Source organism: Acinetobacter sp. T_3_1, assembly GCF_025377055.1.
Taxonomy (GTDB): domain Bacteria; phylum Pseudomonadota; class Gammaproteobacteria; order Pseudomonadales; family Moraxellaceae; genus Acinetobacter; species Acinetobacter kookii.
The window spans coordinates 173,015-230,465 of sequence record NZ_JACHVD010000003.1 but is presented as its reverse complement, the minus strand read 5'-3'; the positions used below and the strand labels follow the sequence as shown (position 1 = coordinate 230,465).

Here is a 57,451-nt window from a genome sequence, read left to right as displayed (position 1 = left end):
TTGCATATTTGCACGGTGCGGGTAACATCATCCCTGGTTTAGAAAACGCTTTAGAAGGCAAAACTGTTGGTGAAAAATTCACTGTAAACGTTCCTGCTGCTGAAGGTTATGGTGAATACAACCCTGATCTCGTACAAGAAGTTCCAGCTCAAATGTTCCAAGGTGTGGACAACATCCAACCTGGCATGCAATTCCAGGCTCAAACTGATGACGGCGTTCAAATCGTGACTGTTAAAGCGGTTGAAGGCGACAACGTTGTTGTAGATGCCAACTTCCCGCTTGCTGGCCAAGATTTAACTTTCGAAGTTGAAATTGTTGAAATTCGTGCAGCTTCTGCTGAAGAATTAGAACACGGTCACGTACACGGTGCAGGTGGTCATCACCACTAAGATCGTTCATGATCATAAAAGGCAAAGTTTTGACTTTGCCTTTTTTATTGCCTTAAATTTTGAAATCTTATTCAGTCATCCGGGAAAATTTCAGTGTGATGAGCAATTTTTCAATCCTATATCCAGAAATACCCCACTAGAAATGACTGATCTGTTTTAAGCGCTGCAGATCAAGAATACGGATTTGACTATAATTCCACTCTACTATGCGCTCTTGGATAAAATATTGCAGTTGCTTGTTTAAGGTTTGCCGGGACACATGCAGTAATTCGGCAAATTCCTGCTGGCTCATTTTAAACTGCATGGTCGAATTGGCCTGACCTGCTGATCTTGCCTGTTGACCCAAGCTTATTAAATGTCGCGCAATTTTTTGCGTCATACTCGCGGTTTGCAGATAACGGTTTTTCTCCATCAAGCCATACATCCGTTCACTCAATAATTGAATGATCTGCCACATGGCTTGCGGCTGCTGCTGTAATTGTTCCAGAAAAACCTGACCTGAAATTACCGCCACCTCGACTTGCTCTACCGCATAAAAATCAAAATTCAGCGGTTTTTGCTGTAAAAATGGCACCAGATTAAACACCGAATACATTTTCACATAATCGCTGACCTTAAACTCGCCATCACTGAGTAGCCAGCCAATCTGCATCCGTCCAGACAACAGCACATAGATATCCTCCATTTTTTGCTGATAATGCAAGATTTGTTGCTGTGGTAAAAAACGCAGATATTTCACATGTTGCATTAAGGTTTGATGCGACTGTGCATTGAATGCAGAAAATACTGCATCGTGCCCGAAAATCTGCTGTAATTTTTCTGCGCGACTCAGCATACGAAAGTGATGATCTCATTAAAATAAAAAACCTAATATATAAATACTAGGTTTTTCGTATGCTTAGACCAACCAATTTTTAGCGCTATGTATATCTCGAATTCAGATCACTACGGGTCAACACAGCGCATATCAGTTCGTTGAATCATCAGGATGCTTTTTCCAGAATTTGACCATTTTCAAAAGTAAAATTAGAAATGTCCTGTTTGACCACTTTTTTCAGGCTCACACTTGGGCGGCCATCTACACCAAACGGAATATCCCCTGCAATGGTGACACGGCGCACGACACGCAGCTCATCCCCATAGTCATTAATAGCACGATGCTGGGTGGCACGGTTATCCCAGATGGCCACATCACCTACACTCCAGCGCCAGCGCACGATGTTTTCCAGATTCACGACATAATCCTGAAATAGATCAAACAAGCGGCGTGAATCCTGGCTGTTATAGCCCACAAAACGTTTAAAGAAGTGCCCCAATAACAAGGTCTTTTCACCGCTTTCTGGATGCACACGCACCAATGGATGCTCTGTTTCATATTCGGTTGAATTGAATAGCGCACGATATTTTTCTGCATCGATACGCGGGCTTGTGGTTACCTTAGAGGCATAGTCATAGTCATTGCTGTGTACTGCACGCAAACTGTCCGCCAAAACTTTCAGTTCTGCTGGCAGGTCGTTATAAGCCGTTGTGGTATTAGCCCAAACCGTATCTCCTCCCGCTGCCGGCGCAACTATACTGCGTAGAATAGAGGCTTTGGGATAATCTTCAATAAAACTGATATCGGTATGCCAGGTATCTGCCCGTCCACCACGTGAATCCAGTTCTAATACATGGGCTGTGCCACTTTTGACCGGAACCGTTGGGTGGTTTAAAGGCTTTCCTAATAAAGCTGCAAAGCCTTCCTGTTCGTCATCGGTCAGGTGCTACTGATTTTTAAAGAAGATGGCCTTGTATTTCACCAGTGCATGGTTAATTTCATGGACCGTAGCTTGATTTAGAGTTGCAGAGAGTTTTACGCCCTCAATTTCCGCACCGATACGACCGGTAATCGGTTTCACCTGAATATGTTGATACTGGTAATTTGGATCATATTGTGCTGTTTGGGTTTGGCTCATGGCGATTCCTTATCTTTCAATTTTTATTGCAACATTGTGTTGTTGAAATACAGTCTGCCCTGAATAGGCGATAAACTCTGTCAAAGCGTTGACAGTGATCAGCACAATACCTGCTGAAGTTTTGAATTTTCCTGATTTAGCCATTTTGATGACTCACACAGACTCATCGCCCAAAGAAGAAGTGAAATCTTCAGACCAATCCAAGCTATTAAAAAATATAAAAAATATCGAATTTTTAAAGTGATTTATTTATGATCACGTCAAAATATCAAGAAAATCATCTGGGGAATAACATGCACCTGACTTTTGTGGTTTCAGCATTTATGATGGGGTATCTCGATAAAATAAGTAAGCATTGATTATGTTTATCTGCCTATCAAAAAAGCCCCTAAATTAGGGGCTATTTATTTAAAAATTAGAGATAATTGCCTTCACGTTCTGGCTGATACAACACTTTTTCAATTTTCACTTTCATTAAATGACCATCTGGCTGTGGCCATTCAATTTCCTGACCTTCAGCCAATCCTAAAATTGCTGCACCGACGGGCGCGAGTACATTCACCTGCCCTTTCTCACCCAAAAATTCATGCGGGTAAACCAGGGTAATCGTGGTCGGTTCATTCGCAGGGGCAATAGTAATCGATACCCGTGCATTCATTGTCACCACGTTTGCCGGCATATCCTGCGGAGCTACCACTTGGGCACGTGCCAGCTCATCTTCAAGATGCTGCATGGTTGGCGTCAATTTAGATTGATGCCCAAGCATCGTTTCCAAACGATCAAGATCTTGTTGCGAAATCACAATGATAGGTCTTTGCATATTCAACATCCTCTTTTTTTAAACTTTTCTTTCATTCAGCAACAATAAGTCTAGTTACACAGTTGATTTAAAATTTATTTCAAGTATACATGTGTATATAAATAATTACTTTACAAGAATAATACGATGTCTCTTACTGAACTCCATTCAGCAGCTGAACTCGGCTCTCACAATTTTATGCAGCATATTCGCAGCCACTTTGAAATGCCGGAACATCAACATGAATTTTATATTGCTTCCGCACTTAAAACCGTTAATTTTGATGGCACATTTGCCAGTTTTGAACGACTGGATCAACTGTTTACCGCATTTAAAAAACAGATAGGTACACAAGCCACAGATTTTATTGAAGATCCCCTAAAATTAAATACCGTCTACCTGATTTCCAGTTATATCGGGCAATTTATCAGTCAAAAATTGGGTATCGATGAAAAATGGCAAAGCTTTGCAGAGCTGCAAGCCCATTTCATAAAATTCCGTGATCGTCCCAATAACTTTGTACATAGCTATGCGCTCAATTGCAATGATCAAATTATTCTGCCCCTGCATTATGTGGCAAAGCATTTCTGTGAAAATGATTTACCGCTGAACATCAGCCAGGAAATTGAAGCCATTATTCTGAATTATCAAATTACCTTTGCAGATAAATGCCATAAATTTACTGAACAAATGCACGATTTACAAAGCATGTATTTCAAGGGTTATCCGCTGTTTTGTGGTTCTGCTTTTCAGAATCTGGTGCAGATTTCCGATTTGGATCATAGCCTGTCCAGCCTGGATCGCCTAGATGATCTCATGCGTGAAATTCGCCAGAACTATATGGTTTCAATCGATAAATTTTTAGAAGATGACGCCCATTTTTTCTTTATTCTGTTTTTATCCTCTTATGTTGGGCAAGTCATTGCCGAGCAAGCTGGAACTTCGCTACGCTGGTTCGCGCCGGAACAAGTCAACCAGATGCTCGGGCAACACATCCCGAATGCGTTAACCACCTGCCGGATTGCGCAGATTAATGCTTCCATTTTTTTTGTGACCCAGCATATTTGCCAGTTTCTATTTGAACCTGTCATTCCCGAATCCAGCAAACAATACGTTTTGAATGCCTTGCAAAGCATTAAAGCCAGCAGCAATCCTATTTATTTGGCTGAAGATACGCAGAAGACCAATAGCAATTTACAGCAATCCCCATTTTATGAGGCTTTATATCATGCCGGTCAGCTGACCCAATTTTTATTGCTGCATATTCATGGGGTGATTCCACGCACTTCTTCCGAGCAGAGCCTGACACCCACCAGTTATCCACCGGGCAATACCTTTTTTAGCCATATGGATGGACCGGATGGCCCCTTAAGACAACTGGATATCAATGCTGAACAACACCCTTATAATGTGTTGGGTTATGAGATGTATGCCTGTCTCCCGCATGTACGAACCGATGCCATTTCCCTGCATGTCCGTAACTATGGCGAACAGCATATGAACATCCATTTGGTCATCCCTTTTTTCCAGGTGTTTGACTATCGCGGTTTTTGCATTTTGCAGCCCTATTTTCTCAGTAGCGATGCCATCACCAGTAAAAATTTACCCGAGATTTATCATGCCATGGGGGCATTTTTTAAAGGCATTCAAGACAGCGAACGAAACCGCCCGGCAGCGTCACAAACCTGGGCGCAATATTACAAGCCGAGCAAGCTCCCTTATCCAAAGGCCATGCAACAAAATATTCCCCAGCTGGTGTCATAAAAATATAAAAAAAGCCTCCATTCAGGAGGCTTTTTTTAAGTCAGAAACTTATTTTGCGTAAACAGGGAATTTCGCGCAAACAGCAGCAACTTTTTCTTTAACAGTAGCGATCACAGCTTCATCACCTTTGCTGTCCAGGATGTCAGCGATCCAGCCAGCAAGTTCACGTACTTCTGCTTCGCCGAAACCACGCGTTGTAACTGCTGGAGTACCAATACGGATACCAGAAGTCACGAATGGAGAACGCGGGTCGTTAGGTACAGAGTTTTTGTTCACAGTGATGTGAGCAGCACCTAACCAAGCGTCAGCATCTTTACCTGTAATGTCTTGTTTGATTAAAGACAACAAGAACAGGTGGTTTTTCGTACCGCCAGAAACTACGTCATAACCACGAGCGATTAATACTTCAGCCATGGCTTGAGCATTTTTAACTACTTGTTGTTGGTAAGTTTTGTATTCAGGTGCCATTGCTTCTTTAAAGCAGATTGCTTTAGCAGCTACAGCGTGAACCAATGGACCACCTTGGTTACCCGGGAATACAGCTGACTGTAATTTTTTCTCGATTTCTTCGTTTGCTTTTGCAAGGATTAAACCTGAACGCGGGCCACGAAGTGTTTTGTGAGTTGTCGTTGTTGTTACGTCAGCAATTTGAACTGGGCTTGGGTAAACGCCAGCAGCAACCAGACCTGCTACGTGAGCCATATCGACAAACAGATAAGCGCCAACTTTGTCCGCGATGTCACGGAAACGTTGCCAATCAACAACTTGGCTGTAAGCAGAGAAGCCAGCAACGATCATGCGTGGCTTGTGCTCGATTGCTAAACGCTCAACTTCTTCGTAGTCAATTTCGCCAGTTTCAGGGTTTAGACCGTATTGAACTGCGTTATAAGTCTTACCAGAGAAGCTTACTTTTGCACCGTGAGTCAAGTGACCACCGTGAGCCAGGCTCATACCCAAAACGGTGTCGCCCGGGTTAAGAAGCGCTAAGTAAACTGCAGAGTTTGCTTGAGAACCAGCATGCGGTTGAACGTTAGCGTAATCTGCACCAAAAAGTTCTTTAGCACGGTCAATTGCCAATTGTTCAATAACATCTACATATTCACAACCGCCATAATAGCGTTTGCCTGGGTAGCCTTCTGCATATTTGTTAGTGAGTTTTGATCCTTGCGCTTCCATCACTGCTGGTGAGCAATAGTTTTCAGAAGCAATCAACTCGATGTGCGCTTCTTGGCGAGCATCTTCGTTAGCGATTGCTTGAGCAATTTCCGGGTCAAATTCAGCAATAGAGATATTGGCAAACATTAGCGAGGTCCTATTAAATTAGGGCTTTTAAGCCGTGCTAAGATTGGCGCGTATTGTAGCATGAAGTTTATAAATGTTGAGAATGAACTTTACTCAGTTTGAAATAAAAATGCTCATGATTTAAAAAACATGAGCATAGATAATCAAAACAAGTTACTGAATTGGCATTAAAGATTTTACATCTGCAATAATATTAGGAATATTCGAAGTATAGGCAGTTGAATGATTCCAGGCTAAGTCATATTCCAGAACGATATTAGTCGTTCCAAGTTTCGTTGCATTGGTAATAAGGTCAGCTGTCGCATTTGCTGGAACAGTCGTATCCGATCCACCCTGATAGATTTTCACTGGTGTCGTAACTTTTACAGATAAGGGCTGAGAAGTGCTATTCAAAAAGGTTGAAATTGCAGGTACTTGCATAAAATTACTTTGGGTTAAATAACCAGACAATGAAGTATTGGCGGCAGTTGCCATTTTAGTATTAAAATCTATTCCTAAGGGTTCTGAACAGATTGTCTCAGCTTGAGCGGCTATTGTTGCTGCATTGGTTTCAAAGACTTGAGCATAGGTCGGTGATGCGGATTGACCCTGCATTCCCGCAGTAATCAGCGCGGCATAGGTATTTAAAGATGCCAGGGTAGGGACTTGATCTTTGAGGGGTAAATTCGCTACAAGCTGTTTTCCCGTATTAAAAATTGTTTGTAAATTAGATGCAGGTGCAACGGCAACAGCTCCTTTATAGTCAAGATTTGCACGCGAAGCATATTGAGCGGCGCCTAGTGCTGCATGTCCGCCTTGTGAGTGCCCTACTGCCATCCATTGATTCGATACTTTTACCCCCAAATAATGACGTGCAGCGACAACTGCATCAGTAATTGAATAAGCCTCGCTTTTTAAATTCAGGAAAGGATGAAACTCATTGCCACTTGGCTCGCCCAGGCCTTCATAATCGGGAGCCACCACCACATACCCTGCACTTAAAAGTTGAGTAATCATCCCTTCAATCTCTACCTTCAGTTTACTTCGACTCGGTGCACATTGATCTGCCACACCAGTCGTACCATGCGCCCAAACCACAATTGGCCAGCCTTCTACAGGTGCCGCTGTTTTCGGTGTAATGACCAGTGACGTCGCTTGAACTTCCTGACCATTAACCCCCAGCATTTTATAAGTCATCACCAGGCTTTCACCTGCTACGCTGGTCATATTTGTTTCGGTATAGGCTTCGGTTCTTACCACAGGATCAGCAATGTTATTCAGCGGAATAGAAGGTTCAGGCTGAACAATGACGCCGCCATTATCCTCACCCCCAGTTCCATTGCCCGCTCCATTGTCAACTCCAGTTCCATTACCAGAACCAGATGCGCTCTCATCTCCACTTCCCCCCCCACCGCAGGCGGTAAGCAAAAAGGCACTGCTGATTAACACCGTTAATAATGTTTTTTTCATTTTTGCATTTCCTTATATATTGTTATTTTGATGATTGAGGTAATCATGAATACAAACTATTACCTTTATTTAATATTTGAACAATGTGATTTAACATCAAATAAAAAATATAAAAAAAGACTGAATTGCTATTAATATAAATAAATGATTTTTATAAATTTTATTTTTATGGGTTTACAAATATCAAACACTATTAATTTAACAAAATATGTCTGCTGTTATTTGTCCAATTCCAGGCTTGCATGAGATCAGGCTGTAAATGTTTAAAAAGAAAAATAGTGAACAAAATGGTCCCTTCTTATGCAGCCTCGATGACCGATCAACAAAAAATGACCGCTCAGAAGTTGTTATCTCAGTTGCAGCGTTCAGATTATTGAAGTCATTAAAGATCACTCAAAGGCCATGTTGACCATTTCTGAAATCAACCCTGATCCAGAACAGGGATTACTCAGATATCCCTATAGCACTTACATTTCGCGTGATATTTTCAAAGCAGTGCATTTAACCAGCATTTCGCTACAGAAATCATCATGAATGGGCAAAAGACTGTATTTTCAGTTTGTACCGGTATCTTTGAAAATGCTAAATTTACCCAAACGATCGCAACGGTTATGGACCTGTCATGCAAGCAATTATTCTCGATACCGAAACCCATACTTTAAATGGACAGCCGATTGAGATTGCTTATGCGCCGATCCAAATCCATGACAGCAAACTTTCCTTAGATAAGAGCGAAATTTTCGACCAGCTTTATAGTGTCGATGAACCGATTTCTTATGCCGCCATGGCGGTGCACCATATTCTGGAATCCGAGCTGGTTGGTCAGCCTCACTACACGACTTTCAGCCTTCCACAGGAAACCACGTATATTATTGGCCACAATATTGATTATGATATTCGTGCCATTGAGAAATGCGGTGTAGATACCAGCAAGATCAAAGCCATTTGTACCCTTGCCCTTGCGCGTTTAGTCTGGCCAGATGCCGAAGCTCATAATATTTCTGCCCTTATTTATATGATCAGCAAAGGCAGTGAAAAAGCCCGTGAAATGATTAAAAAAGCGCATCGTGCCGATATGGATATTATTTTAACCGCCAATATTTTGATGCATGAAATCCATCATTTAAACATTCAAAACATTGAAGAGCTTTATCTGGCATCAGAAGACGCACGTATCCCTCGTACGATTAATTTCGGCAAACACAGGGGTACAGCGATAGCAGATTTACCGGCAGATTATATGCAGTGGCTGCTTCGTCAGGATGATCTGGACCCTTATTTGCGCAAGGCTCTCGAGAAAGCCAATATTTTAACGCTGTAATATTATGATTTGTAATATGATTTAAATAATACTGTCATTATTAATACTTACAATCGGCCTTAGTTTACCGTAGGGATAAATTAAGGCATGAATCAATATCATAAAACTGATTTAGGCATTGAAAGTTTAAAACAACGTTCTCTCAATCTGAATGCACGTCAACGCCGGTTGTTACTGCTGATCGGCACCGATGATTTTGACCTGCTTGCTGAACAATTCAAGCGTCGTATCGCGCCACCCGAATTACTTGAACAATTACTGGAAATGGGATTAATCGCCCAACAAGCGAGCCCATCCATTGAAACTCCACTTACATCAAGTACCCTGAATACCGAAATTGAAGCCAGCCTTGCGCTGCAAAACACTCAACTTAAGGATCACTCTGCCGAAGAGATCTTGGTTCCCGGCGTTTCCCCATCTTCAATCACGGATGAAAAAGCTGAGCCAGCCTCCTATGAAAATGAAATACAAACAACGCTAGAAGCCATGGACTTTGAACAAGTCAAACAATTTATGGCTCAACTGCTACAACGGCATTGCGGCTTAATGGCCAAACAGCTGATTAACCGTATTCTGTCTGCCGACGATTTACGCAGTTTAAAACTGTGTCAAATGCAATGGATTACCACCTTACAGGAAAGTCGCATGACACCTCAGGAATTAAATAAATACCTTAACCAGATCAATTTTTCGCTCCAGAAACATCTGAGCTGATCAGGCTTAAGAGCTTTTTTATGTTTCATTATTTATTTAAGGTCTTAACTATTGAAAGGATATTTTTTTTTATAGTTATAAAACAATAAGATTGGATTTATTCAACCACAGCCAGATTAAACTAGAACCCCTGGCCTGCCCCTAAATACGACCTAAGCTGAATGGCAAATATTTGCTAAAAGCCCAATATAGTCAATATTTCAGGGGAATTCATGATGACGTCCTTACATTATTTAGAATTTCATCCAGCAGACAATCCTATGCACTTAAAAAAAGTAGGTAACTGGGTACTGACATTTTTAAGTCCGAAAGAGAATCTGAATCATATTCAACTTGCCATTACCAGTGTATTGCCCCGTCAGGTCAGCGAAAACCTGCAACCCCTTCGGGTCATTATTGATCAAACAGACGTTGAAAATCGCTGGTCAATCCAGCAAATCATCTGTTACAACAGTACGCAAGGCAAGGATGAAATATTCAGTTGTGATGATGGCATTGGAATCAAAGTCATAGAAAACATCATACAAGAATTTAATAAATATGATGTCGAGCTCAGTTTAATTTAAGCCTTCATCTTTTATTCGATTCACTAATATTTTCCAATCGTATTGTTACTATTTTATAAAAACTCACCTTGAACAGTGAGTTTTTACCTTTTATCCATAATTTAGAATAAGTTTTTATCAGACGTCTTTTATAAATTCCCTTTATTTCTCTCTCTGGGAGAAAAATAAAAAGGGGGTGAACAATGATGAAAGAAGTTTATTATATATGCATTATTCAATTATACGATAAATGCTCGCGGAAATACGGCTTTCAAAAAGCAGTTCAATACTGGGGCGAATAATTTCACCATTTACAATAATATGTTCAATCTTTTGAAATAATGAGAGTTTATGCAATACTGAATTTTCCGGAATTGCCCGTAATAATGCCTGTACTGCATGAATATTGCTAAATTGGTCTTTAACCTTCACCTCTATTAATTGGCTCATATTATTCTCTGCTCTCTTTATTTAACTAAACTTTTTATAACATATATTTGATTTATCCATAATTTAGAGATGTTAGATTTTTTGGCAATGTAATTTTTTATAACTCAATAAATGATATCTACTTTAAATATTCCAGTTAAGCTTTCTAAACTTCAATAATAAACTCTGTAGACCACCTTCAGTAATCTAAAATAAGTTCTGCAATTGGGGCCATCCGCAAAACATTTTTTTAACATAAAAAATAAGAAAGCCCGCATTGCTGCGGGCTTTTATGTTGGAAGGCTAGTGCTGATTTTTTGCTTCAACCCGAAGGTTGCAAGCTCAACAAGCTGTCATTGATCCGTCCAACCACTTTGTAGCGTCTCTCGACCTACTGTATTTTTAATATAAAACTCGAAAATGAAATAGGCAACCCTGACCAACATTTATACACAACAATCTAAAGAAACTATTATTGTATATTTTATAAATACTTGAATAATGGATGTCGTCTCAATATCAGCGCTTAAATTTCCATAAAACCTTAAAATAAGGCTCATATTTAATAGTTTGTCTCTGCTATTTTTAACCCACCGACAGTAAATATTTTTTATAATTAAAATCAATAATATAAAATTATTTTTACTTCTTTTTAATCCTACTTTCAACATTTTGCTGTTCGGTTGAGAGAGCTTTTATTGCAGATCACATATGGGGCTTTTATCCATTTTAGTTTCTTATTTTAAAGAACAGGACAATAAACTATTTCCGATTCTCATCAACTTTTTAATTAAAAATACGGATCAATTGATCCGTATTTGTTTCATGACTCAAGCTTAAATGCCCATACACATATATTTAATGTCCAGATAGTCTTCAATACCGTATTTGGAACCTTCGCGTCCTGTACCCGATTCTTTAACGCCACCAAAAGGCGCAACTTCTGTAGAAATCAAGCCTTCGTTAATGCCCACCATCCCATATTCTAGCGCTTCGCTGATTTTCCAGGCACGGCTTAAACTTTCGGTATAAATATAGGATGCCAAACCAAACTCAGTGTCGTTGGCCATCTGGATGGCTTCTTCATCTGTACTGAATTGAAAAACCGGTGCAAGCGGTGCGAAAGTTTCATTCCTGGCTACAAGCATGTCTGGTGTGACATGTGACAATACAGTCGGTTCAAAGAAGGTTTGACCTAATTCATGACGTTTACCGCCCACCAGGACTTTCGCCCCTTTCCCGACAGCATCGGCAATGTGCTCTTCGATTTTCTCCACGGCTTTTTCATTAATCAACGGACCCTGTTCTGCGCCTTCTTCAAAGGCAGGTGCAACTTTTAATTCTCGTACGGCAGCCGTTAATTTTTCAAGGAACTGATCATAAATATTGGCGTGTACCAAAATACGGTTGCTACATACGCAAGTCTGACCGCTGTTACGGAATTTCGATGCCATGGCCCCTTTCACCGCCCTGTCTAAATCGGCATCTTCAAACACGATAAAGGGTGCATTCCCCCCTAGTTCCATACTGATTTTTTTCATGGTAGACGAACACTGTTTCATCAACAGCTTGCCCACTTGAGTGGAACCGGTGAAGGATACTTTTTTCACGACTGGGTGCGTAGTAAGAACCTCACCAATTTCACGCGAACTGCCTGTCACCACATTCAGCACACCTTTAGGAATACCCGCCTGTTCGGCAAGTACCATCAAGGCAAGCGCAGATAAAGGCGTTTCTGAAGCTGGCTTGATCACCACCGTACAGCCCGCTGCGAGTGCTGGTCCCACTTTACGGGCAATCATGGCATTCGGGAAGTTCCATGGCGTAATTGCGGCAACAACACCCACCGGCTGTTTGATTACTACTAAACGGCGACCCTGTTTATCATGTGGAATGACATCACCATAAGTACGTTTTGCTTCTTCGGCAAACCATTCGATAAAACTAGCACCATACAGGATTTCGCCACGACTTTCTGTTAAGGGTTTCCCCTGTTCAGTACTTAAAATGACTGCGAGATCTTCCTGATTGGCCACCATCAGATCAAACCATTTACGCAATAATACTGAACGCTCTTTGGCGGTCATATTTTTCCAGGTATTCAGTGCAACCTCGGCAGCCTGTACAGCTTGCTCCACTTGTGCAGTGGGAACACTTGGCACCTGTGCAATGGTTTCGCCTGTTGCCGGATTGGTTACAGCAAAGCTTTTGCCATCTGCTGCATCCATCCAAAGCCCATCAATAAAAACTTGTTGTTTCAGCAAATCAGGATTTTTAAGTTGCATCTATATTCTCCTTCATAGACGCCTGGCACGGTACGTTGAGCAGGTGCTACGCCATCTTTAATTTAGCCAGCAATATGTCATCGATTTCATCAGCCGAGGGGATCTACCCTCCCGGAAACGAATTCTATGCCCAAAGCTCAATATTGCCTGGCAAGCTTTTCCAGCTGTTGAAAGAATGCTTGCTGTTTAATCTGCAATATGAATTTTTTAGGATAGCGATGACGTCTTGTCCTTCAGGATATCCCGAATGACCCGGATGTCCAAGCGCGACAGTAAAGTCTGTAGAATCAAACAATATAAAACCCATAATCTGCAACTTTTAAAATTTCGTCTAAATTTCTCCCATCTTTTTTTAGATTTGATTGGTCTGATGGCACAGATTTGCTTATCAGATTCATATAAAAATGGACTAAATTATTCTGCAATAAGGTACATACCAATACAGTCTGCTATTTTGTGAAATTATTTTTTGTTTACAGCCAGGTCTTTCTTAATTCAGCCCACAGAAGTTTCAGCATAGGTACCAATTAAGCCGCTATTCCATTGTTATTTATATGATGTACACAATCACAGCACCCAAAGGTGGATTTCTATCGATGCAAAAAATCTTCCTTGCTATCAGCTAATTGAATAAATAGTTTAATTTTTGATTTTTCTTGTTTATCAATATTAGGTTTGCTCTGCTGATCCCTTGGATTTATTACAGATTTTGACATTTTTACAGTAACGTAGGATTCGTTAGTTGAATTTGATGGTGATTTTACCGTAAGCAAGTATTGGAATAATGAGAAACCGGCAGACAGAATATAGCCGTATAAAACTATTTCTTTATTATCAATATGTTTAGAGCAAATAAAAAGGCTTGAAGAAAGGAAAATGGTGCGCTCAGCGGGACTCGAACCCACGCCACAGGCTTCGGAGACCTGTACTCTATCCAGTTGAGCTATGAGCGCGCGATGCACATCATAACAAAAAAAACCGTAAGGTAAAGCAACTATCTATAAGTCATCAATTTTTGTGCTTATAGTTTAAGCAATGTTCCAAAATTGCAACAGACAATTCCTGCTTATTTACTTGGTTTATTTAGCAAGATCACTCACAATACTCCTACTATTGACCAGGTGAGAATTTCATGACTGATGCATTGACCTTGAGGGACGTATCCAAAACCTATCGTAACGGTTTTCAAGCACTAAAAGGGATCAACCTAACGGTACCTGAAGGTGAGTTTTATGCCCTCCTTGGTCCAAATGGTGCAGGCAAGTCAACCACCATCAGCATCATTAGCTCACTGACAAAAAAAACCTCCGGTACGGTGGAGATTTTTGGCCATAACCTCGATACCCATCCTTCGGCAGCCAAACAATGCCTGGGGGTCGTGCCACAAGAATTTAACTTTGGTCAGTTTGAAAAAACCTTTGATATTTTGGTGACTCAAGCCGGATATTACGGTATTTCTAAAAAAATTGCAGAAAGCCGGGCTGAAGAATATCTAGAAAAATTAGGCTTATGGGAAAAGCGTGGCATACAGGCACGCATGCTTTCTGGCGGGATGAAACGCCGTTTGATGATTGCCCGTGCCATGATGCATCAACCCCGGCTGCTCATTTTAGATGAACCGACTGCCGGTGTGGATATTGAATTACGTCGTTCCATGTGGGACTTCCTCACTGAAATGAATGAAAAAGGCACATCTATCATTTTAACTACGCATTATTTGGAAGAAGCTGAAATGCTGTGTCGTCGTATCGCCATTATTGACCGCGGTGTGATTAAGGAAGACACCTCCATGAAATCTTTCTTAAACCAGCTGAGTGAAGAATCGTTTATCTTCGATTTGGTCGAACCGATTCAACCCATCCATCTGGATATTATTGGCGTGCGTTTTAATTTAATCGACCCCGTGACCTTAGAAGTCACCATGGACAAGGCACATACCTTAAATGAACTGTTCCAGCTTCTGGAAGCGCAAGGCATTCAGGTGCGTAGCATGCGTAACAAGTCGAACCGCCTGGAAGAAATCTTTGTGAAAATGGTGGAAAAAAACCTTGAAGGAGCTGCGCAATGAACTTTAATCAACTCAGTGTTGCGCTCTACACTCTGGTACATAAAGAAGTGCGTCGCTTCATGCGCATCTGGCCACAAACCTTATTACCACCAGCCATTACCATGAGTCTGTATTTCGTGATTTTTGGGAATCTGGTCGGTTCGCGGATTGGCACAATGGGCGGCTTTAGCTACATGCAGTTTATTGTGCCCGGCCTGATTATGATGGCAGTCATCACCAACAGTTATGCCAACGTCTCGTCCAGTTTCTTTAGTGCCAAATTTCAAAAAAGCATTGAAGAACTGATTATGAGTCCCGTTCCTTTACACATGATTCTTTGGGGCTATGTAATTGGTGGGGTCTGTCGCGGCGCCCTGGTCGGCATTATTGTCACAGCCATGAGCCTGTTCTTTACCGACTTATATATCACCAACTGGTTCGTGACTATATATACCGTACTGATTACTTCATTTTTATTTTCACTCGGCGGTTTTATCAATGCCGTGTATGCCAAATCATTTGACGATATTTCAATTATCCCGACTTTTGTACTGACTCCACTGACCTATTTAGGTGGTGTATTCTATGCCATTAGTGCTTTAAGTCCGTTTTGGCAAAATCTCTCTTTAATTAACCCGATCGTATATATGGTCAATGCCTTCCGTTTCGGCATTTTAGGTCATAGCGACGTCAATGTGTCCATTTCATTGACTGTTATTACCTTATGTTGTGCCGTACTGTACGGTATAGCGTACTATTTACTTTCTCGTGGTTCAGGAATGCGTGAATAATGAGTGTAGAACATTCTCTATTAGGTAAAGACACCAATTATCCAACAGAATATCAACCTGATATTCTGTTTCCCATTTCACGTGCCACTGCACGCGAAAAATACGCCCATGTTGAAGGTATTCAGCAAGGCAAAGACTGGTGGCATATTTTTGAAATTTCCTGGCTCAATGTCGCCGGTATTCCTCAAGTTGCGATTGGCCGTATGACTTTGCCGGCATCTTCACCCAACCTGATCGAATCAAAGTCGCTCAAGCTCTACTTTAATAGTATGAACTTTACCCAGTTCGATTCAAAAGAAGCGTTTATTGCAACCGTTGAAAAAGACTTGTCTGCTGCGGCAGGTGCACCGGTCACGCTGACTTTATTCCAGGCAGATGATCTGGACATTTCCCAGCCTGAAGGCATCTGTATTGATGATTTAAGCCCTGAACGCTTAGAGAACCATCCAGATGCAAGTTTATTAAAATTAGATGCAGAAAATAGTGAAGCCGTTGAAGTACAACTTTATTCACATTTATTACGCAGTAACTGTCCAGTCACCGGCCAACCGGACTGGGGCACAGTTTTTATCCGTTATCAGGGTAAAAAGCCTTGTTATCGCAGCATTTTAGCTTATATTATTTCTTACCGTCAGCATAATGGTTTCCACGAACAATGCGTGGAACAGATGTTTGCCGACATCTGGCAAAATCTTGAGCCTGAAAAACTGATGGTATATGCAACGTATACCCGTCGTGGTGGATTAGACATCAACCCTTGCCGTGTATCCGATGCGACATGGATGCCTCGCCCCATTCGTTTGGCGCGACAATAAAATGAAGAATATTGAGGTTTTTTGACATGCCATTTTTTGGTTTTATTCCTTCTGCAGAACTATTAACAAGTATTCAAACCGCTCAGGAAAAGAAAAATTCCAGCGAACCGCTTTACCCCTTACGCGACAAGACCGCATTGCTGATTAATGAAGAAATCATTGATGCCATTTTGACCGAGCTTGTGCGTCGTTTCCCAGCCAGCGATAAACGTGATACGGCTGAAAAACTGGCCGGCTATGTCAAATCAACCGTTGCTGTTCTATTGAAACAGTTACTGGGCAAATCCTCCAATGATGTAGTGAAACAGTCAATTGAGTTTTCACAAAAGAGCCTGTTTAAAGATGCAGCGGGTAACTTCCGTGTAGGTGAGCCATTAGATGCAAGCCTGGTCACCAACCTGAAGCATAGTTATGCAGAAATTAAGGCGGGAAATGAAGTCAATAAAGCGGCTTTAACCGAATCATATAAGCAATTTGCTGAAGCGACCGTGCGTCATTTCATGAATGACTTTAATAAGACCCTCGATTTGGGCATGATCAAGCGTAAAGCTGCGGATCTGGGTTCTGCTGCAGTGATTAAAGCCGTTCATATTGCGGTGGAAAAAATCATTCCACATCTAACTAAAGGTGAGCTGTTGGTGCTGGCTGAATACCATGACACTCTGTTTCATGCTTGAGCACGTTTAAAATGCTCTCAAACCTGGCAATAGCCAGGTTTTTTATTGCAAAATTTTATTCTCAAATGATGAACAAACATTACTGTCTTTATCATTATCTATCTGAATCAAATTTACAGATTTACTATGTATAGCCGTCATTTCAGAAACAGAACCTTCATCATTCTTCACCCTTCCTCCATTTTTTGCGCATATTTTCTCTCTAAGGAATAATTTCTATATAAAGTGATCAAAAAAATTAAAACCTGCTGAATTGACTTTTTAGGCTATTTTTTACAGTTTAAATTTTGCTCTCTTTCATCTTTTTTATCGTTTGCAGCGACAATCATCAAGAAAAAGATTCAGTTGATGAACTTGCATAATGGTTATCGAGCAGGGAGAGTTTCGAATTTTTAAGGAATGGATAGAACATCCGATATTCTTAGCAGATTTCGCTTGCAACTTGGCTTTTTTTTTCTCGATCTGAGGCAAAACACGATAAGAAAACATTTTTAGTTCACGGGTAAATATTAGATGATTTATTTGCAATCAAGACTCCATTCAACCGGACAAAATGTTCCGATGGTTTTTTAGGCAAACACCCCCTGGCAAAGCAAAATTGCTGCTAAATGTCATATTCTAAGCCTCGATAGAACGTATCATTAAAAACGAAGTAAAAGACCGGCTTTGACTTAGCTAAAGCAAACGGATCTTGAATTTGCAGCCCTTCTGCCGAGAATGCAAAGCACAGCTCAGAGAACCGGCCTCAAATACACTGATTTATGCAAAAAATCACGTTCTTTGTCTTTTTTTGTATTGGACTTGTGGATACAGCCTTAGTCAATGCTATCTTAACCGCTTGAAAAATTCCGTTATCTTTCATGAGATGGATTTTCGTCACTCTATTTGCAATGCCGTCTTTTAACGTCGTGATGTCAATTTGCACACACTGATTATGTTTTTGGAACTTTGAGTAATATGTTAAGTATCAACTTTTATAACAGAATTAAACGTCTTCCTTTACTTCTCGGTGCACTTTCCATCACCAGTTTCTGTCAAGCCAACGATTTTTATAGTCACCCAAGCTATAACAGCTTTAAGCAAAAAACCATGCAAACTTATGGCTTGAGTGCAGAACAGGTCGATTGGGCCATGAATGGCTCGAAAAACCTGCCTAATATTATCAATATCATGAACCGCCCTGGCGAAAGTAAGCCCTGGTACAAATATAAAACCAATTTTATGGCGGAAAGCACCATTCAGCGTGGCGTACGCTTCAAAACCCAATATGCCGACACCTTAAACCGTGCTGAACAACAGTTTGGGGTACCGCAATCGATCATTTTAGGGATTTTAGGGGTAGAAACCGGTTTTGGTGCCAACAAAGGAAATTTCATCACCCGTGATGCCTTGGCGACCTTAGGCTTCGGCTATGAGCGTCGTGCCCAGTATTTCCAGGATGAACTCGCTGCACTGATTGCATGGACTTACAAAGATGGAGTGTCTGCCAGCTCGGTAGTTGGTTCCTATGCTGGAGCGATTGGTTATCCTCAATTCATGCCAAGCAACATTAGTAAAATGGGTGTGGACTATGATGGCAATGGACACATTGACTTAAGAAATTCTGCCGTAGATGCCATTGGCTCTATTGCCAACTATTTAGCCCAACACGGATGGCAACGCAATCAGCCCATCGGCTTTGCTGCCCGCTATACCGGCAATACTCCCGCCTCTATTATTGCCAAAGATCTGGAACAGCCGACTCCCTATGGCGCGTTAAAAAATCAAGGCATCACACCAATCAATCCGATTGTGCAAATTGATGACCTGGATATGGTAAATATTATTCAACTTCAAGATAGTTATGGACCTATTTACTATATTACCTATCCCAATTTTCAGGTCATTACGACCTATAACAAGAGTCGCATGTATGCCACTGCGGTATGGCAATTAGGGATTGAAATCGCCAGCCGTTAAGGCTGGTTTTTTACCAAAAAATAATAAAGTCAAGATTTTTTTTTACAAAATCGTTCACCAAATGGACATTTTTAATATATTGTTACAATATTGGTTATATTTTGATCAAAAAACGATGTATTTCTGTTCTTTTTGTAATTATTTTAATTAAAAAGTAGACAGCTTTAGCTTGGCATGAATATTATCCATCTCGTCAAATGTAGTTGCAAAAGAGAATTAACAGACTCGATCGCTTGCATTTCAATGGCTTAATTGAAATAAAAGCAGCAGTCTTTAGGAGTTTAATAATGCATTCATCGATAAAGTATATTTTAGCCTTAACCACCACCTTTGCCCTGAGCCAGTCTCAAGCAGAGTTGGTACAGTCATCATTCAATACAGACAGTGACAACTCTCGCTTGGCCACGCGTGTATTAAACAAAGATGCTCAAAATTTTAATTCCCACTTTTCAAATTTAAATAGTCTTTCAATCACTGAACGTTCTGGTGATAAAATTCGTCGTCAAACCATTGCCGCCAAAATTGAAATCCCTGCAGATGAGCCTTCAGTGATTGAAAAGCTAAATACTGTTGCATCGAATACAGTACGTAAATTCAGCCAAACTGGCGCAGCTTCTTGGTATGGTCGTCAATTCCATGGCCGTAAAACTGCAAGTGGTGAAACATTCGATATGAATGGCTTGACTGCCGCTCACCGTAGCCTGCCATTGAACTGCTATATTCGTGTAACCAATAAAAACAATGGCAAGAGTGTAGTCGTAAAAGTAAACGACCGCGGTCCTTTCCATGGTAACCGTGTCCTAGACTTATCTTATGGCGCTGCAAAACAACTCGGTATTACTCATGCAGGCACTGCAAAAGTAAACATCGAACGTGTCGATGGTCCAAATTCATAAGACTTTTCCCGACTCCTGATACATTTGACTTAAAAGCCACTTCTTGTGGCTTTTTTAATGTTTGGACAGAAATACCTTCCCTGCCTTCCCACTAGGCTTCAACATCAGCTTTACTTTGTGAACAAGCATTAAGCTATCCCGCTCATATGAGTGAGGAATTGCTGGTGCTGAATTTTGACCCGTACTGTTTTCTGGTTTATATTTTATCTCTAGAAGAATAAAATATAGGTTGATGGATGCTCATCCATAAAAGCCGGAGTGAAAAATGAAAACAATGACAGAATGGCTGGATGAATATAGCGAGAGCCATCAGAACCCGACCAACAAAATCATTCATTGGGTCTGTGTACCGACTATCCTGTTTTCCATTATTGGCATTTTGGCCCATTTCAGTGCGTTATTGACCGCTTTCGTTTTAGTTTGTACCCTGGTCTTTTATGCACGCCTAGACGTAGTCCTTGCTGTCGCCATGGCTGCCCTTATTGTCGTGATGGCATGGCTCATTTTTATTTTACCTGCAGGAACAGGATTTTATATCGCGCTTTTTGTATTGGCCTGGATTGGACAATTTTATGGCCACAAAGTTGAAGAAAAAAAGCCTTCCTTCTTCAAAGACCTCCAATTCCTCCTCATTGGCCCGGCATGGTGTATGAATGCTTATCTAAGCAAACTACTGCCAAAATATAAAAACCGTCTTAAATCGCAAATCAACGCAATTTAAGCCCTATTATCGTTTTAGCCTTCCGAAGCTCTTTTATTGATAGGTTCTTCCTTTATATTTCAACCAGCCATCCACATGTTTTTGTTGCGGATCATGATGAGTCCAGTGAATTACTCCGCCTTTTTCGCTATATTCATATTCGCCATTAAAATGAATGATGTCTCCTTTTTGCAAGTTTTCAATTCTTGGTGCCAAATCAATATTATGAGCCACCAACACAGTTAAGCCATTCTGCAGTTGCAAAATAAACTTTTGATGGCGTGAGCCGTTGTTATCATCCGCTAGAACTGCTTTGACTGTTCCGCTGGACTGAACCTGCATATTGCTTTTTTGTGTTTGAAAGGCCTGCTGAATTTTTACATCATCATTTTGAATTTGAAAATTTGCTGCCTTCGAATCTACAGATACTTGCTGAGATTCTGATTTCGATAAAATTTCAGTGTGTGCTTTTGAATTGCTGAGCGCTTGATTTGAAGGATTTTGCTGTTCTTGTAAATCAATACCGAAATAGGCAGCAATTAAAATAACAATAACTGCACCAATCCCCTTCTGAGCTTTACTCGCCATCTTTATTGTTCTCTCAAAATTTTAAACTCTTCATAAAAAAAGCCCCAAACGGGGCTTTTTTTTGCAAATAATCAGAGATTATTTTGCAGCAGCTTGAGCAGCAGCAACTTCTTCAGCGAAAGAAAGTTCAGCTTTTTTCTCAATACCTTCACCCACTTCGAAGCGAACGAATTGAGCAACTGTAGTACCAGTTGATTTAAGAACGTCAGCAACTTTCTTGTCGTTGTCGATTACGTACATTTGACGCTCAAGAACAACTTCGTTCAAGTATTTTTCAACTGAACCAGTAACCATTTTTTCAACGATGTTTGCTGGTTTACCAGATTCCAATGCTTTCGCTTCAGCAATTTCTTTTTCTTTAGCGATAAGATCAGCAGATACGCCTTCAGCAGTTACAGCAACCGGGTTGAACGCAGCAACGTGCATTGCAATACCTTTACCAGTTTCAGCAGAACCTGTGTAAGCCACTACAACACCAATTTTTAAACCGTGTTTGTAAACTGCAAGGTTTTCACCTTCAACAATTTTCGCACGACGAACCTGGATGTTTTCACCGATTTTTTGAACAAGAGCAATACGCGCTTCTTCAACAGTTGCACCATCTTCAAGTTTAAGTTCAGCAATTTTAGCAGCATCAGTTTCGTTTGCAGCAAGCGCAGCAGCAGCAACTTTAGCAGAGAAACCAGCAAAGTTTTCGTCTTTAGCAACGAAGTCAGTTTGGCAGTTTACTTCTAAAAGAATAGCTTTGTTGCCTTCTTGAACGATAGTGATTGCACCGTCAGCAGCAATGTTACCAGCTTTTTTAGCTGCTTTTGCTTGACCAGATTTACGAAGGTTATCAATCGCTAATTCGATGTCACCGTTCGCTTCTGTTAATGCTTTTTTACATTCCATCATTGCTAAACCAGTACGGTCACGCAATTCTTTTACCATGCTCGCAGTAACTGCAGTCATGTTATTCTCCTAAATACGGTAGAAAATGAATCTGTTCAACAAAAACGGCCCAAAGTGTTCTCTGGGCCGTTTTGCTTTCTCGACGCTTAATTTGCCACGACTAGATGTCGCAAAAATGACAATTCTGCGTCAAAACGCATTAAGCCTCTGGAGCTTCTTTAGCAGCTTCTTCGCCTTTAGCTTGAGCATTTGCTTGTGATTGAGCGTACTCTTTACCAGCAATGATAGCATCAGCCATAGCAGAAGCGTAAAGTGTAACCGCACGGATCGCATCGTCGTTACCAGGAATAACGTAGTCTACGTTGTCTGGGTTAGAGTTTGTATCAACGATACCGATTACAGGAATACCAAGGTTCTTAGCTTCTTTAATCGCGATTGATTCATGGTCAACGTCAATTACGAATAATGCGTCAGGTAAACCACCCATGTTTTTAACGCCGCCTAAAGCACGTTCAAGTTTTTCCATTTCACGAGTACGTTCTAAAGCTTCACGTTTAGTCAGCTTAGCGAAAGTACCGTCAGTAGATTGAGTTTGAAGATCTTTTAAACGGTTGATAGATTGGCGAAGTGTTTTCCAGTTCGTCAACATACCACCTAACCAGCGGTGGTCTACATATGGTTGACCAGCGCGTTGAGCTTGTTCACGAATGATGTTAGAAGCAGCACGTTTAGTACCAACAAACAATACTTTGTTCTTTTTGCTTGCAAGATTGTTAACAAAGTTCAAAGCATCATTTAACGCAGGAACAGTGTGCTCAAGGTTGATGATGTGAATTTTGTTACGCGCACCAAAGATGTATTCGCGCATCTTTGGGTTCCAGAAACGAGTTTGGTGACCGAAGTGAGCGCCTGCTTGAAGAAGGTCGCGCATGCTTACGTTGTAATCTGCCATTTTCTTTACCTTAAAGTTTGGGTTAGGCCTCCATATATCCGCATTCTCCACCCCAAAGGGCACCCAGAGAAATGTGTCGATATATGTGCGGATTTTATTGCCCCATCGCACAAAGCCCGTGAAATTTATTCACGAAAAAGCATTTGATAAAATGGGCGGCTATTTATACCATAGTCACACACAAATTTCCAAAAGTTTTTAAAGATCATGAACAGTACTTACGAAGCTCCCCGTCGTTTAATCAAAACACCTGAAGAAATTGAAAAAATGCGTGTGGCGGGTCGACTGGCAGCAGAAGTTTTGGATATGATCAAACCGCATATCAAACCGGGGGTATCAACCCTGGAACTGGACACCATCTGTCACGATTATATCGTGAATAAACAAGAGGCGATTCCTGCCTGTCTTGGTTATGGCGCAGCACCTGGCCGCCCTGCATTCCAGCATACCATCTGTACCTCAGTGAACCACGTGGTGTGTCACGGCATTCCGTCTGCCAGCAAAATCCTGAAAAAAGGTGACATCCTCAATATTGACGTGACTGTCATTAAAGACGGCTATCACGGCGATACCAACATGATGTATATCGTTGGTGGTGAAACTTCAATTCTTGCAGAACGTTTATGCAAAGTGGCGCAAGAAGCCATGTACCGCGGTATTGCGACGGTAAAACCAGGTTCTACCATTGGTGATATTGGCAATGCCATCCAGAAATATGTTGAATCAGAACGCTTTGGCGTCGTACGTGAATATTGCGGCCATGGTATTGGCACCGTGTTCCACGACGAACCCCAAGTTCTGCATTATGGTCAACCGAATACCGGCATGGTGCTTGAAGAAGGCATGACCTTTACCATTGAACCGATGGTGAACGGCGGCGACTGGAAAACCAAAATTTTAGGTGACAAATGGACGGTAGTAACCAAAGACCATAGTTTGTCCGCACAATATGAACACACCCTTTTAGTGACTAAAACCGGTGTTGAAGTGCTGACTGCACGTCCTGAAGAAGACCTGTCCCGCTTTAATCAATAAGTTCATTCCAAATTGACTTAAATGGCTGCATCTGTTGTAGCCATTTTTATTTGCAGTGATCTTTATTTAAACGTTTTGCTGAAAATCTCTCCCAAGTTCAATTGATTTTCGCTTTATTTCCCACATACTAAAGCCCTATCCAATGTACCGCAGAGATTTTTATGTCCGATTTTAGCAATGTTACAGTCACCCAGAATGATGATGATACCGTTTCCTTACTGATTGACCATAAACCTATTTCTGAACGTTACGGCATGAAATTTAGTGCCAGCATTGTGGATGAACTCAAAGCTTTAGCTGACGGTCAAAATATGAAACTGTTTGATCAGTTTGTATTTTCACATACCGATTTAAACTTTGAGCATAGCTATCGTTATGTGACTTGCATTCTTAAAGAAGAAGCAGGTTATAAAGTGACGCGTAATTTTGTCTATACCATTACTGGGCAAGGTCAGCAGCCAATTGAACATGTCATTACCAAACAGGGGCAGCCGATGACCACTGCTGATGTACATGAGTTCATTAATACCCATTTGCAAAAATCCTTAAATGATTATACCGACCTGAATTATGCTTATTGATGTTTTGTTTTGATGATCACCTGATCACGCCAGACACTACAATTAAATCGAAGCTCATCTAATTGTAGTGTTCTTTTTCACTTTTTCATTCACATTAAACCCGCCCTTTTTAATCTTATTTTTTTAATTATTCTTCTCTATTATTCAAACCAAACCATTTAATTATTTGTTCTTATTGCTCAGCTGATTTAACCGGGTTAAATACTTTTTTCCAATATTGGCACATTCAAGCTCCCCTTTTTGGCGCAATTTAAGATAAGATAGTGTGCTTTTTATTTTTTAATCCCTATAAGAAGGAATACTGCCGTGGACGTACGTCTCTCTGATCGTGTAAATGCCATCAAACCGTCCCCTACACTTGCTGTTACCAACAAGGCTGCTGAACTTAAAGCCGCTGGTAAAAACGTAATTGGCTTGGGTGCAGGTGAACCAGATTTTGACACCCCACAACACATCAAAGATGCAGCAATTGCCGCTATTAACAACGGTTTCACTAAATACACCGCTGTTGACGGTACTCCAGGTCTTAAAAAAGCGATTATTGCGAAATTAAAACGCGATAATAATCTTGATTACGCTGCAAACCAGATTCTGGTTTCTTGCGGTGGCAAACAGTCATTCTTTAACTTGGCACTTGCTTTGTTAAACAAAGGTGATGAAGTGATCATCCCTGCACCATACTGGGTAAGCTATCCAGATATGGTGATCATCGCTGAAGGTGTACCTGTAATCGTGAAATGTGGTGAAGAACAACGTTTCAAAATTACACCTGAACAGTTAGAAGCTGCGATCACTGACAAAACCCGTTTAGTGGTACTGAACAGCCCATCTAACCCGACTGGCATGATCTACACTAAAGAAGAATTACTTGCTTTAGCTGAAGTTCTGCGTAAATACCCAGAAGTTCTTGTTGCGTCTGATGACATGTACGAACCAATCCGTTGGGATGATGAATTCTACAACATCGCAACTGTTGCTCCAGACCTTTACGACCGCGTAATCGTATTGAACGGCGTGTCTAAAGCCTATGCAATGACTGGCTGGCGTATCGGCTATGCAGCGGGTCCTGCTAAACTGATTGGCGCGATGAAAAAAATCCAGTCTCAATCTACTTCTAACCCGACTTCTATTTCACAAGTTGCTGCTGAAGCTGCATTGAACGGTCCTCAAGACGTTCTTGAACCAATGATTGAAGCATTCAAACGTCGTCATGACCTGGTTGTGAAAGGCTTAAATGACATCAACGGTATTACTTGCTTACCTGCTGACGGTGCATTCTATGCCTATGCCAATATCAAGCCGTTAATTCGTGCCAAAGGTTTAAAATCTTGCACAGAATTCTCTGCATGGTTACTGGAAGAAACTGGTGTTGCGGTTGTTCCTGGTGATGCATTCGGCCTAGGCGGTTACATGCGTATTTCTTATGCAACTGCTGACGAAGTACTGGTAGATGCGCTTGCTCGTATCAAGAAAGCGGCTGATTCAATCGAAGGCGTTGACGCTGCGATTGCTTCAATTGCTGCTGAAAAATAATCTGCTTTTTCTAAAGTAAGATTTAAAAAACCCGCGAATTTCGCGGGTTTTTTTCTGTTTCAGGTTTATCTTTTTATCGGTAAAAATATCCAGATTCATTTTTCTTTTTTAAACACACTTTGATTATTTCAACGCGCTTTCGGCATGCTTCTGATCAGGAGTAGCCCAAATCACCAAGGCAATTCCCGTTAAAACAATGACAGCAGAAATGATCATCCGCCAGCTTAAAGTCTCACCAATAAACAATGCGCCACCCAAAATAGCTAAACACGGCACGGATAGCTGTACACTGCTGGCTGTCAAACGGTCAATCTGCTTCACGATGGCATACCAAAGCACGTATGCTCCGCTTGAGGCTAAACCGCCTGACAGCACAGCTAAAAGTATCCCTTGAGGCAATGCAAAACTTTTCGTGTAAAACACAACATACGCCAGCAAAACAAAAGGAATGGCCATCACAAAATTGGCCAATGTACTGGCCAAGGGTTTTTGCATATTTTTGCCCGCGATGCTGTACATCGCCCAACCTATTCCCGAAAGCACCATTATCGCGGCATACCCCAAATTTGGAGCAGCGGCACCCGGAAGCAAAAGAATAAAACTCCCGATAATTGCCATACACAATCCGGCACCACGGCGCAGATTGATTTTTTCACCATGACATAAACCATAGCCGACCATGCTGAGCTGGACTGTGCCAAATAACAGCAATGCCCCGACTCCCGCATCTATATGCAAATAAGCCAGTGAAAATGCCACAATATATAAGGCAAGAAAAAAACCGTTTTGAAGACTCCATTCTATTTTGGCTTTTTGTGCAGAAAACAGGTAAAGCATCCATAAAACGATAGCGCCACTCGCAACCCGAATCAGGCTAAAACTCATGGGGTCAATTTGCTGTTCGGCCAATGCCAAACGGCATAAAACCGAATTGGCAGCAAAGGCCAGCATGGCAATCGAGATTTTGAGCAGCATGGTTGAGCATCCTTATTCAACAGCCTACTTTAGGTATATCGGAACTATTTCATTAAATCTACATCGTTTTTCTGATGCTATGTATCAAAAATACCAATGTGTAAATTCTGCACATAAAACTGTGGGGATTATTTTTCTCCTTTATTTTTAGCAAAGAGAGGGTTCCAGCGTCGGCTACCAGCCTTTGGATATTATTGGCAAAACAATAAAACTCAGGTTGATGATCACTGTAAATTTCCCTCTCCAGCTTTAAATCCTCCAGCTGTTGACTCAAGGTAAAGACAGGAAGGTCGCAATAGGGTTAATCTCGACGGCACTAAAACAAAAAGGGGTTGAACGACACAAGCATTGACCTTACTTTTTTTTGATCCATTTTTTGTTTTTCTAAAAAACAGCACACTTATACTGGGACGTGCTATCCCCCATTTTCTTATCATTTCAGCTGATGTCGCTAAATTAAATACTCTCGAATATTTCTTGACGATTTTTATGTACATCGTTAATTTAAACAACAAGTTCCTTTTTAGAACTTATCAATAAGGAAATAAATAGAATGAATCCCAAAGAAATGACTGGACTGCAACTTTTACAAGCCATGTGTGATGGCAGAATTCCAGCACCCTCAATGAGTGAAACCATCCCCATGCAGCCTTATGAGGTTTCAGAAGGCATGATCTGTTTTAAAGTAAAAGCCAATAACCACCATTTAAATCCCTTGGGTGGCGTGCATGGCGGTTTTGCAGCAACTGTACTGGATTCCGTCACGGGCTGTGCTGTCCACAGTATGCTCGAAGCAGGTGCAGGCTATGGCACCATCGATTTAAATATAAAAATGTGCCGTCCCATTCCTCAAGATCAACAACTGCTGGCTATAGGCAAGGTGATTAATATCAGCAAGAATCTGGGTATTTCTGAAGGTGAAATTGTCGATGAAAATGGCAAACTTTATGCCCATGCCACTGCGACGTGTATGATTATCCGTTAATACCTAATATCCACCTCATTCAGAGCTTAGATCATTTCCTAAGCTCTTGGAGCCAGCACAGATTAAACGGCTGATTTAAACGATTTTGTGAGTGCTGATAAAGACACGTCCGGACGCGAAGTTCCCTTATAGATACATAAATACTTAAATACGCTATCAAGCGAGATAGAGAGTTTCTTCTGTTCCGACACTGACCACACTTTAGAATTGTTGCGTCCAGATAAAGCGCTGCCATTCAGCTGATACAAATACAGGTCATGATCACGCTGCAACGGTTGCTTGCGGCCATTGGAATAACTATCCAGAAGTAATTGACAGGGTGAGTTAATCAACCATTTATTGCTAAACCAAAGCTGCAACAAGTCACCCAGATATAAGACCTCAGTACCGACTGGCCAGACCTGAATATAGGCATCCTCAACAGCGGTCTGATAGCGCTGCGGGTCTTGAATAATAGAAAGGTAATTGTCTTGATAAAAAGATAAATTTGAAAAAATTTCGGCAATCGTCAGCGTATGCATTCGCTTTCTCCTGTTTAGCCATTTTAGTGCTGGCAAGTTGGTTTAAATCCACACTGTTTGAACTTGCATTCAAACGTTCTGTTATGAATTTAATCTAACAAGCCAGTTTTGGCTGTGCAAGTTTTTTTAGGATTTTTGATTTAGTTGTTTAAATAAAAAGCATACGGCATAAAAATTAAGGCATCATGACACTTTTAGCTTGACCCCCTGCAAAATCTGCTTATAATCGCATGCAGATTCTCCAATAGCTCAGTCGGTAGAGCGACGGACTGTTAATCCGCAGGTCCCTCGTTCGAGCCCAGGTTGGAGAGCCAGATTCTAAAAACCCACTCAACAGAGTGGGTTTTTTTATGGCCTAAATAATCTATAGCTGTTTAAATCACTCAATACACGATACTGCTCTTTTTTAGATTCAATCTACCCATTCCTGTTTTCTATCAAGTTAGGTTATTCATTGCATTCAAAGTATTGAGATATAAAATTTATAGCAAAATCAGCATAAGCCCTAAAAGCAAAAAGCGCATCGAAATGCGCTTTCTACTCATCAATCCATATCAACATGGATCAATATCACAATTGTTTTATTGCTGAGGTAAAGGAATATACTGTGAATTATTATTCTGTGCTTTACGTTCAGTCACCACCACATTCAGGGTTAATGGTTGTTCATCTCGAACCACTTCAACTTTAATGGTGCTATTCGGCGCTTGTAAAGCCACATAATTAATCAAGTGGGAAGCTGAAGTAATCTGCTCTCCATTGACCTGGATAATTTTATCACCCTTTTTAATTCCCGCTTTGGCTGCTGGACCGTGAGGAAGCACGTCCGCAACGACAACACCAGTCTGCTTAGGTTCAAGAATATTATCCTGTTGCACTGGCATGAGGCTAATACCCAACCAGCCACGAACCACGCGACCATCTTTCAGAATTGAATTGAGAATTTGCTGGCATACTTTCGCAGGAATGGCAAAGCCAATTCCCAATGAACCACCCGATTGAGAGAAAATAGCCGTATTCACGCCAATCAGATTACCCGCCACGTCAATCAGTGCCCCACCCGAGTTTCCGGGATTAATCGCGGCATCTGTTTGAATGAAGTCTTCATAGGTATTAATGCCCAAATCTGAACGGTTGGTGGCAGAAATAATCCCTTGAGTAACCGTTTGCCCTACACCGAACGGGTTACCAATGGCAAGCACCACATCCCCGACTTCATTGCCGCTGAGTTTAAAAGGCAAAACCGGAAGCTTGTCGAGTTCAATCTTAATCACCGCCAGATCGGAATCCGGGTCTGTGCCAATCACTTTAGCGACTGCACGGCGTCCATCATTCAAGCCCACCACAATCTGTTCAGCCTGAGCAATGACATGGTTGTTCGTCAAGATATAGCCATCTGAACGCACAATCACCCCCGAGCCCAGGCTGTTTTCATTTTGCTCCTGATCGAACTGTTCAGGGACCTGATCGCCAAAAAACTCGCGAAAAGCCGGATCATTCAACAAAGGATGTTCTGCTTTATTCACCTTCTGGGTAGTGAAAATATTCACCACCGCAGGAGCCGCCACCTTCACGGCATTACTGTAAGATTCGACGGCACCCGCCCTGTTGGTATTGACTAAAGGCTCGACTTTTTCTCTGGGCATTTTTATACCGTCAGAGGCAACAGGGGCTTGCGGCTTCTGAGAATGTTGCCAGACAAGAAAACCGAGAGTGACTAAAACAAGTAAAACCCAGGGTAACCATGAAAAGGTGCGACGCACGGTAATTTCCTCTAACAATATTTTAATTCGTTGATGACTAAGTAATTTATCTGCCATTGTAAAATGAAATACAGCAGGAAACTTAAAAATAATTCAGAGTTTTGTGCTGCTTTAGTTACAATTCAAAATATGTTTTGATGATATTCAATATTAAGGCTTTTGAGAAATTTATGGCAAAGCTCCATGAAATTATTCAGTGGTGTGATCAAACCCTGAAATCACACGAATTTAAAGACTATGCACCAAATGGCTTGCAAATAGAAGGCAAACCGGAGATTGGCAGAATTTTGTGCGCTGTTACGGCATCTCAGGATGCAATTGAGGCTGCCATTGCACAAGGTGCCGATTTACTGCTGGTTCATCATGGCTATTTCTGGAAAGGTGAACCCTACCCGATTACCGGCATGCGCGGTAAACGTATTAAAAGCCTGATTCAGCATGATATCTCACTGGTCGGCTATCATTTGCCTTTAGATAGCCACCCGACTTTAGGCAATAATGCCGCCATTGCCGACATTTTAGCTTTAGAAAATATTGAGGCTTTAGATCCAGCTGAACGCAACCCGATTGGCAATATTGGTTATTTAAAAAACGCCATGTCTGCTGAAGACTTTAAACAGTATGTGTCTGAACGTTTAAATTTTAACGCCATCCATCTTCCCGCGGAAAAAACCAGCATTCAGAAAGTGGCTTATTGCACCGGTGGCGCTCAGGATTTTATTGGCAAAGCAGCTGCGCAAAATTGCGATGCCTATATTTCCGGTGAAGTCAGTGAACGTACCTATTATGAAGCCAAAGAACTGAATGTGCATTACTATGCCTGCGGCCATCATGCCACCGAACGTTATGGCGTTCAACGTCTGGCAAAAGCTATTTCAGAACAGTTCGATATTGAGTATAGTTACTCTGAATTAAACAATCCGATTTAATTTAATGACGGTTTAACATTTTCTTTATACGTATAAATTGAGGCTTTATTCTGTATTGTTATTTATAAGCAATGCGCAATTTCCCTCAAGAATCTATTACAATAAAGCGACTTAATGTTAAAACCCAGCAAAATGCAAGGAATTAAAGACATGACAACGATTACTTTACCGGCACTTCCATACGGTTATGAAGATCTTGCTCCGCACATCAGCAAAGAAACTTTAGAATACCATCACGACAAACACCACAACACTTACGTTGTAAACTTGAATAACCTGATCAAAGGCACAGACCTTGAAGGCAAAACTTTAGAAGAAATCATTAAAGCATCTGCTGGTGATGCTGCTAAAGTTGGCGTGTTCAACAACGCGGCTCAAGTTTGGAACCATACATTCTACTGGAACTGTATGGCTAAAAATGGTGGTGGTAAAGCGACTGGTGCTTTAGCGGCTAAAATTGATGAAGCTTTCGGTTCTTATGAAAAATTTGCTGAAGAATTCGCTGCTGCTGCAACTACTCAATTCGGTTCAGGCTGGGCTTGGTTGGTTGCTGATGAAGTAAATGGTAACTTATCTATCCTTAAAACTTCGAATGCCGACACTCCACTTGCTCATGGTAAAGTTGCTGTGTTGACTATTGACGTTTGGGAACACGCTTACTACATCGACTTCCGCAATGCACGTCCTGCTTACATCAAAACTTTCCTGGAAAGCTTGGTAAACTGGGATTACGCAAATGCTAAATATGCTGGTCAAGCCGCTGGCGTTGAAAAATAAGAAATAAAATATTTTTTATTTTTCGCTTAAAAAATCACCCTTTATGGGTGATTTTTTTATTTTCAGGACCCAAACGCATATTAATAAAGCAAATAATTCATTTCTTTACATTATCTTGTTGACGACTTTAGTTTTCATCCCTAAAATGCGCATCAGATTCTCCAATAGCTCAGTCGGTAGAGCGACGGACTGTTAATCCGCAGGTCCCTGGTTCGAGCCCAGGTTGGAGAGCCATCTATTCTTCCATAGCTCAGTCGGTAGAGCGACGGACTGTTAATCCGCAGGTCCCTGGTTCGAGCCCAGGTTGGAGAGCCATCTATTCTTCCATAGCTCAGTCGGTAGAGCGACGGACTGTTAATCCGCAGGTCCCTGGTTCGAGCCCAGGTGGAAGAGCCAAGATTCTAAAAAGCCCACTCATCATGCAGTGGGCTTTTTTTATATCCTGCATTTCCATTCACTGCTTATCTCAACCCTATTTTTTAAATACCTGCCTTAAACAGCCCGCTTGTAAATTGTAGACCATTCACCTATCTATTGTTCGCCGGTTAAAATTTCGTTATGTTAATCTGAATAAAAATATTCTAATAAACTGCCATGAATGCAACCTGGTTAAAATCTCTCATTTTCTGGATTATTTTGATTGTTGTCATGTTCGCGGTGTTTCAATGCAGTCAAAATTCTGAAAATAAAAAGCAGGCTTCCGCGCTCATGTATGAACGCCTGTTTCATTGCACCCGTAATTTATCGCAAAAGAACCCGGAGGTTTTAAAACATATTCAGCAACAGCTTAAGCCCGAGCTCACCCAAGCCGAGCTGATGGAATTGATCAATGAATGCCGTAAAGCACACCCCTTACAAAGTAGAGAAAATTATATAGACCAGATAAAAGCACTTAAATAATCGGTAAAAAGCTTATTTTTAAGACATTCAATTCATTTTCATGGCTTTTTTAACCCTCAGCCCTTGACCCATTAAGCTGAGATACATAGAATGCGTACCAGATTCTCCAATAGCTCAGTCGGTAGAGCGACGGACTGTTAATCCGCAGGTCCCTGGGTCGAGCCCAGGTTGGAGAGCCAAATTCTAAAAACCCACTCAACAGAGTGGGTTTTTTCTTATATCAAGATTTTATTGTGTTCAATTCAAGCCAAGCCACTTTTTTCCTTATTGGTTGCATTGCCACGCTCGCCTTGCTGACCATTATTTTTCAGCAACTGTTCAAACCACGGCAGAAGTTTTTTCCAAAGCGCGTGATCACGCCTTTTGAAAGCAAAATGTTTATCCGGCTGAAAGAAGCTTTTCCGCAGCATCATATTTTGGCTCAGGTTGCTTTTAGCGCATTAATCACCAATGACAACTTTAAGATACGCAACAAGTTCAACCGTAAAGTCACCGACTTCGTTTTACTCAATCAAAAGCTCGAAGTGGTCGCGATTATTGAACTGGACGATCCCAGCCATCTAGGCAAGGAACAGGAAGATGCCGAGCGTGATGCCATGCTGAACGAAGCAGGCTATCAGGTCTATCGCTATATCGATATTCCAAGTGTCCATAACTTAAAAAAAGACATTTTAAATTAATTCCATTTCGGCATAAAAAAGCCACCGCATGCTACGGTGGCCTGATTCAATATAAATCGTTCAATTATTTGCTAGCTTGCTGTTCAGACGGCTCTACGGTAGCGCTAGAAGCAGCCTGCTCAGCTGCTTCTCGAGCTTTGATCCGCTCCAGCATTTCAGCCTGCTGCTGCTTGTATTTTTGCTGGTTTTTCTCGTCGCTACTGACTGCCAGATAAGCCATAGAGACCAGAAAAATCGGGATAAGCAAACCCAGGCTCATCAGAATAATCATCTTCTTGGGATTTGGTTTCGCGCCTGACTGCGACATAATCAATACCTGTCAATCTATATACACTAAATTTTCCTGCCCACTATAACAAAACCCTGTGCTGTCTCAACAGATCATTCGCCTACTTTGTAAACTCGCATCAAAAAGCCGGTCGAAACCGGCTTTTTTTCGTCAAAACCCATCAAAGTCAGACAGCAAGCTGAATGCTCTCTAATACTTCTCGCAAGGTTTTTAGATAATTAAAGCCTGCTTCAGGCTTATCTTGCATCCGCCAAGCCACATAACCATCCGGACGTACCAGTACAGCACCCGCTTCATGGATTTCAGATTTATGGTTCCAGGTTCCGTAAACATCACGGTATTCACGGGAACCAATCTGAATTATGTCCAGATAAGGCAAATTCAGGGCATGTACCGCGTTTTTCCAGCCTGTACCAGACAGTCCAGTCAACAAGGTGAAACGGCCCTGTCCTACGATATCCAGCGTTGATTGCTTCTGTCCTTTGGCATTAATCAGCCAGGTATGCGGTACTTTTGCTCCCGGACGTGTCGTTGCCTGCAAGTAAAGCTGCGGATCCTGCATAAAGGTTTCCGCTGTCGCCTCGGCAATCACAGCATTTGAATCATAACGCTGATTCAGCTCCACCCCTTGGGCATTAAATTCGAAATGCTTGATCTCGAGCGCCTGGAATAATTTTTGACGAATCTCGGCACCCGCGTCATCTTCAGCGAAAATTCGCTGCAACATCGCCGCCTGTGTCGTGACCCCCTCATCAAAGCCAAAGACATCTTTCAGATGCTTATAGTCAAAACGGGACTGATTGGCACGGGCAACTATCTGTTTGCCCACAGGTGCACGCTCACGCGTATAAGAATCCAGCAAGCTTTCTTTGCTCCAACCTTTCACCGCATAGGCCAGTTTCCAGCTGAGGTTAAAGGCATCCTGCATGCAGGTATTCGAGCCTAAACCGCTGGATGGTGGATGACGGTGTACGGCATCACCACCACAGAACACACGACCTTTGGAATACTCTGTCGCCCAGGTCTGATTCACATACCAATACGACAGTTTTTGGATGTCTACTTCTGCAACTTCAGCTCCGACAAAAGCATTCAGGCGGGCACGAACCTGTTCCTCGGTCACTTGTGGCTCACCTTTGGAAATGTCAAATCCCCAGCCCATGATCCACTCATTCCATGGGGTAATGGCGCGCAACAGACCCATGCCCAGGTCACCAAAACTGGCTTCGGGATTAACAATCCATTGCAGGATGGCCGGGCGATGCTGCACGTATTGGCTTAAATCTGCCTTGAAGGTCACATACACGGTACCGGCACGTGCCATGACACCTTCCAGCGGCAGATTTAACTGCTCGACAATTTTAGAACGTGCGCCATCCATACCCACCAGATATTTGGCACGCAAGCTAAACTCGCTATTAGTAATCCGGTTTAAAAAAGTTGCCGTCACACCGTGTTCATCCTGCGTATGAGATAGATATTCGGTATTAAAGTTATAAATCGCACCGCGTTCAGCAGCATTTTTTGCTAACAATGCTTCCATTTTCGGCTGGATCAGATCTACCAATGGGCAGGGACTACCCTTGATATAATCGCCATGCCGTTCATCACCGGTACCCCAGGCGCTCAGACGGGCAATTTCTTCCCCAACCAGGCTGGTGGTAATCAGGCTTTCCCCCATCTGCTCCCAAGGCGTGGCAATCTGCTTGACCTGTTCTTCTACGCCCAGATCGCGCAACACTTCCATGGCCCGCTGATTGGTAATATGTGCACGTGGACTGTTGGCTAGCCAGCTAAACTGGGTAAAAAGCTGGACTTTAATACCATAATTGGCCAGTGCCAGTCCCAAGGTTGATCCCGCAGGACCTGTTCCCACCACCAGCACATCCGTATCAAATTGCTCAGACATCAGCTACTCCTTTTCAATGTCACCCTTCAGCTGTCTGATCTCAGTGTATGCAACCACGTTATTTTGCAGAACACCCATAGACTTAAACTATGGTTGCATAGTTTTTAGGTCTGCCACATTTCATAATCTGATTTGCGGCATCAGCTCAGAAAGAGACTGTGCAATCGGGTTTATAGGTGTGGTGAATTATGGAATTACGTCATTTAAGATATTTTATCAGCGTAGTTCAGCAAGGCAGTTTCACCAAGGCGGCCGAAAAAATGTTTATCGCACAGCCTTCATTAAGCCAGCAGATTAAAGACCTGGAAGAAGAAGTTGGGGTATTATTGTTTGACCGCTCTGCTAAAAAAATCCGTCTAACTGATGAAGGTGAAGCCTTTTTACCTTATGCACAGAATGCGCTGGAAAATGCCCAGCTCGCTATCTCTGCTGCACGTCAGGTCGCCTACAATAAAAACAACCAGATTTATATTGGCTTTTTAAATGTGGCAGAACTGAAGGTCATGCCCTTAATTCTAGACAAACTCAAGCAGCAAATTCCAGATCTGCACATTCATGTACAAAGCCTGACCTGCATTGAACAGATTCAGCGCCTAAAGAATGCAGAGCTCGACCTGACCTTTACCCGTTACGCCGTGCAGCATGATGATTATGAAAACCTGTGCTTACTGACTGAAAAAATTTATGTCGTGGCGGCAGAGAAACTCCATCCTTCCAAACATCAGATTAACCGTGAATACCTGAGCAAACAGAACATCATCATGTGTGAACAAAGTGCATCACCGGTGTTCTATGAAAAGATCAATCAACAATTGCAGCTCAAGCACCTGCCGCATCATCAGATGCTCTGGGTGACCAATGTCCTGCAACATATCAACATGATCAATATGGGCTTGGGCTTTAGTTTCGTTCCGGAATATCTACTGAAATTTTTAGGTGATCATGTCCAGGTGGTGGCGACCGAATTCGAGCTTCCGACCCTCCAGCTGTATGCCAGTTTCAGGAAAAATTCAAAAAATGCCGCACTCCAGTTCATTACCCGGGAACTAAAGATGCAAATTCAATTGGGCTGATGCTGCAACTGATCTTTACCCATACTAAAAAGTATCCGTATGGAGAGTGCAGTTTCATAATTTAAATTTTATTTCAGCACTATATTAATATGATGATCTATTACTTCTAAGTGTTTGATATTTATTTTTTCATAGCCTTGTCTTTTCTTTAAAAGTTTAAGTGGCTTTGTGTAGGCTAAACCCTACTTTTGACAGACCAAAAGTAGGCAAAAGTCTATATTCTCCATACACAACATCCTGTCGTGATGGAGAATGTGTGGCATCCCTGCCACACTCGCGAGTCCAACAGCTGGTCGTCAACTATGGGGCAGCAGTTCCCCCATGGACACTTTTTATAGCAATTTTTATTTCAAATAATCGCTAAAACAAGGCAAGGAAAATTCCGGCAAAAATTATGACACCTACCCAGCGATTATGGCGAAATGCCCAGAAACAGCGCTGTGGATCGCGATCACGGGTCTTACTCCATTGATAGATAAAATCAGCTGCCACACAGAGCAATGCGATTAAACCAAATGGCATCAACAGATTTTCCAGATACAGCGCCGTCGCAATCAATACAAGACTGATGACTTGCAATAAAGAAATAATCTCAATGTCATATTTACCGAATAAAATCGCTGTCGACTTCACCCCGATCTTTAAATCATATTCACGGTCGGTAATGGCATATTGGGTATCATAAGCCACGGTCCAGGCCAGATTGCCAAAGTACAAAAGCCAGCAGGTTAAATCCGGTGTCTGCCCCACCGCCGTATAGGCCATTGGAATGGACCAGGAAAATGCCGCCCCCAAAAACACTTGCGGCAAATGGGTATAGCGTTTCATAAAGGGATAGATAAACGCCAGGAACAACGCCCCAAATGACCAGTAAAAGGTTTCTATTGGCAAGAAAAACAGCATGCAGGCACTGGCAGCCACCAGGGCCATAAATACATATATCGCTTCTTGAGCACTGATTATTCCGGTCGCCAGTGGACGGGTTTTGGTTCGCTCCACATGAGCATCGACTTTACGGTCAGCAAAATCATTAATGGCACAACCTGCCGCCCGCATAAAAATGGTACCCAAAATCATGGGAATCAGAATGCTGATGGATGGCATACCCTGATTGGCAATCCATAACGCCCACATGGTGGGCCAAAAAACCAGTTCTGTACCAATCGGCTTATCAAAACGGCAAAGATAATAATAAGCTTCCAGACGTTCACGCCAGGTAATTTGATGCGCAGTTGCCATGACAATCCTTAACCAGGTTACTGTTTAATTTTTTGTTGAATAAATTGCTCAAATGCAGGTAAAAAAGTTTCCTGCACAATAAATTTACAACCATGCCAAGTATAACAACTTTGCCGCGTCCAGCCATCTTCCAGCAGAATGACACGGCGCTCGCAATCTGGATTGGTGCGCTGAAATAAAAACCATCCGATCGGTTTTTTACCGATATGCTTAAAAAGTCGCGCCCGACGCTGCAAGCTTAATATGGGAAAAATACTTTTCGCCTTGACCCAGGGCTGCGCTTCACAGCCATATAAATAGCTTTCACGTACCCAGGAGGTATGCTGATGCGGCATGTTCATCCAGCGGCTATCTACCCGGCTTAAACGTTGATAATGCTCTTCAATGGGCTGGACCTTGAATACCCCACCCGCCAAATCGGTTAATTGTTGTGTCAGTGAACCTGAAGCATATAACCAGGGCTTTAATGCAGGTAAAACAATTGTATTTTGATTTGCGTATGCACGCGGTTCACGCATAACCATAAAGCTCTTAAAAATATGAAAATTTATACACAGTTTAAATGATCTTCAGAAGATTTGAGTTTACTTGTTATCATTTAATTTAAAATGAAATTTTGGTTTAACAGTTGTCTGTTTTGGCAATGACTTCAAATTTTCCCTGCGGAGTCTTAATTAAAATCATGCCTTCGGCACTAAAATAAAAGCTTTCAGGATAAGCATAATCCAGAGCCAATTCAGGATTTTTAAGACCGACAAACTCAGCCTGCTTATAACCTTCCACAGTACGGCCTACTTCCAGATATTCCACAGTCGAGAAATTCATTTTAAATCCCTTGTCATGATCAAGCGGATCAATCCAAGGATAAAAGCTGGTCTGTTTTTTACGTGGCTTTGCCATAAATGGAGGACTCTTGTAAATCTTCATCCCATAATACAAAAAACCCGCGACAAGCGCGGGTTTTTCTTGAACCTAAATTCGAATATGAATTACAGGCTGTAGTACATGTCGAATTCAACTGGGTGAGTAGTCGTGTTCAGACGACGTACTTCTTCAGTTTTAAGTTCGATATAGGCATCCAGCATTTCTTTAGTGAACACGCCACCTTTAAGCAGGTAATCGTGATCCGCTGCAAGAGCTTCAAGCGCCATATCCAGGCTGTGAGCCACTGTAGGGATTTTAGCTTCTTCTTCAGGAGGAAGATCATACAGGTTCTTGTCAGCAGCTTCACCTGGGTGAATCTTGTTTTGAATACCGTCAAGACCAGCCATCAACAATGCAGCGAAACCTAAGTACGGGTTCATCATTGGATCTGGGAAACGTGCTTCAATACGCTTGCCTTTAGGGCTAGATACGTAAGGAATACGGATAGAAGCTGAACGGTTGCGTGCTGAGTAAGCAAGCATGATCGGTGCTTCGAAATGTGGTACTAAACGTTTATACGAGTTAGTAGACGGGTTAGTGATCGCGTTCAATGAACGAGCGTGCTTGATGATACCACCGATGAAGTACAATGCCATTTCAGAAAGGCCTGCATATTCATCACCAGCAAACAGGTTCTTGCCATCTTTAGAGATTGACATGTGAACGTGCATACCAGAACCGTTATCACCTACCATTGGTTTAGGCATGAAAGTCGCAGTTTTAGCGTATTGGTGAGCAACGTTCCAAACCGCATATTTGAACTGTTGTACTTCGTCAGCTTTACGAACCATCGTGTTGAAGCTCACACCAATTTCTAACTGGCAAGATGCAACTTCGTGGTGATGTACTTCTACACGGCCTGGGCCCATGATGTCTTCAATGCGGGCACACATATCGGCACGCATATCTTGATGAGAATCTACAGGAGGAACCGGGAAGTAACCGCCTTTAACACGTGGACGGTGACCAGAGTTACCTGATTCATAGCTGTTACCAGTAGACCAGGCAGCTTCTTCAGCGATTAATGTGTGGCGTGCGCCAGACATATCGATGTCCCATTTTACTTCGTCAAATACGAAGAATTCTGGTTCTGGACCAAAGAATGCTGTATCACCAATACCAGTTGATTTTAGGTATTCTTCTGCACGGCGAGCAATTGAGCGTGGGTCACGTTCATAACCTTGACCAGTAGATGGCTCGATTACGTCACAAGTTACCACAACTGTAGCTTCAGCGAAGAACGGGTCAAGGAAACATGTTTCAGCGTCTGGACGCAAGATCATGTCAGAAGCTTCAATGCCTTTCCAACCAGCAATTGAAGAACCGTCAAACATTTTACCGTCTTCAAAAGTATCTTCGTCGATTGTATCTGCAGGGTAAGTTACGTGCTGCTCTTTACCCTTAGTATCAGTAAAGCGAAAATCGACCCATTTTGCGCCACTTTCTTGGATGAGTTGAAGGACCTTGTTCGCCATGCTCATTTTGCTCCGATGATTTTTTGTTGCACCTGCTAAGTGCGTGTTAGTAGTTGGTGTCTATAAAGCAATTCTCGTACCAACTTTAAAAAAGCAAAGCTAAAATACTGAATTCTTTATCAGAATAGAAGATTTGAGCCTTTTGCTTTGTTGCTATTATACTGTGTGTAAATCTAAATGCACCATATTCAAACACTCATAATCACATTTACTTGAAAAGTGGCTTTTAATGTATCAAATTGGTGCATGCTTACTGTCTCTAGCTTAAAAAGCTCCTGTTCTGGCTGCGGTTTGCCTGAATATCCATCAGCTCCGCTTAAAATAAATTCTTAATAATTTGTTTTCTGTCATGTTAATGATTTCATTATGGAATATTTTTGATATTGTCGCGTTGAAGCAGAAAACCACTTAAACTCAAAATCAAACATATCTCATTATTATTCATATGTTTTTTATTTTCCAACTTTTAAACTGCAGATATTTCAGACTATCGACAGCATGAAATACTCTGCGCCATTTTGGTGACAACCCCTAAATCTGATTTTAAGTGATTTATGGTTTTTTATGAAGCCAAACTTCAATGAGGTAAAATTTAAGTAGCTTTCACTTACTTTTAGATGGTTTATTACCAAAATAAATTAAATCCTAAATATGAAGTGTTGAAAGTGATCTTTCATCTGTAGCCTATTTTCACAGTAGCCTTCCATGATTAAGCTTGTCTTGAATGAATTTTCTCCACCATAAAATGCAAATAAATCAGATTATTCTCATATAGTGATTTCTATAAAATCATTATCATGGAAATAGTTCAGCCGAAAATGTTTATTTTTTGCTATGATTATTCACACTCCATTTTTTAGCCATTTTGCTGCCCTTAGTTCAACCTGGACCAAGCAGTGAAAATCCGAATCATGCGAGTATTCTTGGACTATTCGAGCACATATACGTGCGCAAATTTCAATAGGTTAGCTCATGCTTTTAATGATCGACAACTATGACTCTTTTACCTACAACATCGTGCAGTATTTTGGCGAGTTAAATCAGGAAGTAAAAGTAGTCCGTAATGATGCCGTGACATTGGAAGATATCGAGCGATGGCAACCGAAGTATCTCGTCATTGGTCCCGGCCCGTGTTCACCAAGCGAAGCAGGCATTTCCATTCCTGCAATCCAGCACTTTGCCGGCAAAATTCCTTTACTAGGCGTGTGTTTGGGACATCAAAGTATTGGTCAAGCTTTTGGTGGAGATGTGATTCGCGCCAAAAAAGTCATGCATGGCCGCTTATCGGACATGTATCACAGCAACAAAGGGATTTTCAGCAATCTGCCTTCTCCATTTTCGGCAACGCGCTATCATTCCCTGGTGATTGATCAGGCAACCTTGCCGGAATGCCTGGAAGTGACCTGCTGGACCAATGAAGAAGATGGCTCCATGGAAGAAATCATGGGCGTGAAACATAAGACATTGCCGGTCGAAGGCGTGCAGTTCCATCCGGAATCCATTCTGAGTGAATACGGTCATCAAATCTTCAAAAACTTTTTAGAAATTTACGCATAACGAGTGCTACAAAGACTATGAATATTCAACAAGCTTTAAATAACATCACTAAAAATATCGAACTCACTCAACCGCAAATGGAAGAAGTGATGCGTACCATCATGCAAGGTGAAGCAACCGATGCGCAAATTGGTGCCTTGATGATGGGACTTCGCTTAAAAGGCGAAAGTATTGATGAAATTACTGCCGCTGCTCGTGTCATGCGTGAGTTTGCCATCAAAATTGATGTCAGTGACTTACCTCACCTGGTCGATATTGTAGGTACGGGTGGCGACGGACAAAACCTGTTTAACGTGTCAACTGCATCAAGTTTTGTCATTGCAGCGGCAGGTGCAACCATTGCCAAACATGGCGGCCGCGGTGTGTCATCTAAGTCCGGTTCTTCTGACCTGCTTGAACAGGCAGGCATCAACCTTGACCTGAATATGCAGCAAACTGAACGCTGTATCCGTGAAATGGGGGTCGGTTTCCTGTTTGCACCCAATCATCACAAAGCCATGAAATACGCTGCTGGTCCACGTAAAGAACTCGGCTTTCGCAGTATTTTCAACCTGCTTGGCCCGCTCACCAATCCGGCCGGGGTGAAACGTTTTGTGATTGGCGTATTCTCGACTGAACTTTGCCGTCCAATGGCTGAGGTACTCAAACAGCTAGGGGCAGAACATGTAATGGTGGTGCATTCTAAAGATGGTCTGGATGAAATCAGTCTGGCCTCTTCCACTTATGTGGCTGAACTGAAAGACAGTGAAATTACCGAATGGGAAATTCAACCCGAAGCCGTCGATATTGAATCACAAACCTTGACCGGCCTTTCTGTAGATAGCGCAGCTGAAAGTTTGGCACTTATTAAAGATGCCTTAGGCAAGAAAAAATCGGCTCTGGGTGAAAAAGCGGCCAATATGGTGGCACTGAATGCCGGTGCAGGCATCTACGTCTCAGGTTTGACCAATAGCTATAAACAGGGTGTCGCATTGGCACATGACATTATTTATGGCGGGCAAGCTTTAGAAAAGATGGGCATTTTGTCTGAATATACAAAAACGTTAAAAGAATACGAAGCTTAAGACAGTAGGACAAAGATCATGGTAGATATCGCAAATACAATTTTAGGCAAAATTGTGGATCGCAAACAGCAAGAATTTGCTGCTCGTCTTAAGCAACACAGCTATAAAGATGTGGAAGAACTGGCTCAGGCGGCAACACCTGTGCGTGGTTTTGCACAATCTTTACAAAGTAAACGCCCGGGTGTGATCGCTGAAATCAAGAAAGCCTCTCCTTCTAAAGGCGTGATTCGTGAGAATTTTAATCCTGCTGAAATTGCCCAGCAGTATGAACAGGCAGGCGCAGCTTGCCTGTCTGTACTGACAGATGTGGACTTTTTCCAGGGTGCAGACGAAAATATCCAGATTGCCCGTTCGCACTGTGCCCTGCCGGCATTACGTAAGGATTTCCTGATTGACCCTTATGGCGTGATTGAAGCACGTGCCCTGCATGCAGACTGTATTCTTTTAATTGTGGCTTGCCTGTCTGACCAGCAACTGGAAGAAATGTCTAAAACTGCATTCGAACTTAATCTGGATGTACTGGTTGAAGTACACGATGAAGATGAGCTGGAACGTGCTTTACGACTTTCAGAACGTTGCTTGCTGGGTGTAAACAACCGCAATTTAAAAACTTTTGATGTCGACTTGAACACATCATTGCGTTTAAAGAAATTGCTTGAGCCTTCACGCTTATTGGTGACTGAAAGCGGCATTGCCACACCAGATGATGTCCACATGATGCAAGAACATGATATTCATGCCTTCCTTGTGGGTGAAAGTTTTATGAAACAGCCTCGTCCAGATCAAGCCTTTACTGCATTGTTTGGTCAGCCTGTAACGATTGAATGAATATTAGAGATTATGAGTAAACATGATTCTTCGCTTTCGAAAGATCAGTACAATTTACTGAAATCTTTTAAAAAGCAAATCACTCATCCGCATTCCTCGAATATTGCGAAGCAGCCTGCGCCTGTGCAAAAGGCTGCTGAACAAGAGCAGGAAGATGACTTCGCACTTTTTCAAAAGCAAATGCAAGGTGTCAAGAAAATGGACACCAGCAACATTGCCAAACTTGAAAAAGCCTCAAAGAAAAAACCGGATGCACAAACCTTAGCGAAACGTGCAGCTGCGACCGGCCCTATGCAAACCGATGCGACCGAACTGTCCGATACCCAAGCCATGCTGAATCCCGTGGCCAGCCAGGCCACATTAAGCTATCGCATTGCAACGTTGCAACACAAAGTCTTTGAAGATTTAAAAGCAGGCAACCTGCGCTGGTTTGAGGCGGTTGACTTGCATGGCTGTACTGTAGAAGAAGCACGTGTTGCGGTACTGCAAATTATTCAAATGGCCAAAGATGAAAATCAGAACGTGATTAAGATTGTGCACGGCAAAGGTCCAGAAGCGATTTTAAAAACCTATGTCAACGGCTGGCTGCGCCAGCACCGTGATGTTTTGGCCTTTGTCAGTGCGCCTGAAAAGCAAGGCGGCACAGGTGCGGTTCTGGTTCTGCTCAAACGAAGCGAAAAGAACCCAAAATTCAAACAGTAATCGGAATTTTTCACTAAAACAGGGCATTGTAGCGGTTTTCTGCTACAATGCCGTCCTTGTTCAATATCAGTGTAAGTGAACACGTCTTATGTCTATGCAGCAATCCTACGCCAACATTTTAACTGCCGTTGGTGAAGATCTTAATCGTCCTGGTCTAAAAGATACGCCAATGCGTGCTGCTAAAGCTTTTTCGTATTTAACGTCTGGATATAGCAAAACTCTGGAAGAAGTGACCAATAGTGCGGTCTTCCCCTCTGACAACCGTGAAATGGTCCTGGTCAAAAATATCGAATTCTACTCACTCTGCGAACATCATTTACTGCCGTTCTATGGCCGTGTACATATTGCGTATTTACCTGAAGGCCAGGTATTGGGTTTATCCAAATTTGCCCGTATTACTGAAATGTTTGCGCGCCGTTTGCAAATCCAGGAAAACCTGACCCAGCAAATTGCAGAAGCAGTGGCTGAAGTGACCAAAGCACGCGGTGTTGCGGTAATGATTGACTCTGCACATATGTGCATGATGATGCGCGGTGTAGGCAAACAGGAATCCACCACCCGTACCGTGTCTTTTGTGGGCGATTTTAAAACCAATAAAGAGGAACGTCGTGAATTTCTAGCGGCTGTACCTGAAAGCTATTAATTTCATGCTAAAAAAAAGCCTCAAGATCTGTTGAGGCTTTTTTTATGTGAGGTTAGAGTCTATAAGACTTTAAAGCACCTGATTGAAGTATATACATTTAAGGATCGCTCATGTCGCAACTTTGGTTAGCCGGACAAGGTTTAACGCAGGCTGAAAAATCAATTGATTACCCCCGCCCTGACCGTTTGGTGCAAGGTAATCCTCAACGTGAAACGTATAGCCTGTATGAACATCCCAATATGGACTGTGGCATCTGGCACTGTGAAGTGGGCTGCTGGAACATTCAGTTTGCCGACAACAAACAGGAATTCTTTCAAGTGATTGAAGGTGTGGTTCGTATCCACAACCAAGCGACTGGAACTTATATTGAAGTGAGCGCCGGAAATGCCGGGATTATTCCGCCAGGCTTTGCGGGAAGTTTCGAAGTGGTTGAAGCCGTGAAAAAATACTACGTGATTGTCGAAGCCTGAATTTCACAGAATAGACATCTGCCTAAAATCTCCAAAAAACTCCCTAAGCTTAAAGGAGTTTTTTATTCATCGATTTGATTTTTCCAGATTAAGCCTTAGCTGCCTGCTTGGTGACCTGAATGCAGTTTCGGCCATTGTTTTTTGCCGCATAAAGCGCTGCATCTGCCGCATCCAAGAAACGCTGATAGTCAGGATGACCATCATACAGTGCACAGCCAATACTGACGGTAAAATTAAAACTGATGCCCATGCTGGTACGAATGGTGGTTTCCTGAATCCGGCTACGGACCTTTTCTGCAATCTCTTGTGCCCGAACCAGATCACTGTCCACCAGCAGCAATAAAAACTCTTCTCCACCCACGCGGAAGGCATAATCACTGCCCTTAATGGAATCGAGCAGCACTTCACCAATAAACTTTAAAGCCGAATCACCGGCTGCATGGCCGAATTTGTCATTAATCCGCTTAAAGTAGTCGGCATCTATGGCCAGCAAAGACAGAGGCGTATTATTTTTACGGGAAAAATTAATCTCCCGCGAAACAATGGTATGCAAATAGCGCCGATTGAGCAGTTGAGTGAGGGAATCACTGCCCGAGTCGATATAGTCAGCCACCTGAAACAGCTGATCGACCAGATGCTGAATCTCCCTGTTGTTTTCACGAATATGCTGGATGAGCTGAATGGCCTGCTCTCTTTCAGCTGCATTCAAAACGTGCTGGCTGAGCAGATCAATCTGGTGAATACGGTCAATAATAACCGAAACCTGCTCAGACCCGGTAAATGCATAAGCGGCTTTATGGATAAACCATAAGCCAAATTCAGATTTGGACAGCAAGGGATGCGTAAATTTCGGCTCATTCGAAAATACCTTAAACATCAGCTCATTTTCCCAGTCCAATAACGAGCTGCGCTGCTTGTCCTTTTGCGAGGCTACATCCTGCATGGCTGAAAATAAACGATAGGTATGTTTTATATCATTATTTTTTTCCAGATTAACTTCATAGGAGCGGCACATAATTTCCGAAGCAAAACCCAGTATCTGTACAATATACGCTGCAATCAGCAGACTGTTTTCTTGTACCTGCTCGGTCTGAAGCAAAAAGACTTTCTTTTCAATTTCACCGATACCCCGCATAATCAGCCAGGATGGAATGCCGATACGTGCATGCACTTTGCCGACCATCAGCTGCTTTTCGACAATCTCGATAAAGTTCTGCTGTAGCGGCACATTAAAGCAATCGATTAACCATTGATTCAGCGTGGTTTTTAAACGGTTTTGCACCATATCATCAGATAAGAAATAGGAGGCTTCCTTTTCCTGCATGATATTTTTATAAAACTCATAGACCAGTGTCTGGGAATGCGCCTGAATAAATTGAAAGGTGTCATTTAAATCAGTTGTTGAAAAGCCCTGACAAACCGACTTCCATTGTGCAGCAAGCGTGGCAATGCTTTCAGTATTCATACTATTGATTCCAGCACCTTGAGAATATGAGGGAGATTTTTAGGTGAATAATATAACAAATTTTTACAAAATAACGTTGTGAACTATTCGATGTTTTTCATAAATAGTGAGAAAAAATAAATTTCTTATAAGCTACTAAAAAAACCGTACATATCCCAGACTGGTTTTCATCCAGTCCTTATGGTCTTGTTGTTGGTATTGCCAACTGAAACGAATCGCATTTTGATGATTCAGGACATATTGCAGGTGGCTATCCAGTTTAAGCTGCCATTGCTTCGAATCTTGCCAATAAGGTAATTCAACTTGTATTAAGCTATTGATTTTATCTGACCAGATATTCTGGCAGCCTATGGTAGGTCCCATCCCGACATGCCAGCCCTGCTCTAACGCCTTGCCAGCCTGTATATGGTTTTGCAGCTGCATATAGCACACATGCTCACGCTCCGGGTCTGCATAGCTATAGCCCATCTGAACCTGTAAATGGGCAAGGCCATGCTGCTCATGCTCACTGAATCGGCCATTTTGAGCTAGCGATTCCTGCTTCCAGCCCAGGTTAAAACCCCAGCTGAGTGGCGTTTTAAATGGCGTTATCGGGTTATAGGAATTCACATTCAAAAAATCAAAGTGCTCCAGTTTCAACTTATCATCACGATACTGGATTGAGCCCTGCCAAAAAAGCAACTGTGTTCCGGTCCTAAAGCCCCCTTGCGGATCAATCAGGTCATGATAAGCCTGACGATGTCCCAGCTCGACAAACTTCTTACCCTGCACCTCACCCAGATTGACCGAAAAATGACGGGCATCATGCGCTTGAGTGGGGTCTACTTTAGGGCGTTGCGGTTGCTGGCGCTGTTTTTCCAGATCTATTTCACTACGCATACTCAATAGCTGGCGCAAGCGTGGCTGGGCAAAACCTGGTTCAACTTTACGTCCAATCAATTGCAGATATAAATCGTCATAGGCCATTTCTAAAATCTTGGCTTTATCGAAGTCGTTATAAGATTCTATGTGCTTAGACATCTCTACTGTTGCAGTAAAAGCGACTTGATGCGCCACTTGAGCCAGCTTTTTACCATGCTGTCTGGCTTGCGCTAAGAGCTGGGTTTCCAAAGCGGGCCGGTAAACTGTCTCTTTCACCAAACCTTGCCGCTCTATGGCCTTAATGGTTTCCACCGGAATGGCTGCAACTTTAAACTGTTGTTTTAAATTCAGCTGTGGACGAACCAGGTCAATTAAACCCAATAAGCGATAGGCACAGTTATCACCCACAAAGTAATAAGGGAAACTGACATGTTTCATTTCCCAGATATGCTGCACTAAAAACCGGGTTTCATCGGGGGTCAAGCTGAGTTCATATTCCCACAAATCACGGCTTTCCAGATCGCCATATTCTTTTACCTTGCGGTAATAAGGCATTAAGGAATATTCACCCGGATACTGCCCGGTCAGGCCATTCCATGCAAAAGCCCAGCCTTCGCCATTGGTGACTGTTGCCGCATAATTCACCGCATAAGACACTAAATTCAGCTGTTTTTGATCTTTAGGGTCCAGACGCAACAAGGTATGCCCAAACATGGAACTGGGATTGCCCATAAAGTCGGTGGCATAGATGAGGGTTGCTTTATAGGGCTTGATCTGTCCAATCCAGTCGTCCAGTTCCGGACAAGTGACTTCTGGTAATTGCTGTGCTGAAAGATTGAGTTGCTGCATTAACCACTGACTGCGTGCAGGAAAACGGCAACGTACTGATTGATTCGGCGCTGCGGGTTGAAACAAGGTCTGGATATTGGCGTGTAATTCCTGCTTTAAATCTGCCTTCCCGTTGTTTGATAAAAAATAAGCTGCATAGCTGACTTCACTTTGTCCTTTTTTATCAGCATACATCAGTCTTTGCCAGGTGATGTCCTGGTCTAGTTGTTGTTGGTCTGCACGTTCTATGTAGGGCTGAGCAATGTAAGCTTGAGCAGTTTGAACAGTCGTTGCTGAATAGGCAATGGTGGAAGAGCTTAAAGCAAAAACGAACGCAAGTGATTTCATGCAAATTGGGTATTTATCTTTTATTCAAGAAGAAAGGTAAAATAAGAAAAAACCCCGTCAGACTGACAGGGTTTTGGGACATTCAATTATACGTAGGCTTTCAGCACTTCATCTTTAGCCATCACTGCTTGCAAAGAAGCAAGTACCTGAAGTGAATCGTGATTTTCTGCAGAATAAATTTGAGCGAAGTTTTGTTTAGAAACCGCAAAGAAACGGGCTTTGTCTTGCGCTTTAATGTTTAAAAGTTCAGCCAGTACATTTAGACTTTCCCCCTCACCCACAGCCATGTCACGGGCCAAAGATTCAGCATTTTCATTGGTAAAAGTCACCGCTTGAGCCGTCACCGTACCTGTACCGCTACACCCCAGCGTACCAAAAGTAATACCGAATAATTGGTTGGCAAAAAGGCCATTGGTCGTTGCAGCAAGAATTTTAGGCACCTTACCGGATTGACCTGCCCAGACTTGAGAACCGATACCACAACCTGCATCTCGATCTGCAAATGCCGCGGTAGAACCAAGTGCAACCACTGCAGCTAAAGCTAATTTTTTCAACATGGTTATTCTCCAAATTTATTATTCAAGCGTTCTAATTCTTCACAGTTGTGTAAATTTTATTACACCTCTGTAAGATAGCTGCAACTTTCTGATAACGCAAAGCAATTTCTACTAAAGTTATTCTTCAACATACAAGCTATTGAAATTATTTGGTTTTTAAAGTCCATACCCCATCTTTGCTGCGATTACCCAGTATTTTTAGCACCAAAACCAGACTCAAAAGCAGCAGCAAATACCAGGAACCCATCTTGCCCCAACCGACCATATGCCAAGTCTCGACCTGACTGGGATAGAGCCAGATTTTATTAAAGGTACTGATATTTTCCGCAATCCAGATAATAAACGCCAATACAATCAATACGGCTAACATCGGTAACTGAATCTGATGTTGCTGTAACTGGAAGCGAATTTTGGTTTTCCAGAAAATGATCACACTCCAGGCGAAAAGCAACAGGCGGATATCGGGAACAAAAAACTTGCTCATGAAGTTGATATAGGACAGCACCGCCAAAGCCAGCATGTTGCTAAAACCCGGCAATTTCTCAAATGACACCTGATACAGCCTGAGTGAACGTGCAAAAAAACTGCCTACCGCCGAATACATAAAGCCTGCAAATAAAGGAACCGTCAGTATTTTAAACACTGCCGGCTGGGGATATTGCCAAGATGCGATTTGCGGATGGGTCAGAAAAATTTCCATGCCCATGGCCAAAATATGGAACAAGGCAATAACCTTGGCTTCGGCCCAGGATTCCAGTTTTAAATACAGCAAACAGGCCTGAATGATTAAGGCATAGAACAATAAGTAATCATACCGGAAAAAGCCGTAAAACTCCTGGCTCCCCATAGATGCACTAAGTGCAAAAGCAATCAGCAGCAATATCCCAAATAAGGCAGCCGAAGCTGCCTTAAATGAGAACTCAAAACATGATTTAAAAAAACTGATCAAGGTTGAATCCTAAAAACTGAGTGAACTCACATCTATTTATAAATATTTGGCGCTATATTCATGCACCGTATCAATAAACACTTTAGGATTCGCAGGATCTACCCACTGGGTAATGCCATGGCCCAGGTTGGCCACATAACCGGTTTTCTCACCATGCGCATAAGCATCATCCAGCATGGCTTTGGTGGCTTTTTCAATCGACGCTGGCGTGCCATATAAGGTGGCCGGATCGAGGTTACCCTGTAATGCAGCACGACCATTTACGGTTTGGCGGGCGACATTCAAAGGTGTGGTCCAGTCCAGTCCAAACGCGTCGGCACCAGTGGCCACCATAGGCTCAAGCCACTGACCGCCGCCTTTGGTGAATAAAATGACCGGAACTTTACGCCCATCTTTTTCACGTTTTAAACCGGCAACAATTTTTTGCATGTAATTCAGTGAAAATTCGATATATTCACGATGTGCCAGCGCACCACCCCAGCTGTCAAAAATCTGTACCGCCTGCGCCCCGGCATCAATTTGCGCATTTAAATAATCAATCACAGCAATCGCCAAGCGGTCCAGCAAAGCGTGCAACACTTCCGGCTGGGCATACATCATCTGTTTGGTGTAACGGAAATCCTTGCTTGAACCGCCTTCCACCATATACGTAGCCAGTGTCCACGGACTCCCTGAAAAACCGATTAATGGCACTTGTCCACCCAATGCCGAACGAATGGTGCTTACAGCATTCATCACATAATCAAGGTCGGATTTGGCATTAAAATTGGGCAAACTGGCAACATCTTGCTCCGTGCGGATGGTTTTATGAAACTTTGGACCTTCCCCGGCTTCAAAATATAGCCCCAGCCCCAAAGCATCGGGCACGGTTAAAATGTCTGAAAACAGAATGGCAGCGTCCAAATCATAACGATGCAAAGGTTGTAAGGTCACTTCACAGGCAAAATCGTTGTTTTTGCACAGGGAAAGGAAATCGCCTGCTTTGGCACGTGTTTCACGATATTCAGGCAAATAACGTCCTGCTTGACGCATCATCCAAACTGGTGTGGTATCTACCGGCTCACGCAATAAGGCCCGCAGAAAACGATCGTTTTTTAGCGTCGTCATTTACTTTCCCATCTCATTTTTAATCTTCGAACCATCATAACAAAAAGGTCGAAAATTTAGTAACTTCTCTTACAGCTAAAAATCGATCACGTTAAATGTAAAATAATTTTTACACAAAACAAATACTGCATCTCCTCATTTTTTCTGCAATACTTGCGTAGTTTTGTCACATAGTTAATGAATAATTCTTAAGGTTGAATTACATGTACGTTCGCACATTACTCGCCATGAGTTTAAGTTGCATTTTTGCAGGTACAGCATTTGCCGCATCTACTGCTGAACAACCATTAAATCCTAAAAAGATGACCAATATTGCAGTTCAAGATCCGATTGATCCACTTGAAACCGATACAGCATCTGGTGCGGCCAGCACTGCGAATACGCAGATTACACCACAAGAACAAAATGACCTGAACAAGGCTTCAGAAACCCTGCAAGATCTTCAAAATACGGAAGATGAGAATGCTGCGATTGGCGCTGCACCGACCACAAAAACACTGAGCACGCCAACCGGTACCACTTCTGCTGCTGCGAAAGCGTCCTGGACCTTGGAAGGTTTAAATAACGCTGAATGGTATGACAATATTGGCAAGGGTCAATTTCCTGTTTATGCACGTGCACATGTAATGCTGAACAATGCCCATGCTTCTCCGGGTGCGATTGATGGTGCAAGCGGTAAAAATACCCTTAAAGCCATTGCCTCATTCCAGCAAATCAATGGCATTAAACCAACCGGTATTTTAACTCAGGAAACCTGGAATGCTTTGATTGCTCGCCAAGGTTCCAAACCTGCATTTATTGAATATACGATTACCGATGCTGACCTGAAAGGTCCTTATGCACAAACCATTCCGCACGATTATGCCTTGCAAGCCAAAATGAAAGGCCTGTATTACACACGCGTAACGGAAATGCTGGGTGAAAAATTCCATATGGATGAAGACTTTTTGAAAAAGTTGAATCCTAAAGCCACTTTCAAAAAGGCTGGTGAAAAAATCATTGTGGCCAATATCCGCAATGAAGTTCCGGAAGATATTCATCTAATCGTTGCGCATAAAGGTGCAAAACAACTGTACTTGTTTAATAGCCGCAACCAGATGATTGGATCATTCCCTGCCACGATTGGTAGTTCAGATACCCCATCTCCTACAGGTACCTATAAAATTACCGGTGTAGCGCCAAATCCATGGTACAGCTATTCACCAAGTAACTTTATTCAAGGTAAAAATACTAAACCACTTTCTTTACCGCCTGGTCCGAATGGCCCTGTAGGAAATATCTGGATTGGTTTAAGCAAAAAATCCTTTGGTATTCACGGTACGCCAAACCCGTCAGCCATTTCCAAAACCGCATCGCATGGTTGTATCCGCTTGACCAACTGGGATGCCAATGACTTGGGCAAGAAAGTCAAATCAGGTGTAACGGTTAAATTCCTGGAATAATTCCTGTACGCTGCATCAAGAAAAGCCTGCATCCGTTGCAGGCTTTTTTATAACCTGCTGCCTGAACAGTAAAGCCATCTTCAACAAGCATCGTTTCAAAAATAGAATGATTTGTTGCCATTTTATAATTTCTATGTCATTTTCAAACCATTAAAATAAGCCCATGTTTAAAAATAATGATAGGAGCATCATGATGAATGCTTTTTTACATCCAAGTGACAACCGTGGTCATGTCAAAATGGGCTGGCTTGAATCTAAACACAGTTTCTCGTTTGGCAGCTGGTACAATCCAAAACTCATGGGTGTGAGTGCCCTGCGCGTGATTAATGATGACCTGATTGCAGCGCATAACGGTTTTGGTACCCATCCTCATGACAATATGGAAATTTTGACCTGTGTGCTTAAGGGAACGATTTCTCATAAAGACAGCATGGGAAATGAAGGTGGAATTTCTGCCGGTGAATGGCAGCTGATGAGCGCCGGAACAGGTGTTCAACACAGTGAAATTAACCAGGGTGATGAGCCTGTTCATTTATTGCAGATCTGGATTATTCCAAATGAACGCAATGCAGAGCCAAGCTATCAACAAATCAAATGTGACCCGCGTGAACAGCCGAATCAATGGCATTTGATTGTTGGCCCCAACGAAAATGCACCGATGCATATTCGTCAGCAAGCCGAAGTTAAAACTGCGGTGATTCAGCAAGGTCAAAGTTTGCCTATTGAGGCGACTCAACATATCAATTATGTGCATGTGATTTCAGGTGCAATCAAAATTGCAGAACATACTGTAGAAGCTGGTGGCGCCATTGCCTTTTTAGAGGCAAGCCAGATTGAAGCCTTGCAAGATGCACAAGTGATCTGGTTTGATTTGCCTGAAGTGAAGCATTAAAACGCGATTTATCCGCTTATCAAACTTAGCCTGAGATGATCATTGTAAAATGGTCATCTCACCCTCTTTAAAATACTTAAATATCAATAATTTTAATAATTTAGCCATTCAAAATTTAGGGTAATTTCTATATATCCCGATAATAAAAATATATAAATCACACCAATCCTCATCACATTTTTACCTAAATCGAGGCTTTTTTAGGTGAATATCAATTTGTCTTATTTTTAATTTTACGCATGCATGGAAACACCCTGAACATAAGACATAAATTCATTATGAGAAGAGAAAATCCATATGAACCAGATTTTAGATATTCAAACAAGCCAGCAACAAGCTTTGCTTTTTTTATTAGATTTTTTAAAACAGCGAGACTACCAGTTTACCGCCATTACCCCACTTTCCCATCAACGTATTTTAAGCCGAAACAGCAATACCCAGAACAAAGCCATTACACTTAGGGATATATTCGGCTGGAATTCAGCATTTACGGAAGCTGACATTGAGCCTGTACTTTTTGCAGTGCTGAAAAAACATCAACTTATTCATTTCCATGAGCATCAGTGGCGCAGTCATGTCCGTGTATCATCGCTAGATGATGAATTATTTATTCATTCCAGTTTTCCTACCCTGGCCGCTGACTCGGTTTTTTTTGGCCCGGATACTTATCGCTTTGTTTATCAGCTGAAACAATATTTATCGACTCATGCCCATGCGTTCAAACGAGGGTTGGAATTGTGCTGTGGCACTTCTGCAGCTGCCATCAGTTTGGCCAAGTTCTCTCCGGAATTTAAAGAAATGATCGTGGCGGATCTGAACCCTAAGGCCTTATTTTATAGCCAGATCAATGCAAGCTTTGCTGGTTTAAACCATATTTATCCCGTTTCCAGTAATTTATTTGCCCATTTAGATGGCCAATTCGATTTTATTTTTGCCAATCCCCCTTATTTAATGGATGCAGATCAGCGCCAATATCGACATGGTGGTGATCAACTGGATGGTAATGAACTCGCCTTCAATATTGTAAAAGAAGGCATTCAACGACTAAATCCCCAAGGCTGTTTATTTTTATATACCGGGGTTGCTATAAGAGCAGATGGCAATCCTTTTTTAGAACACTTAGAAAAGTTGATAGTGCCTCAACCGAATATGCAGTGGTGTTATGAGGAAATTGATCCCGATGTTTTTGGTGAAGAGTTGGAGCAACCGGCCTATCAGCATATAGAACGAATTGCTTTGGTTTTGGTGAAAGTGGAAAAATATAGTTGAGTTGGAATAACAGTTTTTTCTCTGATTTACCCACCCCAATAGAATATTTTATTAAAAATTATAAACTTAACCATAACGTGAATCGAACTGCTTTACTTAAAAATTCATCCCTCATCAGATATCCATCTTTACTGATTTCTTGGCTTCGTATCTTAAGTTCAGCACCGGTTTTATTGTATATACCTGACTCCGACATCTAAATCAGGGATTTTTTCCTGAAAGACGTTTTATCCTTGAGGATGGCAATTTTTACTGGCTGATTTCCGGAAGAGTCTGATGCTTTTCCTGTTTAAGTCTATTTTTCAGGTTGGGCAAAAACTATAGACATTAAAAAAGCCCCTGTTTTCACAGGGACTTTTGAATTTGGCGGAAGCGGTGAGATTCGAACTCACGGAGGACTCACACCCTCGTCGGTTTTCAAGACCGGTGCATTAAACCGCTCTGCCACGCTTCCATGTGCGCCATCATACGGATGTTTTTAAAAACTGACAAGTAAAAATTACAACCAAACTATTCAAATGAATATTGTTTCACCAAATAAACTTAAAAAATTATAATTTGGCTGCCAATTCAGCACCTTCACGAATTGCACGCTTTGCGTCAAGTTCTGCCGCCAGTTTGGCACCGCCAATAATGTGGTAATTTGCCAGGGTAAATTCATCTTCAGTTGGCATAATATCCTTCACTGACTCCTGCCCTGCACACACCACCACGGTATCTACACGTAACAGCTGGTCATAGCCATTGGTTTTAATCCATAAGCCTTCATCTGTAATGGATTGATATTGCACTCCGCGCAGCATTTTTACTGCATGCTTTTTCAATTGTGCACGATGTACCCAACCTGTGGTCTTGCCTAATCCAATCCCCAGCGGTGTCGTTTTGCGTTGCAAGAGATAAATTTCACGTACCGGATGAGCCACTTCAGCAGCTTGCAGGCCACCTTCAGAAATATAATTCGGATTAGGGTCAATGCCCCACTCCCGCTGCCAGTCCGCCAAGGGTTGCGGCTGTGGCTGATGTTCAGGCTTTAATAAAAACTCGGATACATCAAAACCAATACCACCGGCACCAATCACCGCCACCCGATTGCCCACAGCAGCACCACGCAATACTTCTGCATAAGACAACACTTGCGGTGCCTGACTGCCATCAATATCTAAAGCACGAGGAATCACTCCCGTTGCCACGACAACTTCATCAAAACCTTCACGCTCCAGCTGTTCACGGTTGACTCTGGTATTTAAGCGCAGTTCTACCCCAGTTCTTTCAATCTGGACTTTAAAATAACGGATGGTTTCATGGAATTCTTCTTTACCCGGTACCACTTTGGCCAGATTGAACTGCCCGCCTACTTCATGGCTTGCTTCAAATAAAGTAACTTTATGACCACGACTGGCAGCCACTGTTGCAGCCGACATGCCTGCCACACCCCCGCCCACCACAGCGATTTTTTTCGGTGCTTTGGTTTTTACATACACCAGTTCTGTTTCATAAGCCGCGCGTGGATTGACCAGACAGGTTGCACGCTTATTTTTAAAGGTGTGGTCTAGGCAAGCCTGGTTACAGGCAATACAGGTATTAATTTCATCTACCCGATTGGTGGCAGT

The 57,451-nt window shown here is 42.2% G+C and carries 57 protein-coding genes, 7 tRNA genes and 1 pseudogene (2 of these 65 cut by a window edge); 35 read left to right on the top strand and 30 right to left on the bottom strand.

What is annotated here, in order from left to right; genetic code table 11:
• On the top strand, positions 1-389 hold the 3' portion of the coding sequence (gene slyD / locus H4I94_RS06020) for a peptidylprolyl isomerase (RefSeq protein WP_092819263.1). It extends 94 nt beyond the left edge of the window; the window shows 389 of its 483 coding nt (coding positions 95-483); its start codon lies beyond the left edge, outside the window; its stop codon occupies positions 387-389.
• 136 nt (positions 390-525) lie between these two features.
• Here the strand turns inward: slyD and H4I94_RS06015 are convergent, their stop codons facing one another.
• From H4I94_RS06015 to rnk, 4 genes and pseudogenes are all read right to left on the bottom strand, one after another.
• Positions 526-1,224 carry a Crp/Fnr family transcriptional regulator gene (locus H4I94_RS06015; RefSeq protein ID WP_261182323.1) on the bottom strand — a complete coding sequence of 233 codons (699 nt, stop codon included), beginning with the start codon at positions 1,222-1,224 and terminating at the stop codon, positions 526-528.
• Positions 1,225-1,372: 148 nt separating this feature from the next.
• Positions 1,373-2,344, bottom strand: a pseudogene (locus H4I94_RS06010) (TauD/TfdA dioxygenase family protein).
• A 9-nt stretch (positions 2,345-2,353) separates the two neighbouring features.
• Positions 2,354-2,488 carry a hypothetical protein gene (locus H4I94_RS06000; RefSeq protein ID WP_261182318.1) on the bottom strand — a complete coding sequence of 45 codons (135 nt, stop codon included), beginning with the start codon at positions 2,486-2,488 and terminating at the stop codon, positions 2,354-2,356.
• Between the two features lie 271 nt (positions 2,489-2,759).
• Entirely contained in the window at positions 2,760-3,164 is a 405-nt protein-coding gene (gene rnk / locus H4I94_RS05995; RefSeq protein ID WP_261182315.1) for a nucleoside diphosphate kinase regulator, read from the bottom strand.
• A gap of 126 nt (positions 3,165-3,290) precedes the next feature.
• On the opposite strand from rnk, the gene H4I94_RS05990 reads away from it, so the two are divergent.
• A complete protein-coding gene (locus H4I94_RS05990) occupies positions 3,291-4,907 on the top strand; it encodes a hypothetical protein (RefSeq protein ID WP_261182314.1) in 1,617 nt (538 codons plus the stop codon).
• Between the two features lie 48 nt (positions 4,908-4,955).
• Here H4I94_RS05990 and glyA read toward each other — a convergent pair whose 3' ends face one another.
• Both glyA and H4I94_RS05980 read right to left on the bottom strand, forming a co-directional pair.
• The gene (gene glyA, locus H4I94_RS05985; protein ID WP_131273219.1) at positions 4,956-6,209 is read right to left on the bottom strand and encodes a serine hydroxymethyltransferase; all 1,254 of its coding nucleotides are present in this window, start codon (positions 6,207-6,209) and stop codon (positions 4,956-4,958) included.
• 153 nt (positions 6,210-6,362) lie between these two features.
• Positions 6,363-7,658, bottom strand: a complete 1,296-nt coding sequence (locus H4I94_RS05980) for an alpha/beta hydrolase (RefSeq protein WP_261182311.1) — start codon at positions 7,656-7,658, stop codon at positions 6,363-6,365.
• A 622-nt stretch (positions 7,659-8,280) separates the two neighbouring features.
• Here H4I94_RS05980 and H4I94_RS05975 point away from each other — a divergent pair.
• From H4I94_RS05975 to H4I94_RS05965, 3 genes are all read left to right on the top strand, one after another.
• Entirely contained in the window at positions 8,281-8,979 is a 699-nt protein-coding gene (locus H4I94_RS05975; protein WP_261182310.1) for a putative quorum-sensing-regulated virulence factor, read from the top strand.
• Between the two features lie 87 nt (positions 8,980-9,066).
• Positions 9,067-9,693, top strand: coding sequence for a hypothetical protein (locus tag H4I94_RS05970; protein ID WP_261182309.1), 627 nt, complete (start codon positions 9,067-9,069; stop codon positions 9,691-9,693).
• A gap of 215 nt (positions 9,694-9,908) precedes the next feature.
• Complete coding sequence (locus H4I94_RS05965) at positions 9,909-10,259, top strand: hypothetical protein (RefSeq protein WP_131273223.1); 351 nt, start codon at positions 9,909-9,911, stop codon at positions 10,257-10,259.
• 210 nt (positions 10,260-10,469) lie between these two features.
• On the opposite strand, the gene H4I94_RS05960 is transcribed toward H4I94_RS05965, so the two are convergent.
• The 4 genes from H4I94_RS05960 to H4I94_RS05945 all read right to left on the bottom strand — a co-directional run bounded on the left by H4I94_RS05960 (position 10,470) and on the right by H4I94_RS05945 (position 13,905).
• Positions 10,470-10,688, bottom strand: coding sequence for a hypothetical protein (locus H4I94_RS05960; RefSeq protein ID WP_092819254.1), 219 nt, complete (start codon positions 10,686-10,688; stop codon positions 10,470-10,472).
• Between the two features lie 815 nt (positions 10,689-11,503).
• On the bottom strand, positions 11,504-12,952 hold the full coding sequence (locus H4I94_RS05955) for an NAD-dependent succinate-semialdehyde dehydrogenase (RefSeq protein ID WP_261182308.1): 1,449 nt from the start codon (positions 12,950-12,952) through the stop codon (positions 11,504-11,506).
• A gap of 590 nt (positions 12,953-13,542) precedes the next feature.
• Positions 13,543-13,857: a hypothetical protein gene (locus tag H4I94_RS05950; protein ID WP_261182306.1), complete on the bottom strand. Its 315-nt coding sequence runs from the start codon at positions 13,855-13,857 to the stop codon at positions 13,543-13,545.
• Positions 13,830-13,905 (bottom strand) — tRNA-Arg (locus tag H4I94_RS05945). The genes H4I94_RS05950 and H4I94_RS05945 overlap by 28 nt, the downstream gene beginning before the upstream one ends.
• Positions 13,906-14,084: 179 nt before the next feature.
• Here H4I94_RS05945 and H4I94_RS05940 point away from each other — a divergent pair.
• The 7 genes from H4I94_RS05940 (at position 14,085) to H4I94_RS05910 (ending at position 20,858) form a co-directional block, all read left to right on the top strand.
• Complete coding sequence (locus tag H4I94_RS05940; protein ID WP_092819866.1) at positions 14,085-15,020, top strand: ABC transporter ATP-binding protein; 936 nt, start codon at positions 14,085-14,087, stop codon at positions 15,018-15,020.
• A complete protein-coding gene (locus H4I94_RS05935; protein WP_086195004.1) occupies positions 15,017-15,790 on the top strand; it encodes an ABC transporter permease in 774 nt (257 codons plus the stop codon). The genes H4I94_RS05940 and H4I94_RS05935 overlap by 4 nt, the downstream gene beginning before the upstream one ends.
• A complete protein-coding gene (queF, locus tag H4I94_RS05930) occupies positions 15,790-16,605 on the top strand; it encodes an NADPH-dependent 7-cyano-7-deazaguanine reductase QueF (protein WP_261182303.1) in 816 nt (271 codons plus the stop codon). The genes H4I94_RS05935 and queF overlap by 1 nt, the downstream gene beginning before the upstream one ends.
• A gap of 26 nt (positions 16,606-16,631) precedes the next feature.
• Positions 16,632-17,282: a hypothetical protein gene (locus H4I94_RS05925; RefSeq protein ID WP_261182300.1), complete on the top strand. Its 651-nt coding sequence runs from the start codon at positions 16,632-16,634 to the stop codon at positions 17,280-17,282.
• 957 nt (positions 17,283-18,239) lie between these two features.
• Entirely contained in the window at positions 18,240-19,241 is a 1,002-nt protein-coding gene (gene mltB / locus H4I94_RS05920; protein WP_261182298.1) for a lytic murein transglycosylase B, read from the top strand.
• A 287-nt stretch (positions 19,242-19,528) separates the two neighbouring features.
• Positions 19,529-20,137, top strand: a complete 609-nt coding sequence (locus H4I94_RS05915) for a septal ring lytic transglycosylase RlpA family protein (RefSeq protein ID WP_092819870.1) — start codon at positions 19,529-19,531, stop codon at positions 20,135-20,137.
• 265 nt (positions 20,138-20,402) lie between these two features.
• Positions 20,403-20,858 (top strand): DUF962 domain-containing protein, encoded by a 456-nt coding sequence (locus H4I94_RS05910; RefSeq protein ID WP_092819871.1) that lies wholly within the window; start codon positions 20,403-20,405, stop codon positions 20,856-20,858.
• A gap of 33 nt (positions 20,859-20,891) precedes the next feature.
• On the opposite strand, the gene H4I94_RS05905 is transcribed toward H4I94_RS05910, so the two are convergent.
• The 3 genes from H4I94_RS05905 to rpsB all read right to left on the bottom strand — a co-directional run bounded on the left by H4I94_RS05905 (position 20,892) and on the right by rpsB (position 23,271).
• Positions 20,892-21,425 (bottom strand): DUF3465 domain-containing protein, encoded by a 534-nt coding sequence (locus H4I94_RS05905; RefSeq protein ID WP_092819872.1) that lies wholly within the window; start codon positions 21,423-21,425, stop codon positions 20,892-20,894.
• Positions 21,426-21,503: 78 nt separating this feature from the next.
• A complete protein-coding gene (tsf, locus tag H4I94_RS05900; RefSeq protein ID WP_092819873.1) occupies positions 21,504-22,379 on the bottom strand; it encodes a translation elongation factor Ts in 876 nt (291 codons plus the stop codon).
• 139 nt (positions 22,380-22,518) lie between these two features.
• Entirely contained in the window at positions 22,519-23,271 is a 753-nt protein-coding gene (rpsB, locus tag H4I94_RS05895; protein ID WP_092819874.1) for a 30S ribosomal protein S2, read from the bottom strand.
• 207 nt (positions 23,272-23,478) lie between these two features.
• Between rpsB and map the strand changes: the two genes are divergently transcribed.
• The 3 genes from map (at position 23,479) to H4I94_RS05880 (ending at position 26,420) form a co-directional block, all read left to right on the top strand.
• The gene (gene map / locus H4I94_RS05890) at positions 23,479-24,306 is read left to right on the top strand and encodes a type I methionyl aminopeptidase (RefSeq protein ID WP_092819875.1); all 828 of its coding nucleotides are present in this window, start codon (positions 23,479-23,481) and stop codon (positions 24,304-24,306) included.
• 161 nt (positions 24,307-24,467) lie between these two features.
• A complete protein-coding gene (locus tag H4I94_RS05885) occupies positions 24,468-24,887 on the top strand; it encodes a hypothetical protein (protein WP_261182285.1) in 420 nt (139 codons plus the stop codon).
• A gap of 306 nt (positions 24,888-25,193) precedes the next feature.
• Positions 25,194-26,420 carry a pyridoxal phosphate-dependent aminotransferase gene (locus H4I94_RS05880; RefSeq protein WP_092819877.1) on the top strand — a complete coding sequence of 409 codons (1,227 nt, stop codon included), beginning with the start codon at positions 25,194-25,196 and terminating at the stop codon, positions 26,418-26,420.
• Positions 26,421-26,543: 123 nt separating this feature from the next.
• Here the strand turns inward: H4I94_RS05880 and H4I94_RS05875 are convergent, their stop codons facing one another.
• Positions 26,544-27,395, bottom strand: coding sequence for a DMT family transporter (locus H4I94_RS05875; protein WP_261182282.1), 852 nt, complete (start codon positions 27,393-27,395; stop codon positions 26,544-26,546).
• 553 nt (positions 27,396-27,948) lie between these two features.
• On the opposite strand from H4I94_RS05875, the gene H4I94_RS05870 reads away from it, so the two are divergent.
• Complete coding sequence (locus H4I94_RS05870) at positions 27,949-28,380, top strand: PaaI family thioesterase (RefSeq protein WP_261182281.1); 432 nt, start codon at positions 27,949-27,951, stop codon at positions 28,378-28,380.
• Between the two features lie 62 nt (positions 28,381-28,442).
• Here H4I94_RS05870 and H4I94_RS05865 read toward each other — a convergent pair whose 3' ends face one another.
• Entirely contained in the window at positions 28,443-28,901 is a 459-nt protein-coding gene (locus tag H4I94_RS05865; protein ID WP_261182279.1) for a hypothetical protein, read from the bottom strand.
• 238 nt (positions 28,902-29,139) lie between these two features.
• Between H4I94_RS05865 and H4I94_RS05860 the strand changes: the two genes are divergently transcribed.
• Positions 29,140-29,215 (top strand) — tRNA-Asn (locus H4I94_RS05860).
• Between the two features lie 267 nt (positions 29,216-29,482).
• Here the strand turns inward: H4I94_RS05860 and H4I94_RS05855 are convergent.
• Entirely contained in the window at positions 29,483-30,664 is a 1,182-nt protein-coding gene (locus H4I94_RS05855) for a S1C family serine protease (RefSeq protein WP_092819881.1), read from the bottom strand.
• Between the two features lie 170 nt (positions 30,665-30,834).
• On the opposite strand from H4I94_RS05855, the gene H4I94_RS05850 reads away from it, so the two are divergent.
• The 8 genes from H4I94_RS05850 to H4I94_RS05815 all read left to right on the top strand — a co-directional run bounded on the left by H4I94_RS05850 (position 30,835) and on the right by H4I94_RS05815 (position 33,950).
• Positions 30,835-31,593 (top strand): Nif3-like dinuclear metal center hexameric protein, encoded by a 759-nt coding sequence (locus tag H4I94_RS05850; RefSeq protein ID WP_261182276.1) that lies wholly within the window; start codon positions 30,835-30,837, stop codon positions 31,591-31,593.
• 150 nt (positions 31,594-31,743) lie between these two features.
• Positions 31,744-32,370, top strand: a complete 627-nt coding sequence (locus H4I94_RS05845; protein ID WP_086195136.1) for a superoxide dismutase — start codon at positions 31,744-31,746, stop codon at positions 32,368-32,370.
• A 158-nt stretch (positions 32,371-32,528) separates the two neighbouring features.
• Positions 32,529-32,604: transfer RNA gene (locus H4I94_RS05840), tRNA-Asn, on the top strand.
• A gap of 5 nt (positions 32,605-32,609) precedes the next feature.
• Positions 32,610-32,685 (top strand) — tRNA-Asn (locus H4I94_RS05835).
• Between the two features lie 5 nt (positions 32,686-32,690).
• Positions 32,691-32,766: transfer RNA gene (locus H4I94_RS05830), tRNA-Asn, on the top strand.
• 252 nt (positions 32,767-33,018) lie between these two features.
• Positions 33,019-33,270 carry a hypothetical protein gene (locus tag H4I94_RS05825; protein WP_261182274.1) on the top strand — a complete coding sequence of 84 codons (252 nt, stop codon included), beginning with the start codon at positions 33,019-33,021 and terminating at the stop codon, positions 33,268-33,270.
• Between the two features lie 103 nt (positions 33,271-33,373).
• A tRNA-Asn gene (locus tag H4I94_RS05820) sits at positions 33,374-33,449 on the top strand.
• Positions 33,450-33,503: 54 nt separating this feature from the next.
• Complete coding sequence (locus H4I94_RS05815) at positions 33,504-33,950, top strand: DUF2726 domain-containing protein (protein WP_131273234.1); 447 nt, start codon at positions 33,504-33,506, stop codon at positions 33,948-33,950.
• A gap of 64 nt (positions 33,951-34,014) precedes the next feature.
• On the opposite strand, the gene H4I94_RS05810 is transcribed toward H4I94_RS05815, so the two are convergent.
• Both H4I94_RS05810 and H4I94_RS05805 read right to left on the bottom strand, forming a co-directional pair.
• Positions 34,015-34,257: a hypothetical protein gene (locus H4I94_RS05810; protein ID WP_092819884.1), complete on the bottom strand. Its 243-nt coding sequence runs from the start codon at positions 34,255-34,257 to the stop codon at positions 34,015-34,017.
• Positions 34,258-34,405: 148 nt separating this feature from the next.
• Complete coding sequence (locus H4I94_RS05805; RefSeq protein ID WP_261182270.1) at positions 34,406-36,148, bottom strand: FAD-dependent monooxygenase; 1,743 nt, start codon at positions 36,146-36,148, stop codon at positions 34,406-34,408.
• 188 nt (positions 36,149-36,336) lie between these two features.
• Here H4I94_RS05805 and H4I94_RS05800 point away from each other — a divergent pair, with 188 nt between their 5' ends.
• Complete coding sequence (locus H4I94_RS05800) at positions 36,337-37,221, top strand: LysR family transcriptional regulator (RefSeq protein ID WP_261182267.1); 885 nt, start codon at positions 36,337-36,339, stop codon at positions 37,219-37,221.
• A 360-nt stretch (positions 37,222-37,581) separates the two neighbouring features.
• Here H4I94_RS05800 and ubiA read toward each other — a convergent pair whose 3' ends face one another.
• The 4 genes from ubiA to glnA form a co-directional block, all read right to left on the bottom strand.
• Positions 37,582-38,460, bottom strand: coding sequence for a 4-hydroxybenzoate octaprenyltransferase (gene ubiA, locus H4I94_RS05795; protein WP_261182264.1), 879 nt, complete (start codon positions 38,458-38,460; stop codon positions 37,582-37,584).
• A 17-nt stretch (positions 38,461-38,477) separates the two neighbouring features.
• A complete protein-coding gene (locus H4I94_RS05790) occupies positions 38,478-38,978 on the bottom strand; it encodes a chorismate--pyruvate lyase family protein (RefSeq protein WP_261182262.1) in 501 nt (166 codons plus the stop codon).
• A 103-nt stretch (positions 38,979-39,081) separates the two neighbouring features.
• Entirely contained in the window at positions 39,082-39,360 is a 279-nt protein-coding gene (locus H4I94_RS05785; RefSeq protein ID WP_261182259.1) for a hypothetical protein, read from the bottom strand.
• A gap of 89 nt (positions 39,361-39,449) precedes the next feature.
• Complete coding sequence (glnA, locus tag H4I94_RS05780; RefSeq protein ID WP_261182258.1) at positions 39,450-40,865, bottom strand: type I glutamate--ammonia ligase; 1,416 nt, start codon at positions 40,863-40,865, stop codon at positions 39,450-39,452.
• Between the two features lie 966 nt (positions 40,866-41,831).
• Here glnA and H4I94_RS05775 point away from each other — a divergent pair.
• From H4I94_RS05775 to H4I94_RS05750, 6 genes are all read left to right on the top strand, one after another.
• Positions 41,832-42,416 (top strand): anthranilate synthase component II, encoded by a 585-nt coding sequence (locus H4I94_RS05775; RefSeq protein ID WP_261182255.1) that lies wholly within the window; start codon positions 41,832-41,834, stop codon positions 42,414-42,416.
• 17 nt (positions 42,417-42,433) lie between these two features.
• Positions 42,434-43,480 (top strand): anthranilate phosphoribosyltransferase, encoded by a 1,047-nt coding sequence (gene trpD / locus H4I94_RS05770; protein WP_261182252.1) that lies wholly within the window; start codon positions 42,434-42,436, stop codon positions 43,478-43,480.
• Between the two features lie 18 nt (positions 43,481-43,498).
• Positions 43,499-44,308 (top strand): indole-3-glycerol phosphate synthase TrpC, encoded by an 810-nt coding sequence (gene trpC, locus H4I94_RS05765; RefSeq protein ID WP_261182247.1) that lies wholly within the window; start codon positions 43,499-43,501, stop codon positions 44,306-44,308.
• A 12-nt stretch (positions 44,309-44,320) separates the two neighbouring features.
• Positions 44,321-45,010 carry a Smr/MutS family protein gene (locus H4I94_RS05760; protein ID WP_092819893.1) on the top strand — a complete coding sequence of 230 codons (690 nt, stop codon included), beginning with the start codon at positions 44,321-44,323 and terminating at the stop codon, positions 45,008-45,010.
• Between the two features lie 94 nt (positions 45,011-45,104).
• Positions 45,105-45,653 (top strand): GTP cyclohydrolase I FolE, encoded by a 549-nt coding sequence (gene folE, locus H4I94_RS05755; RefSeq protein ID WP_171259699.1) that lies wholly within the window; start codon positions 45,105-45,107, stop codon positions 45,651-45,653.
• 110 nt (positions 45,654-45,763) lie between these two features.
• Entirely contained in the window at positions 45,764-46,123 is a 360-nt protein-coding gene (locus tag H4I94_RS05750) for a cupin domain-containing protein (RefSeq protein ID WP_131273240.1), read from the top strand.
• Between the two features lie 88 nt (positions 46,124-46,211).
• Here the strand turns inward: H4I94_RS05750 and H4I94_RS05745 are convergent, their stop codons facing one another.
• The 5 genes from H4I94_RS05745 to hemE all read right to left on the bottom strand — a co-directional run bounded on the left by H4I94_RS05745 (position 46,212) and on the right by hemE (position 52,238).
• A complete protein-coding gene (locus H4I94_RS05745) occupies positions 46,212-47,588 on the bottom strand; it encodes a diguanylate cyclase (protein ID WP_261182240.1) in 1,377 nt (458 codons plus the stop codon).
• A 135-nt stretch (positions 47,589-47,723) separates the two neighbouring features.
• Positions 47,724-49,625, bottom strand: a complete 1,902-nt coding sequence (locus tag H4I94_RS05740) for a DUF4105 domain-containing protein (protein WP_261182236.1) — start codon at positions 49,623-49,625, stop codon at positions 47,724-47,726.
• An 86-nt stretch (positions 49,626-49,711) separates the two neighbouring features.
• Complete coding sequence (locus H4I94_RS05735) at positions 49,712-50,182, bottom strand: DUF3015 family protein (RefSeq protein WP_092819898.1); 471 nt, start codon at positions 50,180-50,182, stop codon at positions 49,712-49,714.
• Between the two features lie 145 nt (positions 50,183-50,327).
• The gene (locus tag H4I94_RS05730; protein WP_171259700.1) at positions 50,328-51,128 is read right to left on the bottom strand and encodes a DUF817 family protein; all 801 of its coding nucleotides are present in this window, start codon (positions 51,126-51,128) and stop codon (positions 50,328-50,330) included.
• A 39-nt stretch (positions 51,129-51,167) separates the two neighbouring features.
• Positions 51,168-52,238, bottom strand: a complete 1,071-nt coding sequence (hemE, locus tag H4I94_RS05725; RefSeq protein WP_261182233.1) for a uroporphyrinogen decarboxylase — start codon at positions 52,236-52,238, stop codon at positions 51,168-51,170.
• Between the two features lie 203 nt (positions 52,239-52,441).
• Between hemE and H4I94_RS05720 the strand changes: the two genes are divergently transcribed.
• The gene (locus tag H4I94_RS05720; protein WP_261182229.1) at positions 52,442-53,680 is read left to right on the top strand and encodes a L,D-transpeptidase; all 1,239 of its coding nucleotides are present in this window, start codon (positions 52,442-52,444) and stop codon (positions 53,678-53,680) included.
• On the opposite strand, the gene H4I94_RS05715 is transcribed toward H4I94_RS05720, so the two are convergent.
• Positions 53,664-53,801, bottom strand: coding sequence for a hypothetical protein (locus H4I94_RS05715; protein WP_165493273.1), 138 nt, complete (start codon positions 53,799-53,801; stop codon positions 53,664-53,666). The two genes, H4I94_RS05720 and H4I94_RS05715, sit on opposite strands and share 17 nt — an antisense overlap.
• Positions 53,802-53,873: 72 nt before the next feature.
• On the opposite strand from H4I94_RS05715, the gene H4I94_RS05710 reads away from it, so the two are divergent.
• A complete protein-coding gene (locus H4I94_RS05710; RefSeq protein WP_261182227.1) occupies positions 53,874-54,572 on the top strand; it encodes a pirin family protein in 699 nt (232 codons plus the stop codon).
• Between the two features lie 297 nt (positions 54,573-54,869).
• On the top strand, positions 54,870-55,841 hold the full coding sequence (locus H4I94_RS05705) for a class I SAM-dependent methyltransferase (RefSeq protein WP_261182223.1): 972 nt from the start codon (positions 54,870-54,872) through the stop codon (positions 55,839-55,841).
• A 364-nt stretch (positions 55,842-56,205) separates the two neighbouring features.
• On the opposite strand, the gene H4I94_RS05700 is transcribed toward H4I94_RS05705, so the two are convergent.
• Positions 56,206-56,295 (bottom strand) — tRNA-Ser (locus H4I94_RS05700).
• Positions 56,296-56,392: 97 nt separating this feature from the next.
• Positions 56,393-57,451, bottom strand: partial view of an NADPH-dependent 2,4-dienoyl-CoA reductase gene (locus tag H4I94_RS05695; protein WP_261182221.1) — the 3' portion only. It continues 975 nt past the right edge of the window; only the last 1,059 of its 2,034 coding nucleotides appear in the window; its start codon lies beyond the right edge, outside the window; its stop codon occupies positions 56,393-56,395.

Excerpts from the sequence above, each read along its gene's own strand:
- H4I94_RS06015 (WP_261182323.1), bottom strand. The coding sequence starts at position 1,224 with ATGCTGAGTCGCGCAGAAAAATTACAGCAGATTTTCGGGCACGATGCA.
- H4I94_RS06000 (WP_261182318.1), bottom strand. The coding sequence starts at position 2,488 with ATGGCTAAATCAGGAAAATTCAAAACTTCAGCAGGTATTGTGCTGATC.
- rnk (WP_261182315.1), bottom strand. The coding sequence starts at position 3,164 with ATGCAAAGACCTATCATTGTGATTTCGCAACAAGATCTTGATCGTTTG.
- H4I94_RS05990 (WP_261182314.1), top strand. The coding sequence starts at position 3,291 with ATGTCTCTTACTGAACTCCATTCAGCAGCTGAACTCGGCTCTCACAAT.
- glyA (WP_131273219.1), bottom strand. The coding sequence starts at position 6,209 with ATGTTTGCCAATATCTCTATTGCTGAATTTGACCCGGAAATTGCTCAA.
- H4I94_RS05980 (WP_261182311.1), bottom strand. The coding sequence starts at position 7,658 with ATGAAAAAAACATTATTAACGGTGTTAATCAGCAGTGCCTTTTTGCTT.
- H4I94_RS05975 (WP_261182310.1), top strand. The coding sequence starts at position 8,281 with ATGCAAGCAATTATTCTCGATACCGAAACCCATACTTTAAATGGACAG.
- H4I94_RS05970 (WP_261182309.1), top strand. The coding sequence starts at position 9,067 with ATGAATCAATATCATAAAACTGATTTAGGCATTGAAAGTTTAAAACAA.
- H4I94_RS05965 (WP_131273223.1), top strand. The coding sequence starts at position 9,909 with ATGACGTCCTTACATTATTTAGAATTTCATCCAGCAGACAATCCTATG.
- H4I94_RS05960 (WP_092819254.1), bottom strand. The coding sequence starts at position 10,688 with ATGAGCCAATTAATAGAGGTGAAGGTTAAAGACCAATTTAGCAATATT.
- H4I94_RS05955 (WP_261182308.1), bottom strand. The coding sequence starts at position 12,952 with ATGCAACTTAAAAATCCTGATTTGCTGAAACAACAAGTTTTTATTGAT.
- H4I94_RS05940 (WP_092819866.1), top strand. The coding sequence starts at position 14,085 with ATGACTGATGCATTGACCTTGAGGGACGTATCCAAAACCTATCGTAAC.
- H4I94_RS05935 (WP_086195004.1), top strand. The coding sequence starts at position 15,017 with ATGAACTTTAATCAACTCAGTGTTGCGCTCTACACTCTGGTACATAAA.
- queF (WP_261182303.1), top strand. The coding sequence starts at position 15,790 with ATGAGTGTAGAACATTCTCTATTAGGTAAAGACACCAATTATCCAACA.
- H4I94_RS05925 (WP_261182300.1), top strand. The coding sequence starts at position 16,632 with ATGCCATTTTTTGGTTTTATTCCTTCTGCAGAACTATTAACAAGTATT.
- mltB (WP_261182298.1), top strand. The coding sequence starts at position 18,240 with ATGTTAAGTATCAACTTTTATAACAGAATTAAACGTCTTCCTTTACTT.
- H4I94_RS05915 (WP_092819870.1), top strand. The coding sequence starts at position 19,529 with ATGCATTCATCGATAAAGTATATTTTAGCCTTAACCACCACCTTTGCC.
- H4I94_RS05910 (WP_092819871.1), top strand. The coding sequence starts at position 20,403 with ATGAAAACAATGACAGAATGGCTGGATGAATATAGCGAGAGCCATCAG.
- H4I94_RS05905 (WP_092819872.1), bottom strand. The coding sequence starts at position 21,425 with ATGGCGAGTAAAGCTCAGAAGGGGATTGGTGCAGTTATTGTTATTTTA.
- tsf (WP_092819873.1), bottom strand. The coding sequence starts at position 22,379 with ATGACTGCAGTTACTGCGAGCATGGTAAAAGAATTGCGTGACCGTACT.
- rpsB (WP_092819874.1), bottom strand. The coding sequence starts at position 23,271 with ATGGCAGATTACAACGTAAGCATGCGCGACCTTCTTCAAGCAGGCGCT.
- map (WP_092819875.1), top strand. The coding sequence starts at position 23,479 with ATGAACAGTACTTACGAAGCTCCCCGTCGTTTAATCAAAACACCTGAA.
- H4I94_RS05885 (WP_261182285.1), top strand. The coding sequence starts at position 24,468 with ATGTCCGATTTTAGCAATGTTACAGTCACCCAGAATGATGATGATACC.
- H4I94_RS05875 (WP_261182282.1), bottom strand. The coding sequence starts at position 27,395 with ATGCTGCTCAAAATCTCGATTGCCATGCTGGCCTTTGCTGCCAATTCG.
- H4I94_RS05870 (WP_261182281.1), top strand. The coding sequence starts at position 27,949 with ATGAATCCCAAAGAAATGACTGGACTGCAACTTTTACAAGCCATGTGT.
- H4I94_RS05865 (WP_261182279.1), bottom strand. The coding sequence starts at position 28,901 with ATGCATACGCTGACGATTGCCGAAATTTTTTCAAATTTATCTTTTTAT.
- H4I94_RS05850 (WP_261182276.1), top strand. The coding sequence starts at position 30,835 with ATGGCAAAGCTCCATGAAATTATTCAGTGGTGTGATCAAACCCTGAAA.
- H4I94_RS05845 (WP_086195136.1), top strand. The coding sequence starts at position 31,744 with ATGACAACGATTACTTTACCGGCACTTCCATACGGTTATGAAGATCTT.
- H4I94_RS05825 (WP_261182274.1), top strand. The coding sequence starts at position 33,019 with ATGTTCGCGGTGTTTCAATGCAGTCAAAATTCTGAAAATAAAAAGCAG.
- H4I94_RS05810 (WP_092819884.1), bottom strand. The coding sequence starts at position 34,257 with ATGTCGCAGTCAGGCGCGAAACCAAATCCCAAGAAGATGATTATTCTG.
- H4I94_RS05805 (WP_261182270.1), bottom strand. The coding sequence starts at position 36,148 with ATGTCTGAGCAATTTGATACGGATGTGCTGGTGGTGGGAACAGGTCCT.
- H4I94_RS05800 (WP_261182267.1), top strand. The coding sequence starts at position 36,337 with ATGGAATTACGTCATTTAAGATATTTTATCAGCGTAGTTCAGCAAGGC.
- ubiA (WP_261182264.1), bottom strand. The coding sequence starts at position 38,460 with ATGGCAACTGCGCATCAAATTACCTGGCGTGAACGTCTGGAAGCTTAT.
- H4I94_RS05790 (WP_261182262.1), bottom strand. The coding sequence starts at position 38,978 with ATGCGTGAACCGCGTGCATACGCAAATCAAAATACAATTGTTTTACCT.
- H4I94_RS05785 (WP_261182259.1), bottom strand. The coding sequence starts at position 39,360 with ATGGCAAAGCCACGTAAAAAACAGACCAGCTTTTATCCTTGGATTGAT.
- glnA (WP_261182258.1), bottom strand. The coding sequence starts at position 40,865 with ATGAGCATGGCGAACAAGGTCCTTCAACTCATCCAAGAAAGTGGCGCA.
- H4I94_RS05775 (WP_261182255.1), top strand. The coding sequence starts at position 41,832 with ATGCTTTTAATGATCGACAACTATGACTCTTTTACCTACAACATCGTG.
- trpD (WP_261182252.1), top strand. The coding sequence starts at position 42,434 with ATGAATATTCAACAAGCTTTAAATAACATCACTAAAAATATCGAACTC.
- trpC (WP_261182247.1), top strand. The coding sequence starts at position 43,499 with ATGGTAGATATCGCAAATACAATTTTAGGCAAAATTGTGGATCGCAAA.
- H4I94_RS05760 (WP_092819893.1), top strand. The coding sequence starts at position 44,321 with ATGAGTAAACATGATTCTTCGCTTTCGAAAGATCAGTACAATTTACTG.
- folE (WP_171259699.1), top strand. The coding sequence starts at position 45,105 with ATGCAGCAATCCTACGCCAACATTTTAACTGCCGTTGGTGAAGATCTT.
- H4I94_RS05750 (WP_131273240.1), top strand. The coding sequence starts at position 45,764 with ATGTCGCAACTTTGGTTAGCCGGACAAGGTTTAACGCAGGCTGAAAAA.
- H4I94_RS05745 (WP_261182240.1), bottom strand. The coding sequence starts at position 47,588 with ATGAATACTGAAAGCATTGCCACGCTTGCTGCACAATGGAAGTCGGTT.
- H4I94_RS05740 (WP_261182236.1), bottom strand. The coding sequence starts at position 49,625 with ATGAAATCACTTGCGTTCGTTTTTGCTTTAAGCTCTTCCACCATTGCC.
- H4I94_RS05735 (WP_092819898.1), bottom strand. The coding sequence starts at position 50,182 with ATGTTGAAAAAATTAGCTTTAGCTGCAGTGGTTGCACTTGGTTCTACC.
- hemE (WP_261182233.1), bottom strand. The coding sequence starts at position 52,238 with ATGACGACGCTAAAAAACGATCGTTTTCTGCGGGCCTTATTGCGTGAG.
- H4I94_RS05720 (WP_261182229.1), top strand. The coding sequence starts at position 52,442 with ATGTACGTTCGCACATTACTCGCCATGAGTTTAAGTTGCATTTTTGCA.
- H4I94_RS05715 (WP_165493273.1), bottom strand. The coding sequence starts at position 53,801 with ATGGCAACAAATCATTCTATTTTTGAAACGATGCTTGTTGAAGATGGC.
- H4I94_RS05710 (WP_261182227.1), top strand. The coding sequence starts at position 53,874 with ATGAATGCTTTTTTACATCCAAGTGACAACCGTGGTCATGTCAAAATG.
- H4I94_RS05705 (WP_261182223.1), top strand. The coding sequence starts at position 54,870 with ATGAACCAGATTTTAGATATTCAAACAAGCCAGCAACAAGCTTTGCTT.